This window comes from Leucobacter tardus (assembly GCF_017583045.1).
GTDB lineage: Bacteria > Actinomycetota > Actinomycetes > Actinomycetales > Microbacteriaceae > Leucobacter > Leucobacter tardus.
This window is the reverse complement of record NZ_JAGFBF010000001.1, coordinates 339,069-395,160: the sequence shown is the minus strand read 5'-3', so window position 1 is coordinate 395,160 and position 56,092 is coordinate 339,069. Positions and strand designations below refer to the sequence as shown.

The 56,092-nt window shown below is 64.8% G+C and carries 56 protein-coding genes and 3 tRNA genes (2 of these 59 only partly in view); 25 read left to right on the top strand and 34 right to left on the bottom strand.

Features of this window, described 5'->3' with window-relative positions; all coding sequences use genetic code 11:
• Positions 1–66: the 3' portion of a hypothetical protein gene (locus J4H85_RS01895; RefSeq protein WP_208236356.1), read on the top strand. Its footprint begins 351 nt before the window's first position; 66 of the gene's 417 nt are visible here — the last part of the coding sequence; its start codon lies off the left edge, out of view; it ends in the stop codon at positions 64–66.
• A 59-nt stretch (positions 67–125) separates the two neighbouring features.
• Here J4H85_RS01895 and J4H85_RS01890 read toward each other — a convergent pair whose 3' ends face one another.
• Genes J4H85_RS01890 through J4H85_RS01875 form a run of 4 tightly spaced genes read right to left on the bottom strand, consistent with a single transcriptional unit; the run spans position 126 to position 5,271 of the window.
• A complete protein-coding gene (locus tag J4H85_RS01890) occupies positions 126–941 on the bottom strand; it encodes a bifunctional allantoicase/(S)-ureidoglycine aminohydrolase (protein WP_208236354.1) in 816 nt (271 codons plus the stop codon).
• Positions 942–947: 6 nt separating this feature from the next.
• Positions 948–2,243 carry a DUF6986 family protein gene (locus J4H85_RS01885; protein WP_307863320.1) on the bottom strand — a complete coding sequence of 432 codons (1,296 nt, stop codon included), beginning with the start codon at positions 2,241–2,243 and terminating at the stop codon, positions 948–950.
• Positions 2,244–2,248: 5 nt separating this feature from the next.
• Entirely contained in the window at positions 2,249–3,853 is a 1,605-nt protein-coding gene (gene aceB / locus J4H85_RS01880; protein WP_208236352.1) for a malate synthase A, read from the bottom strand.
• The gene (locus tag J4H85_RS01875) at positions 3,850–5,271 is read right to left on the bottom strand and encodes an NAD-dependent malic enzyme (RefSeq protein ID WP_208236350.1); all 1,422 of its coding nucleotides are present in this window, start codon (positions 5,269–5,271) and stop codon (positions 3,850–3,852) included. Before J4H85_RS01875 ends, aceB begins: the two co-directional genes overlap by 4 nt.
• A 252-nt stretch (positions 5,272–5,523) precedes the next feature.
• Between J4H85_RS01875 and J4H85_RS01870 the strand changes: the two genes are divergently transcribed.
• Complete coding sequence (locus tag J4H85_RS01870) at positions 5,524–6,288, top strand: IclR family transcriptional regulator (protein ID WP_208236348.1); 765 nt, start codon at positions 5,524–5,526, stop codon at positions 6,286–6,288.
• 12 nt (positions 6,289–6,300) lie between these two features.
• Here the strand turns inward: J4H85_RS01870 and aceE are convergent, their stop codons facing one another.
• The 6 genes from aceE to uraD all read right to left on the bottom strand — a co-directional run bounded on the left by aceE (position 6,301) and on the right by uraD (position 14,105).
• Positions 6,301–9,054: a pyruvate dehydrogenase (acetyl-transferring), homodimeric type gene (aceE, locus tag J4H85_RS01865; protein ID WP_307863319.1), complete on the bottom strand. Its 2,754-nt coding sequence runs from the start codon at positions 9,052–9,054 to the stop codon at positions 6,301–6,303.
• Positions 9,023–10,561 carry a cation:dicarboxylate symporter family transporter gene (locus tag J4H85_RS01860; protein WP_208236346.1) on the bottom strand — a complete coding sequence of 513 codons (1,539 nt, stop codon included), beginning with the start codon at positions 10,559–10,561 and terminating at the stop codon, positions 9,023–9,025. Before J4H85_RS01860 ends, aceE begins: the two co-directional genes overlap by 32 nt.
• Positions 10,562–10,645: 84 nt before the next feature.
• Positions 10,646–12,235, bottom strand: coding sequence for a nucleobase:cation symporter-2 family protein (locus J4H85_RS01855; protein WP_208236343.1), 1,590 nt, complete (start codon positions 12,233–12,235; stop codon positions 10,646–10,648).
• 130 nt (positions 12,236–12,365) lie between these two features.
• Entirely contained in the window at positions 12,366–13,283 is a 918-nt protein-coding gene (gene pucL / locus J4H85_RS01850) for a factor-independent urate hydroxylase (protein WP_208236342.1), read from the bottom strand.
• A gap of 4 nt (positions 13,284–13,287) precedes the next feature.
• Complete coding sequence (gene uraH / locus J4H85_RS01845; protein ID WP_208236341.1) at positions 13,288–13,614, bottom strand: hydroxyisourate hydrolase; 327 nt, start codon at positions 13,612–13,614, stop codon at positions 13,288–13,290.
• A complete protein-coding gene (uraD, locus tag J4H85_RS01840) occupies positions 13,611–14,105 on the bottom strand; it encodes a 2-oxo-4-hydroxy-4-carboxy-5-ureidoimidazoline decarboxylase (protein WP_208236339.1) in 495 nt (164 codons plus the stop codon). The genes uraH and uraD overlap by 4 nt, the downstream gene beginning before the upstream one ends.
• A 162-nt stretch (positions 14,106–14,267) precedes the next feature.
• Here uraD and J4H85_RS01835 point away from each other — a divergent pair, with 162 nt between their 5' ends.
• Complete coding sequence (locus J4H85_RS01835) at positions 14,268–15,035, top strand: SDR family oxidoreductase (RefSeq protein ID WP_208236337.1); 768 nt, start codon at positions 14,268–14,270, stop codon at positions 15,033–15,035.
• Between the two features lie 9 nt (positions 15,036–15,044).
• Here the strand turns inward: J4H85_RS01835 and J4H85_RS01830 are convergent, their stop codons facing one another.
• The 3 genes from J4H85_RS01830 to J4H85_RS01820 form a co-directional block, all read right to left on the bottom strand.
• A complete protein-coding gene (locus J4H85_RS01830; RefSeq protein WP_208236335.1) occupies positions 15,045–15,521 on the bottom strand; it encodes a peroxiredoxin in 477 nt (158 codons plus the stop codon).
• Between the two features lie 118 nt (positions 15,522–15,639).
• Entirely contained in the window at positions 15,640–16,401 is a 762-nt protein-coding gene (locus J4H85_RS01825) for a PIG-L family deacetylase (RefSeq protein WP_208236333.1), read from the bottom strand.
• A gap of 5 nt (positions 16,402–16,406) precedes the next feature.
• Positions 16,407–17,834 carry a CCA tRNA nucleotidyltransferase gene (locus J4H85_RS01820; RefSeq protein WP_208236331.1) on the bottom strand — a complete coding sequence of 476 codons (1,428 nt, stop codon included), beginning with the start codon at positions 17,832–17,834 and terminating at the stop codon, positions 16,407–16,409.
• A gap of 42 nt (positions 17,835–17,876) precedes the next feature.
• Between J4H85_RS01820 and J4H85_RS01815 the strand changes: the two genes are divergently transcribed.
• From J4H85_RS01815 to trxA, 3 genes are read left to right on the top strand one after another with little or no spacing between them, the layout of a single operon-like run.
• Positions 17,877–20,183, top strand: a complete 2,307-nt coding sequence (locus J4H85_RS01815) for a DUF6049 family protein (protein WP_208236329.1) — start codon at positions 17,877–17,879, stop codon at positions 20,181–20,183.
• A gap of 58 nt (positions 20,184–20,241) precedes the next feature.
• Positions 20,242–21,210 carry a thioredoxin-disulfide reductase gene (gene trxB, locus J4H85_RS01810; RefSeq protein ID WP_208236327.1) on the top strand — a complete coding sequence of 323 codons (969 nt, stop codon included), beginning with the start codon at positions 20,242–20,244 and terminating at the stop codon, positions 21,208–21,210.
• A gap of 37 nt (positions 21,211–21,247) precedes the next feature.
• Entirely contained in the window at positions 21,248–21,571 is a 324-nt protein-coding gene (trxA, locus tag J4H85_RS01805; RefSeq protein ID WP_208236325.1) for a thioredoxin, read from the top strand.
• 82 nt (positions 21,572–21,653) lie between these two features.
• On the opposite strand, the gene J4H85_RS01800 is transcribed toward trxA, so the two are convergent.
• The 8 genes from J4H85_RS01800 to rpmH form a co-directional block, all read right to left on the bottom strand.
• Positions 21,654–22,703 carry a ParB/RepB/Spo0J family partition protein gene (locus tag J4H85_RS01800; RefSeq protein WP_208236323.1) on the bottom strand — a complete coding sequence of 350 codons (1,050 nt, stop codon included), beginning with the start codon at positions 22,701–22,703 and terminating at the stop codon, positions 21,654–21,656.
• A gap of 2 nt (positions 22,704–22,705) precedes the next feature.
• Positions 22,706–23,602: a ParA family protein gene (locus J4H85_RS01795; RefSeq protein ID WP_208237274.1), complete on the bottom strand. Its 897-nt coding sequence runs from the start codon at positions 23,600–23,602 to the stop codon at positions 22,706–22,708.
• A 115-nt stretch (positions 23,603–23,717) separates the two neighbouring features.
• Positions 23,718–24,377, bottom strand: coding sequence for a 16S rRNA (guanine(527)-N(7))-methyltransferase RsmG (rsmG, locus tag J4H85_RS01790; protein WP_307863317.1), 660 nt, complete (start codon positions 24,375–24,377; stop codon positions 23,718–23,720).
• Between the two features lie 10 nt (positions 24,378–24,387).
• Positions 24,388–24,888, bottom strand: a complete 501-nt coding sequence (locus J4H85_RS01785) for a Jag family protein (protein ID WP_208236319.1) — start codon at positions 24,886–24,888, stop codon at positions 24,388–24,390.
• A gap of 10 nt (positions 24,889–24,898) precedes the next feature.
• The gene (gene yidC, locus J4H85_RS01780) at positions 24,899–25,849 is read right to left on the bottom strand and encodes a membrane protein insertase YidC (protein ID WP_208236318.1); all 951 of its coding nucleotides are present in this window, start codon (positions 25,847–25,849) and stop codon (positions 24,899–24,901) included.
• A gap of 5 nt (positions 25,850–25,854) precedes the next feature.
• Complete coding sequence (gene yidD, locus J4H85_RS01775) at positions 25,855–26,163, bottom strand: membrane protein insertion efficiency factor YidD (RefSeq protein ID WP_279592009.1); 309 nt, start codon at positions 26,161–26,163, stop codon at positions 25,855–25,857.
• On the bottom strand, positions 26,163–26,537 hold the full coding sequence (gene rnpA / locus J4H85_RS01770; RefSeq protein WP_208236314.1) for a ribonuclease P protein component: 375 nt from the start codon (positions 26,535–26,537) through the stop codon (positions 26,163–26,165). Before rnpA ends, yidD begins: the two co-directional genes overlap by 1 nt.
• 22 nt (positions 26,538–26,559) lie before the next feature.
• The gene (gene rpmH / locus J4H85_RS01765) at positions 26,560–26,697 is read right to left on the bottom strand and encodes a 50S ribosomal protein L34 (RefSeq protein ID WP_208236312.1); all 138 of its coding nucleotides are present in this window, start codon (positions 26,695–26,697) and stop codon (positions 26,560–26,562) included.
• A 450-nt stretch (positions 26,698–27,147) separates the two neighbouring features.
• Between rpmH and dnaA the strand changes: the two genes are divergently transcribed.
• From dnaA to J4H85_RS01725, 8 genes are all read left to right on the top strand, one after another.
• Complete coding sequence (gene dnaA, locus J4H85_RS01760) at positions 27,148–28,572, top strand: chromosomal replication initiator protein DnaA (protein WP_243893368.1); 1,425 nt, start codon at positions 27,148–27,150, stop codon at positions 28,570–28,572.
• A 398-nt stretch (positions 28,573–28,970) separates the two neighbouring features.
• The gene (gene dnaN / locus J4H85_RS01755) at positions 28,971–30,113 is read left to right on the top strand and encodes a DNA polymerase III subunit beta (RefSeq protein WP_208236308.1); all 1,143 of its coding nucleotides are present in this window, start codon (positions 28,971–28,973) and stop codon (positions 30,111–30,113) included.
• A gap of 10 nt (positions 30,114–30,123) precedes the next feature.
• The gene (gene recF / locus J4H85_RS01750; RefSeq protein ID WP_208236306.1) at positions 30,124–31,398 is read left to right on the top strand and encodes a DNA replication/repair protein RecF; all 1,275 of its coding nucleotides are present in this window, start codon (positions 30,124–30,126) and stop codon (positions 31,396–31,398) included.
• Between the two features lie 142 nt (positions 31,399–31,540).
• Positions 31,541–31,879 (top strand): DciA family protein, encoded by a 339-nt coding sequence (locus tag J4H85_RS01745; protein ID WP_243893297.1) that lies wholly within the window; start codon positions 31,541–31,543, stop codon positions 31,877–31,879.
• 200 nt (positions 31,880–32,079) lie between these two features.
• Positions 32,080–34,074: a DNA topoisomerase (ATP-hydrolyzing) subunit B gene (gyrB, locus tag J4H85_RS01740; protein WP_208236302.1), complete on the top strand. Its 1,995-nt coding sequence runs from the start codon at positions 32,080–32,082 to the stop codon at positions 34,072–34,074.
• A complete protein-coding gene (gene gyrA, locus J4H85_RS01735; protein WP_208236300.1) occupies positions 34,064–36,619 on the top strand; it encodes a DNA gyrase subunit A in 2,556 nt (851 codons plus the stop codon). Before gyrB ends, gyrA begins: the two co-directional genes overlap by 11 nt.
• Positions 36,612–37,019 carry a DUF3566 domain-containing protein gene (locus J4H85_RS01730; RefSeq protein WP_208236298.1) on the top strand — a complete coding sequence of 136 codons (408 nt, stop codon included), beginning with the start codon at positions 36,612–36,614 and terminating at the stop codon, positions 37,017–37,019. Before gyrA ends, J4H85_RS01730 begins: the two co-directional genes overlap by 8 nt.
• Before the next feature lie 72 nt (positions 37,020–37,091).
• A tRNA-Ile gene (locus J4H85_RS01725) sits at positions 37,092–37,168 on the top strand.
• A 76-nt stretch (positions 37,169–37,244) separates the two neighbouring features.
• On the opposite strand, the gene J4H85_RS01720 is transcribed toward J4H85_RS01725, so the two are convergent.
• Positions 37,245–38,735 (bottom strand): MFS transporter, encoded by a 1,491-nt coding sequence (locus tag J4H85_RS01720; RefSeq protein WP_208236296.1) that lies wholly within the window; start codon positions 38,733–38,735, stop codon positions 37,245–37,247.
• Between the two features lie 144 nt (positions 38,736–38,879).
• Here J4H85_RS01720 and J4H85_RS01715 point away from each other — a divergent pair.
• A tRNA-Ala gene (locus J4H85_RS01715) sits at positions 38,880–38,952 on the top strand.
• A gap of 52 nt (positions 38,953–39,004) precedes the next feature.
• Here J4H85_RS01715 and J4H85_RS01710 read toward each other — a convergent pair.
• The 4 genes from J4H85_RS01710 to J4H85_RS01695 all read right to left on the bottom strand — a co-directional run bounded on the left by J4H85_RS01710 (position 39,005) and on the right by J4H85_RS01695 (position 42,054).
• On the bottom strand, positions 39,005–39,688 hold the full coding sequence (locus J4H85_RS01710; RefSeq protein WP_243893296.1) for a tyrosine-type recombinase/integrase: 684 nt from the start codon (positions 39,686–39,688) through the stop codon (positions 39,005–39,007).
• A gap of 303 nt (positions 39,689–39,991) precedes the next feature.
• Complete coding sequence (locus J4H85_RS01705; RefSeq protein ID WP_208236294.1) at positions 39,992–40,576, bottom strand: dihydrofolate reductase family protein; 585 nt, start codon at positions 40,574–40,576, stop codon at positions 39,992–39,994.
• A 39-nt stretch (positions 40,577–40,615) separates the two neighbouring features.
• Positions 40,616–40,798, bottom strand: a complete 183-nt coding sequence (locus J4H85_RS01700) for a hypothetical protein (RefSeq protein ID WP_208236292.1) — start codon at positions 40,796–40,798, stop codon at positions 40,616–40,618.
• 269 nt (positions 40,799–41,067) lie between these two features.
• Complete coding sequence (locus J4H85_RS01695) at positions 41,068–42,054, bottom strand: GlxA family transcriptional regulator (protein ID WP_208236290.1); 987 nt, start codon at positions 42,052–42,054, stop codon at positions 41,068–41,070.
• A 159-nt stretch (positions 42,055–42,213) separates the two neighbouring features.
• On the opposite strand from J4H85_RS01695, the gene J4H85_RS01690 reads away from it, so the two are divergent.
• From J4H85_RS01690 to J4H85_RS14225, 4 genes are all read left to right on the top strand, one after another.
• Positions 42,214–42,897, top strand: a complete 684-nt coding sequence (locus J4H85_RS01690; protein WP_307863314.1) for a DJ-1/PfpI family protein — start codon at positions 42,214–42,216, stop codon at positions 42,895–42,897.
• Entirely contained in the window at positions 42,894–43,211 is a 318-nt protein-coding gene (locus J4H85_RS01685) for a hypothetical protein (protein ID WP_208236288.1), read from the top strand. Before J4H85_RS01690 ends, J4H85_RS01685 begins: the two co-directional genes overlap by 4 nt.
• A complete protein-coding gene (locus J4H85_RS01680; protein WP_208236286.1) occupies positions 43,208–43,693 on the top strand; it encodes a DUF2269 family protein in 486 nt (161 codons plus the stop codon). The genes J4H85_RS01685 and J4H85_RS01680 overlap by 4 nt, the downstream gene beginning before the upstream one ends.
• A gap of 418 nt (positions 43,694–44,111) precedes the next feature.
• On the top strand, positions 44,112–44,711 hold the full coding sequence (locus J4H85_RS14225; protein WP_208236284.1) for a TetR/AcrR family transcriptional regulator: 600 nt from the start codon (positions 44,112–44,114) through the stop codon (positions 44,709–44,711).
• 2 nt (positions 44,712–44,713) lie between these two features.
• On the opposite strand, the gene J4H85_RS01670 is transcribed toward J4H85_RS14225, so the two are convergent.
• Together J4H85_RS01670 and J4H85_RS01665 are read right to left on the bottom strand one after the other, a co-directional pair.
• Entirely contained in the window at positions 44,714–45,061 is a 348-nt protein-coding gene (locus tag J4H85_RS01670) for a putative quinol monooxygenase (protein ID WP_208236281.1), read from the bottom strand.
• A 117-nt stretch (positions 45,062–45,178) separates the two neighbouring features.
• Complete coding sequence (locus tag J4H85_RS01665) at positions 45,179–45,571, bottom strand: tautomerase family protein (protein ID WP_208236280.1); 393 nt, start codon at positions 45,569–45,571, stop codon at positions 45,179–45,181.
• A 158-nt stretch (positions 45,572–45,729) separates the two neighbouring features.
• On the opposite strand from J4H85_RS01665, the gene J4H85_RS14220 reads away from it, so the two are divergent.
• Positions 45,730–46,614: a DUF6434 domain-containing protein gene (locus tag J4H85_RS14220; RefSeq protein ID WP_307863312.1), complete on the top strand. Its 885-nt coding sequence runs from the start codon at positions 45,730–45,732 to the stop codon at positions 46,612–46,614.
• 44 nt (positions 46,615–46,658) lie between these two features.
• Here the strand turns inward: J4H85_RS14220 and J4H85_RS14320 are convergent, their stop codons facing one another.
• Positions 46,659–46,988, bottom strand: coding sequence for a transcriptional regulator (locus tag J4H85_RS14320; protein ID WP_208236278.1), 330 nt, complete (start codon positions 46,986–46,988; stop codon positions 46,659–46,661).
• Positions 46,981–47,424 carry a hypothetical protein gene (locus J4H85_RS01655; protein WP_208236276.1) on the bottom strand — a complete coding sequence of 148 codons (444 nt, stop codon included), beginning with the start codon at positions 47,422–47,424 and terminating at the stop codon, positions 46,981–46,983. Before J4H85_RS01655 ends, J4H85_RS14320 begins: the two co-directional genes overlap by 8 nt.
• A gap of 259 nt (positions 47,425–47,683) precedes the next feature.
• Here J4H85_RS01655 and J4H85_RS14135 point away from each other — a divergent pair, with 259 nt between their 5' ends.
• The 3 genes from J4H85_RS14135 to J4H85_RS01640 all read left to right on the top strand — a co-directional run bounded on the left by J4H85_RS14135 (position 47,684) and on the right by J4H85_RS01640 (position 50,325).
• Complete coding sequence (locus J4H85_RS14135) at positions 47,684–48,121, top strand: cupin domain-containing protein (protein WP_208236274.1); 438 nt, start codon at positions 47,684–47,686, stop codon at positions 48,119–48,121.
• Positions 48,122–48,486: 365 nt separating this feature from the next.
• Positions 48,487–49,908, top strand: a complete 1,422-nt coding sequence (locus tag J4H85_RS01645; RefSeq protein WP_208236272.1) for a DUF2971 domain-containing protein — start codon at positions 48,487–48,489, stop codon at positions 49,906–49,908.
• A gap of 350 nt (positions 49,909–50,258) precedes the next feature.
• A tRNA-OTHER gene (locus J4H85_RS01640) sits at positions 50,259–50,325 on the top strand.
• 70 nt (positions 50,326–50,395) lie between these two features.
• On the opposite strand, the gene pdxR is transcribed toward J4H85_RS01640, so the two are convergent.
• Positions 50,396–51,844 (bottom strand): MocR-like pyridoxine biosynthesis transcription factor PdxR, encoded by a 1,449-nt coding sequence (gene pdxR, locus J4H85_RS01635; protein WP_208236270.1) that lies wholly within the window; start codon positions 51,842–51,844, stop codon positions 50,396–50,398.
• 129 nt (positions 51,845–51,973) lie between these two features.
• On the opposite strand from pdxR, the gene J4H85_RS01630 reads away from it, so the two are divergent.
• Both J4H85_RS01630 and J4H85_RS01625 read left to right on the top strand, forming a co-directional pair.
• Positions 51,974–52,444 (top strand): GNAT family N-acetyltransferase, encoded by a 471-nt coding sequence (locus tag J4H85_RS01630; protein WP_208236268.1) that lies wholly within the window; start codon positions 51,974–51,976, stop codon positions 52,442–52,444.
• A 52-nt stretch (positions 52,445–52,496) separates the two neighbouring features.
• Complete coding sequence (locus J4H85_RS01625; RefSeq protein WP_208236266.1) at positions 52,497–53,396, top strand: DMT family transporter; 900 nt, start codon at positions 52,497–52,499, stop codon at positions 53,394–53,396.
• Between the two features lie 9 nt (positions 53,397–53,405).
• On the opposite strand, the gene J4H85_RS01620 is transcribed toward J4H85_RS01625, so the two are convergent.
• The 3 genes in view from J4H85_RS01620 to J4H85_RS01610 are tightly spaced (at most 55 nt apart) and all read right to left on the bottom strand, a layout consistent with a single transcriptional unit that may run on beyond the window.
• Positions 53,406–54,449 carry a YeiH family protein gene (locus J4H85_RS01620; protein ID WP_307863311.1) on the bottom strand — a complete coding sequence of 348 codons (1,044 nt, stop codon included), beginning with the start codon at positions 54,447–54,449 and terminating at the stop codon, positions 53,406–53,408.
• A gap of 55 nt (positions 54,450–54,504) precedes the next feature.
• The gene (locus tag J4H85_RS01615) at positions 54,505–55,584 is read right to left on the bottom strand and encodes a threonine aldolase family protein (RefSeq protein ID WP_208236264.1); all 1,080 of its coding nucleotides are present in this window, start codon (positions 55,582–55,584) and stop codon (positions 54,505–54,507) included.
• Between the two features lie 23 nt (positions 55,585–55,607).
• Positions 55,608–56,092: the 3' portion of an SDR family NAD(P)-dependent oxidoreductase gene (locus tag J4H85_RS01610; protein ID WP_208236262.1), read on the bottom strand. Its footprint extends 214 nt past the window's final position; the window shows 485 of its 699 coding nt (coding positions 215–699); its start codon lies off the right edge, out of view; the stop codon is at positions 55,608–55,610.

The window sequence follows — 56,092 nt, the reverse complement described above, 5'->3', positions numbered from 1 at the left end:
GCGGTGTTCGCCACGATCCTGATGTTCCTGCCCGCCTCGAACGCCTATTTCGGCCGCCGACGCTAGGTCCGCGCAGCTGAGCCCGGGGCCGCGTTCCTGCGGCCCCGGGCTCAGCGATGCGCGCCCTACAGCGCGATCTGCCGATTCACATCCTTATACAGCAGGTATCGGAACTTGCCCGGCCCGCCCGCGTAACAGGCCTGGGGGCAGAACGCCCGCAGCGAGAAGTAGTCGCCCGGCTGCAGCTCGACCCAGTCGTCGTTCAACCGGTAGACGGCGTTGCCCTCCAGCACGTAGATCCCGTGCTCCATGACGTGCGTCTCGAGGAAGGGGATCTTGGCCCCGGGTTCGAACGTCACGACGGTCACGTGCATGTCGTACGCGAGATCTTCGGGATCGAAGAACCGGGTCGTGGACCACTTGCCGTCGGTTCCCGCCATCGCGCCGGCCGTGATCTCCTGCTCGTTCCCGACGAGCGGTCGGGCCGTCAGACCGGCGACCGGTTCGTACCGCTTGCGGAACCAGTGGAACTGACCGGGCGCCGACCCGGGGTTGCGCAGCGACCACGCCGTTCCCGCCGGGATGAAGGCGTACCCGCCCGCACCGAGGTCGTGGGCGGCACCGTCAATCGTGACGGAGAACTCCCCGCTCAGCACGAAGAGGAAGCCCTCGACCTCGGCCTGCGGCTCCGGTGCATCCGAACCGCCGCCCGGCTGCACCTCCATGATCATCTGCGCGAAGGTCGTCGCGCCTCCCGACACCGGCCGGTTCAGGATCCAGCCTCGCGTCTGCTCCCACTCGGGGAACAGGCTGGCGACGATGTCGCGCATCACCGAGTTCGGGATCACGGTGTAGGCCTCGGTGACGATCGCCGCTGAACCGAGGGAGTCGGTCTGCGGCGGGAGCGTCGGGTCAATGGTGGCGTAGGTGGGTGTCGACATCGATCCTCATTCCTTCGTTGCGTGAGTGTCGCGCCGCGGATAGGCGAGCGCGACGAGTGCTGATTCGCTGATGCCGACGCGATCCGTCAGCTCGGCCGCGCTGACGGCGCCGGACTGCACGCCGCGAGCCAGGAACCCGGCGAGCGCGCGGGCCGTCGCCGGCTCGTCCAGAAACCCGTCGGTGTTCTGCTCGACATAGTTGCGCAGTCGTGCGGCGACCTGCTCGAGACCGTCCCTGAAGAACGCGTAGCTCGCCGCGAACCGACTGGGCAGGTGGGCCGGGTGCAGGTCCCAGCCTTGATAGTAGGCGCGCTCGAGCGAGCGACGCACGAGGCGTCCGTGCAGTTGCCAGGCCGCGATCGTGCTCGCCTCGTCTCCCGCGGGGATCACGTTCGTCGACCCGTCGGAGAGGCGCACCCCGGTTCCGGCGACGGCGACCTGCATGACCTGCTTCGCGAAATCGGCGGCCGGGTGCTCCATCGACTGCTGCGCAGCCGCGATGCCGAGCGACGCCGAATAGTCGTACGTGCCGTAGTGCAGGCCCGTGATGCGGCCGGCACCGCGGTGCAGCAGCTCGGCCACCGGCATCGTGCCTCCGGCCCCGATGATGAGCTGCGGCGTCTCGACCTGCACCTCGAACCCGAGACGCCCCGGAGCGAGTTCGAGCGCGCTCTCGAGTCGCTCGAGCAGCCCGACCATGACCTCCACCTGGGCAACGGTCGTCACCTTGGGCAGGGTGAGCACGAGCCCATCCGGAAGCCCGGCCGCGCCGGTCTGCGCGACGAGCGTGGTGAGGAAGAGGTCGAGCGTGCGGATGCCGCGCTCGCGGGTATCGGCTTCGAAGCACTTGAACCGGATCCCGACGAACGGGGGGGCGGTGCCCGCCGCCGCATCGGCGGCCAGCGCCTCCGCCGCCGCGACGACCGCGGCGTCCTCAGCGGCGTCACCGCGATCACCGAATCCGTCCTCGAAGTCGATCCGCAGATCCTCGATGGGCTCCGCGTCGAGCTTGGCGAGCACGCGCTCGGCGACGATGGGGCGGTCGGCCGCGGCGATCCCGAGCTCGGCGACGAGGCGGTCGATGCCGCCGACGCCGTCGACGGCGGATCGAGCGGCGTCGCCCCACTGCTGCGCGAGTCCCGCCGCGTACCGATCGCCCGGTACGTACACGGTGTGGATCGGCTGCCGGTTCCCCGGGTCGCCGGGGTACGCGGTGGCGAGCAATCGGTCGGTCGGCGCGAGCGCCTCGGCGGCCGCCGCGAAGTCGGCCGCACCCAGCGAGGTCTGCACAGTCTCCGCCACCGCGCTCACCCCTGCTTCGTCAGCAGATCGTAGGCCGGCAGCGTCAAGAAGTCGGTGTACTCCTCGCTCAGCACGATGGTGCGCACCAGTTCGCCCGCGGGCGCGTAGTAGCGCTCGTACGCGTCCACCGCGACCTCGCCGTGCAGCCGGTCGAGCTCCTCGTCGAGCACGTGCTCGACGAGCTCGCGGGTCACCGTTTCACCCGATTCGAGCACCGTGCCGTTGTGCACCTGCTGCCAGACCTGCGAGCGCGAGATCTCAGCGGTCGCCGCGTCCTCCATGAGATTGTGGATCGCGACGGCGCCGTTGCCGCTCAACCAGACCGCCGTGTACGCCACGGCGACGTAGAGGTTGGTGCGCAGCCCCACCATCGTCGCGGTGCCCTGCAGCGACGAGATGTCGATGAGGTCGGCGGCCTGCACGTCGACGTCGGGGCGCTGACGATCGATCTGATTGGGTCGGTCTCCCAGGACGCCGTCGAAGATCTCCGCGCACACCGGGACGAGATCGGGGTGCGCGACCCACGAACCGTCGAACCCATCGTTCGCCTCGCGCGACTTGTCGTCGCGCACCTTCTGGAAGGCCTGCTCGGTCACCTCGGGTTCGCGACGGTTCGGGATCACCGCGGCCATGCCGCCCATCGCGAATGCCCCGCGCTTGTGGCACGTCTGCACCAGCAGCTCGGTGTACGCCCGCATGAAGGGGGCCGTCATCGCGACCTGCGCGCGGTCGGGAAGCTCGAATGAGGCTCCGGCGTCGCGGAAGTTCTTGATGATGCTGAAGAGGTAGTCCCAGCGTCCCGCGTTCAGGCCGGATGCGTGGGGTCGCAGCTCGTACAGCATCTCGTCCATCTCGAACGCGGCGGTGATCGTCTCGATCAGCATGGTCGCGCGCACCGTCCCTGCCGGGATTTCGAGCGCCTCCTCGGCGAAGGTGAAGATGTCGTTCCACAGGCGCGCCTCGAGGTGGCTCTCCATCTTCGGCAGGTAGTAGAACGGTCCCTCGCCCTTGTCGGAGAGCACCCGAGCGTTGTGGAAGAAGTGGAGTCCGAAGTCGACGAGCGCGCCGACGGCGGTCTCACCGTTGACGGTCACGTGGTGCTCGGGCAGGTGCCACCCGCGCGGGCGCACGACGACGAGGGCGAGCGGCGCGTCGGTCCGCAGCCGGTACTCCTTGCCCTCGCCCGAGGTGAAAGAGAGGTCGCCGCGTGCGGCGTCGCTCAGGTTCGTGATCGCATCGATGACGTTGAACCAGCTGGGGGTCGAGGCGTCCTCGAGGTCGGCGAGCCAGACCTTGGCCCCCGAGTTCAGCGCGTTGATCGCCATCTTGGTCGGGCTCGCCGGGCCGGTGATCTCGACGCGTCGATCGGCGAGCGCCGCCGGTGGCTCGGGCACGGTCCAGTCGCCCGCCCGGATCTCGGCCGTCTCGGGCAGGAAGTCGAGTCGGGGGTTGCGCGCCAGCTGCTCGCGACGTTCCGCGCGACGCTCGAGGAGCCCGGGAACGCGACCGGCGAAGCGGTCGTGCAGCTGCTCGACGAAGGCGAGCGCCTCAGGGGTGAGGATCTCGGCGGCTCGGGGAGTGGGGGCGTGGTCGGAAACCTCGATGGTCATCGCGCGGTCCTTTCTGCGGTGGTGTCTGCGGAGCCGTTGCGGTGGGCGACGGCGACGATCGCCTCGGCGACATCGCGAGCGACATCGCGGTCGAAGACGCTCGGGATGATGTAGCTCGAGTTGAGCTGGTCGTCGGAGACGTTGCCACTGATGGCATCGGCCGATGCGACCAGCATCTCATCCGTCACGTCGGAGACCCCGGCGTCGAGCAGTCCGCGGAAGACGCCGGGGAACGCGAGCACGTTGTTGATCTGGTTCGGGAAGTCGCTGCGCCCGGTCGCGACGACGGCGGCGTGCTTCGCCGCGAGCGCCGGATCGATCTCGGGGTCGGGGTTCGCGAGCGCGAACACGATCGCCTGGTCGGCCATGCTCTCGACATCGGCCTCGGTGAGCACGTTCGGTGCCGAGACGCCGATGAAGACGTCGGCGCCGCGGACGGCGTCCGAGAGCGTGCCGGTGAGGTTCTCGGGATTCGTGTGCTCCGCGATCCACTTGCGGTGCGGATCGGAGTGCTCATGGTCGCGGGCGACGATGCCGGCGCGTCCGGCGGCCACGATGTGCGAGACCCCGGATGCCTGCAGCAACTGGATGATGGCGTTGCCTGCGGCGCCGACGCCCGAGATCGCCACGCGGATGTCTTCGATCTTCTTGCCGACGACGCGGAGCGCGTTGTTCAGCGCAGCGAGCACCACGATCGCGGTACCGTGCTGGTCGTCGTGGAAGACCGGGATGTCGAGCTCTTCACGGAGTCGTGCCTCGATCTCGAAGCAGCGCGGCGCCGCGATGTCTTCGAGGTTCACGCCACCGTAGACGGGTGCGAGCGCCTTGACGATCATGACGATCTCATCGGTGTCCTGGGTGTCCAGGCAGACCGGCCAGGCGTCGACGTCTGCGAACTGCTTGAAGAGCGCCGCCTTGCCCTCCATCACGGGGAGCGCGCCCTCGGGGCCGATGTTGCCGAGCCCGAGCACGGCCGATCCGTCGCTCACGACGGCGATCGTATTGCGCTTCACCGTGAGGTTGCGCGCCAGGCTCTTGTCCGCGGCGATCGCCTTCGAGACGCGCGCGACGCCTGGGGTGTACGCGCGGGAGAGGTCGTCGCGGTTGCGCAGTTCGAGCTTCGGCACGACCTCGAGCTTGCCGCCGAGGTGGATGAGGAACGTGCGGTCGCTGACGTGCTCGACCTCGACTCCCGGCACCGAACTGACCGCCGCCGTGACCTGTTCGACGTGATCGGGGGAGGAGGTGTTCGCCGTGAGGTCGATCACCATGCTGTCCGGGTGGGACTCCACGACGTCCACTGCGGTGATCTGCGCATCGGCTTGTCCGGCTGCCGCCACGACTTCGCTCGTGACGCTGAATCCTGCGGGGGTCTTCAAACGGATGGTGACTGAGTATCCGGGGCTCGGAGCTGCCATGGTGATCCTCCTCGATCGACAAGACGTGTGCGGAGCAGGTCTGAGTGATTCGACCGACTTTTCCGCTTTATGGATATTTTCTTCTATTTTATGAAATCATTCTAAGACGGAGGCCTGCGAGGCGCAAGATCCCGCGGTCCGCTCGCCGCATCGATCGTTCGTGCGTGAGACACTACACACTGGTGCATCCGCTGAGAACGGCGAGTGGCATACGGGAGTCCAGCGACGGACGAATCACGTGAAAGGGAGCAGATGGCAGAGCAGTCGAGCGGTGGAGTCCAATCCGTCGAGCGGGTCTTCGACCTGCTCGAGGCCATGACCGAGGCCGGCGGATCCCTCACCCTCAGCGAACTCGCCGAGCAATCCCAGCTCCCCCTCCCCACCATCCACCGACTGCTGCGCACCCTCGTCGGCCGGGGATACGTGCGCCAGCTCGCCAACCGAAGGTACGCGCTCGGCCCCCGCCTCATCCGTCTCGGGGACGGCGCGAGCACCCAGCTCGGCGCCTACGCGAAACCGCAGCTCACCTCCCTCGTCGCCGAACTCGCCGAATCGGCGAACATGGCGGTCCGCGAAGGCGACCGCGTCCTCTACATCGCGCAGGTGCCCTCGTCGCACACCATGCGCATGTTCACGGAGGTCGGACGCCGCGCACCCATGCACAACACGGGCGTCGGCAAGGCGATCCTGTCCCAACTCGACGACGACACCGTCCGGGGCATCATGAGCCGAGCCGGAATGCCGCGGGCGACCGACAAGAGCATCGGCGACGTCGACGAATTGCTCGCCGACCTCGAACGCATCCGCGAACGCGGCTACGCCATCGACGACAACGAGCAAGAGATCGGCGTGCGCTGCTTCGCCGTCCCGGTGCCCAATGCGCCCACCCCGACCGCGATCTCCGTCTCGGGCCCCACATCGCGCGTCGACGAGGCGTTCGGTCTCCGCGCCGTCCCGCTGCTGCAGGAGATCGCCGCGAACGTCGGGCACGAGCTCCGCACCAGCGGCGCCCGCTGACCCGACGTTCACTCAGGCGTCGCCGCCTGCATTCCCCGTGCGGCCGGCGGTGACATCCTGCAGACGGTACTGCTCCGCCGCACGTGCGGGCACATCGGCAGACACCGCACCGTCGAGGGCGAGTGCCTCGAGCGTGCGCACGACGATCGACTCCACGTCGATCCGGAAGAAGCGGCGCGCCGCCGCACGCGTGTCCGAGAACCCGAACCCGTCGGCGCCGAGCGACAGGAACCGCTGCGGCACGAACGGCGCGATCTGATCCTGCACGGCACGCATGTAGTCGCTCACCGCGACGACCGGGCCACCGGTGCCCTCCGTGAGCTTCTGGGTCACGTACGGTTCTCGCGCCTCACGGCCGTAGAGCACCGCCTCGTCGGCGTCGATGGCGTCGCGGCGCAGCTCGCTCCACGATGTGACCGACCACACGTCGGCCGCGACATCCCACTCTTCAGCAAGCATGCGCTGCGCCTCGATCGCCCACGGCACCGCCACACCCGAGGCGAGCACTTGAGCCGGGATCGTCCCCGCCGTCGCTGGCGCCACCCGGTGCATGCCGCGGAGAATCCCCTCCGCGTCGACACCCTCGGGCTCTGCCGGCTGCGAGATCGGCTCGTTGTAGACCGTCAGGTAGTACATGACGTTCGGGTCTGGGTGCTCTCCGCCGTACATGCGCTCGAACCCTGCGCGCACGATGTGGGCGAGCTCATACCCGTAGGCGGCGTCGTAGGAGACGACCGCCGGGTTCGTCGAGGCCAGCAGGGGGGAGTGGCCATCACCGTGCTGCAGCCCCTCACCCATGAGCGTTGTGCGTCCGGCGGTCGCGCCGACGACGAACCCGCGCGTCATCTGGTCGGCGGCCGCCCAGAATGAGTCGCCCGTCCGCTGGAACCCGAACATGGAGTAGAAGACGTAGACCGGGATGAGCGGTTCGCCGTGCGTCGCGTAGGCCGTGCCCGCCGCGGTGAACGCGGCCACGGCACCGGCCTCGTTGATGCCGACGTGCAGGATCTGCCCCGTCGCCGACTCCTTGTAGGCGAGCAGCAGCTCGCGATCCACCGACATGTACGTGTGACCGCGCGGGTTGTAGATCTTGGCGGTCGGGAAGTAGGCGTCCATGCCGAAGGTGCGCGCCTCGTCCGGAATGATCGGCACGACGCGGTGCCCCATGTTCGTGTCGCGTAGAATTTCGCGCAGGATCCGCGCGAACGCCATGGTGGTGGCCGCCTGCTGGGCACCAGAGCCTTTCTTCGCCAGCTCGTAGGCCTTCGCGTCGGGCAACGAGATCTGGGTGTACTTCGATCGGCGTTCGGGAACTGCCCCGCCGAGTGCGCGCCGACGTTCGAGCATGTACTCGAGTTCGCTCGATCCTGACTCCGGTCGGTAGTAGGGAGGCCGATACACGTCTTTGCCGAGTTCGGCGTCGGAGATCGGGATCCGCAACAGGTCGCGGAACTCGGAGAGATCCTGCAGCGTCATCTTCTTCATCTGGTGCGACGCCATGCGCCCCTCGAAGCTGGGGCCGAGCTTGTACCCCTTCACCGTCTTCACCAGGATCACGGTGGGCTGCCCGCGGTGCGCCATCGCCGCCTGATAGGCGGAGAACATCTTGCGGTAGTCGTGGCCGCCGCGACGCAGGTTCCAGATCTGATCGTCGGAGTAGTCTTCGACGAGCTTCGCGGTGCGCGGGTCGCGCCCGAAGAAGTGGTCGCGCACGAAGGCACCCGATTCCGCCTTGTAGGTCTGGAAGTCGCCGTCGGGTGTGCCGTTCATGAGGTCGACGAGTGCGCGATCGTGGTCGCGGGCCAGCAGGTCGTCCCACTCGCGCCCCCAGACGACCTTGATGACGTTCCAGCCGGCACCGCGGAAGAACCCCTCGAGCTCCTGCATGATCTTCGCGTTGCCGCGCACCGGCCCGTCGAGCCGCTGCAGGTTGCAGTTGATCACGAAGGTCAGGTTGTCGAGACCGTCGTTCGCGGCGAGTTGGAGCATGCCGCGCGATTCGGGCTCGTCCATCTCGCCATCGCCGAGGAACGCCCACACGTGCTGATCCGAGGTGTCCGTGATGCCGCGCGCCTGCAGGTAGCGGTTCGACTGCGCCTGGTAGATCGCGTTCATCGGGCCGATGCCCATCGACACGGTCGGGAACTCCCAGTAGTCGGGAAGCAGCCGCGGGTGCGGGTAGCTCGGCAGCCCGTGACCCGCTCGCGACTTCTCCTGCCGGAACCCGTCGAGGTGCTCCTCACTGAGTCGCCCTTCCACGAACGACCTGGCGTACATGCCGGGCGACGCGTGCCCCTGGAAGAAGACGTGGTCGCCGCCTCCGGGGTGGTTCTTCCCACGGAAGAAGTGGTTGAATCCGGTCTCGTAGATCGTCGCGGCGCCGGCGTAGGTCGCGATGTGTCCGCCGACCCCGCCGACCGACGGGTGCTGCGCCCGGTGCACCATGACCGCCGCGTTCCATCGGATCCAGGCGCGGTAGCGGCGTTCGGCCGCCTCGTCGCCCGGGTACCGCGCATCCGCGGATGCGGGGATCGTGTTGACGTAGTCCGTCACGATCGACGAGGGGTGCGAGGGGCTCGGTTCGCCCCCCGCATCCTCGATCCTTTCCCGCATGCGCGCGAGCAGTTCCGAGGCCCGCCCGGGCCCGCCCGCCGAGAGCACGCCGTCGATCGACTCCACCCACTCCGCGGTCTCCTGGGGATCGGTGTCGGTGGTGGCGTGCGCCGTGGGCGCGCTACGCTTCCCGCTGTCCAGTGGTGCGTTCACTCTCTCTGCCTTTCACTGTGTCGTCCGTGTCGAGTTCCTCGACCGTGATCTCTCCCGTGGAGTCTCCGACCATGCGGATCCCCGGGAACTCTGCGTCGCCTGGCCCGCCGGCGAACTTCGGCAGCGGCTGCTTCCCGTACGCCGCCCGGTTGGCGTTGGTCTCCTCGTACGCCTCTTCTTCGCCGAGCATGATGGCGGAGTCCTCGTTGGTGATGCCTCCCGCGAAGGCCACCTGCATGGCCTTGCGGTCGAACTGTCCCTCCCAGCGGGCGACGACGAACGTTGCGACGCAGTTGCCGAGCAGGTTGACGGTGACGCGCATCGAGTCCATGATGCGGTCGGCACCGAGCAGCAGGGCGACGCCCGCCACGGGGAAGATACCGAGCGCAGCGGCCGTCGCTGACAGTGCCAGGAAGCTTGACCCTGGCACACCGGCCATCCCCTTCGAGGTCAGCAGCAGGATGCCCAGGGCGGCGAGCTGTTGGCCGATGGTGAGATCGTGGCCGAAGGCCTGGGCGAGGAACAGCAACGAGATCGACAGATAGATCGCCGCGCCGTCGAGATTGAATGAGTAGCCCGTCGGGATCACCAGACCCGTGGTCGCCCGTGAGCATCCGGCGTTCGTGAGCTTCGTCATGATCCGAGGCATCACCGCCTCGGTGGAGGCAGTGCCCAGGGCGATGAGCATCTCGTCCTTGATGTACCTGATGAACTTCCACAGATTCACGCCGGCGAACGCCCACGCGACGATGAACAGGAGTCCGATGAAGACGATCCCCGCCGCATAACAGGCGAGTATGAGCATGCCGAAGGTGCCGAGCGTCTCGATCCCGTACTGCCCGATGATGAAGCCCATCGCGCCGAACGCGCCGATGGGGGCGACCCGCATGATCCACGACATAATCTTGAAGATCACTTCGAGCACCATTTCGAAGAGGCTCAGGATCGGCGCGCAGCGCTTCGGCCCGATCACGATGACCGCCGCACCGAAGAAGACGGCGAAGAAGAGCACCTGGAGCAGGTTGTTGTCCGCGAACGCGCCACCCACGCTGGCGGGGATGACCCCGAGAATGAACTCCGCAGCCCCCTGAGCCTCACCGGTGGCCTCCTCGAGGGCGGCGGCGTCGAGCGATGCCGGATCGATGTCCATCCCCCGACCGGGTTGCACGAGGTTCGCCACGATCAACCCGAAGACGAGCGCGACGAGCGTCGCGCCGGTGAAGTAGGTGAGTGCTTTCACGCCGACGCGCCCCACCGACTTCACGTCGCCCACAGCGGCGATGCCCGTGACGATGACGAAGAAGATGAGCGGCGCGATGATCATCTTGATGAGCCGGATGAATCCGTCGCCGAGCGGCTTCAGGTTCGCTCCGAGGTCGGGGAAGAAGTGTCCGACGGAGATGCCGGCGACCACGGCGATCGCCAGGTGGAAGAAGAGCGACTTGTAGAAGGGTTGCTTCCGAACGGGTACAGAGAGCGTCGCGGTGTCTGGGGTGGGGGGCTTCATGTCGGATTCCTCGCTGCTTCCTGGGGAAGCTCGTCGTTGAGCTCTGGTGCTTCGGGCGATGGATCTGCGTGGACGATTCGGGGCCTACCTCCGCTTCCGACTCCAGGGGAGCCTGATGTTCCGGGTGTTGGGGCGGACCCTGTCCGCGGTGGGAATGTGCAGCGAGGTCGTCTCGGCTCCCGTCTCGTTGACACGCACGATCGGAATCTCGGCACCATCCTTCGAGTAGAGCTTGCCGCCGACGAAGGTGTCGCCGTCTTCGAGGGACTGCACTTCGTCCTCGCGCACCATGCGCGGGGGGCTCGCGACGAAGGCGTTCTTGTTGCGGCCGCCGCCGAACTTCAGCTCGTTGAAGATGATGTTCAGCAGAATCGCCATGATGGCGGCCGATGAGATGCCCGAGTGGAAGATGGTGTCGAACCAGGTCGGGAACTGCGAGTAGATGTCGGTCTTGACCACAGGCAGCAGCCCGAAGGCAAGCGAGGTCGCGACGATCACGAGGTTCATGTTGTCCTTGTAGGACACCTTCGAGAGCGTGCGGATGCCCGACGCGGCGACCGTGCCGAAGAGCACGATGCCCGCACCGCCGAGCACCGGCATCGGAATCGCGCCGGCGACCCGACCGAGCACGGGCAGCGCACCGAGCACGACCAGGATGACGCCGCCGGCGGCGACGACGAAGCGGCTCTTCACACCGGTGATGGCGACGAGGCCGACGTTCTGTGCGAAGGCGGACTGCGTGAACGAGTTGAAGATGGGGGAGACCATGCTCGACACCATGTCGGCACGCAGTCCGTTCGCGATGCGTCGCGAGTTGATCTTCGAACCGGTGATCTCGCCGACGGCGAGGATGTCGGCCGCGGTCTCGGTGAGGATCACGAGCACCACGATGAACATGGAGATGATCGAGGCGATGTGGAATTCGGGCCAGCCGAACGCGAACGGCGTGGGGATCGCGAAGACCTGTCCGCTGAACACGCCGGAGAAGTCGGCAAGCCCCATGGGGATCGCGATCAGGGTGCCGATGACGAGTCCGAAGAGGATCGCGAGTCGCGACACCATGCCGCTGCCGACCTTGCTCAGGATGATGACGATGAGCAGTGTGAGGCCCGCGAGACCGACGCCCTGCACGGACCCGTAATCGGGCGCTTCCGCGTTGCCGCCCATGATCCAGTTGCCGGCGACCGGAATCAGCGACAGACCGATCGCGGTGATGACGATGCCGGTGACGACCGGCGGGAAGAAGCGGATGATCTGGGCGAAGAACGGGGTGATCAGGAAACCCATGACGGACGCCGCGAGCACCGCACCGAACACCTCGTTGATGGTGCCGTCGCCAGCGACGATCGCGGTCATCGTCGCCACCGAGGCGAAGGAGGTGCCCTGCACGAGCGGCAGCTTGGACCCGAAGAACGGGATGCCCACACTCTGCAGGATCGTCGCCAGGCCGCCGATGAACAGGCACGAGGCGATGAGGAGCGCGATCGCGTTCGGGTCGGCGCCGATTGCATTGCCGACGATGATCGGGGGCGCGATGATGCCGCCGTACATCGTGAGCACGTGCTGCAGTCCGTAGGCGAAGGACCTGCCGACTCCCAGTTTCTCGTTCTCGGGTTCTCCCCGAACATCGATGGTGCCGGGGAATGATCCCGTTCCGGCGGTGCTCTTGCTCATCGCGACCTCCTCGTCTGCGTGGCTCAGGTGTGCTGGCGGGTGCGCTGGGCGCGACCCGGCCGGGGTGTCAGAGCACGAGGGCTCTCGCACCCCGGAGTGAAGGGCGTCGGAGGCGTGTGCGACCCCGCGCTCACACGAAGGCCGGAACGCCCTTCCAGATGGCGTCGGTGTCGCCGAGATCCTCGCGGCGCAGCGTGCCCTCGATCAGGCCGTACGGGCTGTGCGCCGCCCAGAACACCTCGTTCGGGTTCTCGAGTCCGTACGGGGAGAGATCGGCCACGAAGTGGTGGAGGTTCGGCATCGAGAACTTGATCTCGTCGATCTCGGGGTGCGCCTCGATGACCGCTTTGCCCATCAGGTACTGCGTCTCCTGCAGGGCGCGCGAGTAGTGGTTCGTGAACGTCTCGAGCAGCACGCGCTTGACCGACGCGAACGTGGCGTTGAAGTCGACGTCGGTGGTGTTGTAGAGCCACCGCGCGGTCACGCTGGTCGCAAGGATCCGATCGGTGGTCTCGGGGAGGGTCGTGTACTGATCCGTCGGGTACCCGACGAATCCCGACTCCGTGGTCTTCAGGACCGAGAGATCCTGCAGTCCGGCGATGACGTGGTGATGCTCGCCGTCGATCTTGACGACGGCGGTGCGGGTCTCGCCGCCGGATCCGCCGCGGAAGAACGAGTGGTCGTGCCCCTCGCCGTCGACGGCGATGCGCTCCCAGGTCACCTGACGCGCACCCCAGCGGCCCCCGGAGACCCAGTCGAAGTCGTCGACGAAGTGCTGACCGAGGCGCAGCAGGAACTCTTCGGGCGAGCCGATCCCGTCTTTGGCGAACGCGAAGACGGTGTTCTTCTGCGTGTCGGTGGCGACGACGTGCTCGTTGTTGCCGTCGTAGTAGGCCGAGGCGAAGTCGCCGTGCAGCTGCGATACGACCGTCAGATCTTCGATCGAGTGGCGGTCGCCGTCCTTCGTCACCCGCACGACGTGGTTCTCAGCCTTGCCGTACTGGTTGTCACCGAGAACGACGGTGGTCTCGGACTGAACGTTGGTCATGGGTTTAGCTCCCTCGGTAGGTTGAGTAGGCGAACGGACTGATGAGGAGGGGAACGTGATAGTGCTGCTCGGCATCGGCGACGTGGAAGTCGATCGTCACCACGGGGTAGAACGTCGGCGTGCCACTGGCGGCGAAGTACTCCGCGACCTCGAAGCGCAACCGGTAGTGCCCGAGCTCGAGCCGTTCCGGGCCGAGATCGCCGACGCGGCCGTCCCGGTTCGTGCGCCCCTCGGCGACGGTCTCGCCCGTGCCGGTCTCGAGCACGACACGAACGTCCGCCGCCGGTCGGCCGAGCGAGGCGTCGAGGATGTGGGTCGTGATGTGACTCATGCGGTCAACGTTCCTTCCAGTCGGAGCAGGGCGATCTCGCGGAGCTGCTCGGCAACCTCGGTCGACTCGGTCTCCGCATCATTCGTCAGTCGGCGCTGCAGCTCGGCGAGGATCTCGTCTGCGGATCGCCCGGCGGCGCGGATGAGGAACACCCGCCCGAACCGTTCCTCATAGGTGCGGTTGCCCTCCAGCAGGGCGCGCTGCGCATCCGCATCGGCGCCCACGTTCGCCTGCTCGGTGCGCGAGAGCGCGGCCTCGGCCGAATCTCCGCCGGCGCGTTCCCCGATCCGGGGATGGTGAGCGAGGGCCGCGTCCACATCTGACGCGTCCCAGGTGCGCGCTTCGCGGTCCGCGAGCGTCAGGGCGTCGTCGACAGTATCGTACGGGCGTCCCGCGACGACGGCGTCGACCCAGCGGTCGATATCGGCGCAGGGGCGAATCGCCGCGGCGGCGGCGTCGTGCGATTGCGCATTGAAGGACTCGAGCGTCATTGCTGACCTTTCGGTTTTCACATTCCGGAAACAAAATTCCAGCCTGTGGGTACTGAGTGAATCACGTCCGGATGATTATTTCAACCCTCGGACGCTCCTGCCTCCGCTACGCTGCGAAGACGCCGAGCAGAGCACGGCGCTCGATCCGAAGGGGGCACCACCGTGACCACACCGCAGCATCCTGACTTCCGCGTCGCCGTGATCACGGGCGCAGGGTCCGGGATCGGACGCGCCACCGCCCATGAATTCGCGCGACGCGGGTGGGCGCTCGCCCTCCTCGGCCGCCGTGAGGAGCCTGTGCGGCGCACCGCGGACGGTGCCGGAGCGCAGACCCTCGTCCTCCCGGTGGACGTCACGGATCCCGACGCCGTCGCAGCCGCATTCGCGCGCATCGCAGCCGTGTACGGTCGCATCGACGTGCTCTTCAACAACGCCGGAACCTTCGGTCCGTCTGGCTCGGTGGAAGACGTCGACCTGACGCAGTGGGCCGACACACTGGACGTCAACGTCACCGGGACCCTGCTCTGCGCGTCGTCGGCCTTCGCCGTCATGCGCGAGCAGCGGCCTCAGGGCGGGCGCATCATCAACAACGGCTCGGTCTCGGCGCGTCGGCCCAGACCGCGCTCGGTCGCGTACACCGCGAGCAAGCACGCCGTCACCGGCATCTCGCGTTCCATCGCTCTCGACGGTCGCCCCTTCGGCATCACGGCGACGCAGATCGATATCGGCAACGCCGAGACCGAGCTGCTGGCGGGGATCGGTGCGGGTAAGGGTGCGGCTCAACCGGACGGCACGCTCCGCGCCGAACCGGTTTTCCCGCCGGAGCACGCCGCGCGCATGGTCGTCGACGTCGCCGAACTTCCCCCGACCACCGCAGTGCACGAGCTGGTGATCACCGCGACCGGCATGCCCTACGACGGACGAGGGTGATCGACCGCCTCAGACCCCGAGCTGCTCGCGCAACCGCCGCACGTGTCCCTCGGCATCCACCCGGTACTCGGCCGACCGGACGCGACCGTCGTCATCGAGCACGAACGTCGCACGCAGCGGACCGACGCGCGTCTCACCGCCGACGATCTTCTCGCCCCAAGCGCCCCAGGCCTGCGCGACGGCGTGATCCGGGTCGCTCAGCAGCGTGAAGTCGAGGGCGTCCTCGGCGGCGAACCGGCAGAGTGTCTGCTGATCATCACCGGAGATCCCGATCACCTCATAGCCGCCGCTCGCGAGCGACCCGAGATGATCCCGGAAGTCGCAGGCCTCGGTCGTGCACCCTGGCGTGAACGCCGCAGGGTAGAAGTAGACGATGGTGCGGCGACCGACGAAGTCGGCAGAGGAGACCGACCGTCCCGCGGCGTCGACGAGTGCGAACGCCGGGGGAGTGTCTCCCGCTTGCAGTTCTGGAGCGACCTGACTCATCTTCGAGACCTTTCCGGGGTCACTACGCGGTGACGCCCTTTTCAACAAGTGGAAGAACATTTCTGTGTTCTGGAATCCACCGTAAGCGTCGCGCGCTCAGGACGCAATCACGTCGAGGTCAGGCGATCACCCGGCGGAAGCGCTCGACCGCGTCGATGGCCTGACGCTGGCCGCCGACGTGCACGAGCTCGTCGCCGTCCACCGTGACCTGCGACGCGTGCGCCCGCAGCGCCGCGACCTTGCGGTCGAGCCACGGCGAGATGTCGTAGGCCTCGACAGCGCTCTCGGCCCGCGCGTCCGCGCTCGACACGGCCTCCCAGAAGGGGAGCTCGAGGGCGTGCGCCACCGCACGCGCGGCGCGATGCGCGAGCACGTGATCCGGATGTCCGTACCCACCACCGTTGTCGTAACTCACGATCGCGCCGGCACCGGCATCGTGAGCCGCCGCGACGAGATCGTTGAGCACCTCCATCACGGGAGCCGCAGTCAACGCCTCATCGTCCGCCTCGGCAGCCGCTGTCGCGCGACCGTCCGCACCCCACATCATCCCCGAGTCCTCGTAGATGCGCGGCGGCAAGCCCTCCGCCCGTGCCGGACCCGCACCCAGGAAGACGTGCCGATCGATGCCCAGCGCGGCCAGTGCACCGGCGAGCTCGGTCATGCGGTGCGCGGCCAGGCCCTGCGGGTCGACATCCGCGACCGTCCCGGGAACGGCCTCGCCCTGCTCGCCGCGCGAGAGCGTCACCAGCAGCGGCTCTTGCCCCGACTCGGCGAGCGCCGCGAGCGTGCCCCCCGTGATGATCGTCTCGTCGTCGGGGTGGGCGTGCACGAAGAGCACGCGCGGGACGCCCTCGAACCAGTGCTTCGGATCCTCGATCATCGCTCTCACTTCTCCTTCGCGAACCAGTCCAGCAGTCGTCGGGTCGCCTCCGGCTCGCCCAGGGGCCCCTCATCGAGTCGCACCTCGAGGAGGTACTTGTACGCTCGACCCACCAGCGGGCCGGGCGGAATCTCCAGAATCTCCATGATCCGTTCGCCGTCGAGATCGGGGCGCACCGATGCGAGCTCCTCTGCCTCAGCGAGCTCGGCGATGCGCCGCTCGATATCGTCGTACGCGTGCTCGAGCCGCTCGGCCTTGCGACGATTCCGAGTCGTCACGTCGGCACGGGTGAGGATGTGGAGCTGCTCGAGCACCGCTCCCGCATCGCGTACGTACCGGCGCACCGCGGCATCGGTCCACTGCTGATCGCTGTAACCGAAGAACCGCAGATGCAGTTCGATGAGGCGCGACACCGACTTGATCGTGGCATTGTCGAAACGCAGGTCGCGCAAACGCTTGCGCGCGAGTTTGGCGCCCACCACATCGTGATGGTGGAACGTGACGCCCCCGCGCTCGAACCGCCGCGTCGCCGGCTTGCCGATGTCGTGGAGCAGCGCCGCCAGGCGCAGCACGATATCGGGGCCCGCATCGGCGCCGTGCCGATGCCGTTCGAGCTCGATCGCCTGGCTGAGCACCGTCAGGCTGTGCTCGTAGACGTCCTTGTGCCGACCGAGTTCGTCCTGAGCCGACACCAGCTCGGTGAGCTCGGGCAGGAAGCGGCGGGCGACCCCCGCGTCGACGAGCAGCCGGATGCCGGCGATCGGATCATCGGCTCCGAGGAGTTTCACCAGCTCGTCCCTGATCCGCTCCGCGGAGACGATGTCGATCCGCTCGGCGAGGTCGCGCATCGCATCGCGCGTCTCCTCGGCCACCGTGAAACCGAGCTGGCTCGCGAACCGTGCCGCCCGCAGAATGCGCAGCGGATCGTCCGAGAACGAGGTCTCCGGCGCCCCGGGCGTGCGAATCGTGCCGGCGAGCAGATCCTCGACCCCGCCCGACACGTCGACGAGCTTCATCTCGGGCAACAGCAGAGCCATGGCGTTGATGGAGAAGTCACGGCGCACGAGGTCGTCCTCGATCGTGTCGCCGAACGTCACCTCCGGTTTCCGTGAGTCGTCTCGGTAGGTCTCGGCGCGGTAGGTCGTCACCTCGACGGTCTGTCCGGCCACGCGCGCGGCGATGGTGCCGAACGCTTGCCCGACGTGCCAGATCTTCGCGCTCACCGCAGCGAGGACCTGCTCCGTCTCCTCGGGACGCGCCGAGGTGGTGAAGTCGAGATCGGTGACGCGGCGTCCGATCAGCGCATCGCGCACCGGGCCGCCGACCAGGGCGAACTCGTGACCCGCGGCATCGAAGGCGTTCGCCAACGTGCGCACGGGTTCGGAGGCCGCGATATCGCTGAGGGCGCGCATCGATTCGGCGAGAGGTCGCATCCTTCCAGCCTACTGGCCGCACCGCCTCCTACACTGAATCGTATGCCCCGCTCCCTGCTCCTCCGTGGAACCACGGTGCGCGATCGGGTGCGAGCGTCGGCGGCAGGAGCCCTCGCGGTCTTGCTCGTCGCTTCGGGGTGGAGTGCGTTCCCCGCGGCAGCCGAGACCGTCGACGACGCGGAACAGCCGATCGAGTCGGAGCAGTCGGATCCCGACCTGGCTCCGGAACCCGAACTGGTCGTGGCGCCTGCAGAGCCGGTCTTCGCCGCTGCGGCCGCCGACTTCGAGTTCACGGTGCTGATCCGCAACCCCGGTGACGAGCCGCTGCCTGCCGGGCAACTCGACCTCGCGCTCGACGACGAGCGGGCCACGGTACCCGAGGACCTCGACGGCGCGTTCCCTGAACTCGCGCAGAGCGTCGCCTCCACCGAGATCGGGGCGACCGACGCGGAGGGGGAGCAGAGCGTGACCGTCACGGTTCCCCGCGACGACTTCCCGCTCGACATCGACTCAGACGCCGGCGTGTACCGGGTGCAGGCCTCGATCACACCTGCGGCGGACGATGCCGATGACAGCGCGGATATCGTCGAACCGCCCGAGCCCGCGCTGTCGTCGGTCGTCTGGCGGGGCCCGGGCAGTAGCGCGCAGGCGACCGTCAGTTTCATCGTGCCGCTGGTGCTCACGAGCGAGACCGGCGCGATGCCCACCCGAGCGCAGTTGTCGAACGCGGCCGCGCGCCTCTCCGGACTGCTCGACGTGGCCGAAGCGCACCACGGCACCCTCGCGATCGACCCCCGACTGGTCGCCGGCATCCGCGCCTACGGAGACGGGGCGCCCGCCGTGGCCTCCGAGTTGTTGCAGCGACTGGAGACGACGTCGCTCGACTCCTTCTCACTCCAGTTCGGCGACGCGGATCCGGCGGCGCAGGCGGCTCTCGGACTCGACGAACTGTTGCAGCCGGGCGACCTCTCCTACGTGACACGCCACGGGACCTTCGCCGAGGACGCCGCGGACGTGGAAGCCGACGCGGCTGCGGACGCCGCGACGACCGATGCCGAGGACCCGGAAGACACGAGCGCCGACGCCGCGGGAGCGGACGTCGACGACGGCGCGCAGACCGACGAGAACTCCGACACCGCCGACGCCGCGGGAGCGTCCGGTGCGGACTCCGCGGGAGACGCCGACGGCTCGGATGCCGCAGCAGACGTGCCGCCGAACGCCCCGTCGCAGGAGGAACTGCTGGCATGGGACGACACCGTCGCCACCGCCTGGCCCGCTCCAGGCGAGGTCGATCGGCGCACGCTCGATCTCGTCTCCTCCTCGGGTCTCGAGCGGGTGATCGTGAACTCGGCGAACGTCGAGCAGACCGACGGGCCGCGCAGTCGGCTCTCGGGAATGGATGCCGTCATCACCGATGCGCGCGCCGATGAGGCGCTCGCGCGCAGCATTCGAGACGAGTCGCCGGCGGACCGGGCGGCCGGACTCGCGACGGCCGCGTCCGTGCTCGCCTTCAGCACCAGCGACGACGCTCCGAGCATCGTGATCGGGCTCGATCGCGGCGCGATCGGCGACGCCGAAGACGCGACCTCGGCGATCGAGACGCTCACGGGGATCAGCTGGGTCAACTCCGCTGCAGTCGAGGATCAGCCGTCGGGCTCCAGCGAACTGCGCGATGGCACGACACTGGAACCTCGAGCCGAGTTGCTGCAGGCAGCACTCGGGCGCGAACCCGAGATCACCCGCTTGTCCGACCTCCTCGTCCACCCCGAATATCTTCCGGGCTACCAGCGCGCCCGGCTGCTCCCGCTCTTCGCCACGCGATACGCGACGGTGAACAGCGACTTCGATGCGGTTGCCGAACGCTTCCAAGCGCGCGATCGGGAGCTGCTCAGGGGAGTCCATGTCATCAGTTCCGAGCACACCCAGCTGCTCGGCGCCTCCTCGCGCGTGCCGCTGCAGATCCACAACTCGCTTCCGTTCGATGCCGAGGTCACGGGTGCCGTGACACCCGCATCGGCCGCGGTCTCCGCGCCCGAACGAGAGATCGAAGCGACGCTCGTGCCCGCTGAGGGCAACCAGACCGTGCTCGTCCCGGTTCGCGCCCGCGTCTCGTCCGGTGAATCGGCACTCATGATCGAGCTCTCGGATCGCGCCGGGTCAGAGGTCTTCTACTCGGGAGGGCAGCCGCTCAGCATCCGCGCGGCGGTCGAGCGGATAGCCCTCATCACCGTCGGCTCACTCGCCGCGCTGCTCCTCGGATTCGGAATCTGGAGAAGCGTCCGTCGTCACGGTCGCGGCCGTACCGGCACGGAGGATGCCGCTCAGGGCGAGGGAATATCGCGCACCTAAGATGGGTTACACCTCATCGGGCGGAGCCGCTCGACACGCCTACCCCTCAGGGAGTCTCATGCAGCAGATCATCATCATCGGTTCTGGGCCAGCCGGATTCACGGCAGCCATCTACGCCGCGCGCGCCGAGCTCTCGCCCGTGCTGTTCGCGAGCCAGGTCGAGCCCGGTGGCGAGCTCATGAATACGACCGAGGTCGAGAACTTCCCCGGGTTCCCCGAGGGGATCCAGGGGCCAGAGCTCATGATGCAGATGCAGCAGCAGGCCGAGCGGTTCGGCACGCAGGTCGTCTACGACGATGTGGCGTCCGTCGAGCTCCAGGGCGACATCAAGCGCGTGACCGCGAGCGACGGCACGGTGCACGAGGCGAGCACCGTGATCTTCGCCACGGGCTCGGCGTACCGCAAGCTCGGACTCCCCGAGGAGGACCGGTTCTCCGGTCACGGCCTCTCCTGGTGCGCGACGTGCGACGGGTTCTTCTTCAAGGAGAAGACGATCGCCGTGGTCGGCGGAGGCGATTCCGCGATGGAAGAAGCGACGTTCCTCACCCGCTTCGCCTCGAAGGTCTACGTGATCCACCGTCGCGACTCGCTGCGGGCATCGAAGATCATGCAGCAGCGCGCCTTCGACAACGAGAAGATCGAGTTCATCTGGGACTCCGAGGTCGCCGCGATTCACGGCGAATCCGAGGTCACCGGGATCACGCTGCGCAGCACCGCGGACGGCACCGAGCGCGACCTCGCGCTCGAGGGGCTGTTCGTGGCCATCGGCAACGATCCGCGCGTCCACCTCGTGCACGGCCAGCTCGAGCTCACGAGCGAGGGCACGATCGCCGTCGAGGGCCGCAGTTCGCGCACGTCACTGCCCGGTGTGTTCGCCGCCGGTGACGTGGTCGACCCGACTTACCGCCAGGCGATCACGGCCGCCGCGTCGGGCACGACCGCGGCTCTCGACGCCGAGCACTACCTCGCGGCTCGTCCGACCACCGTGTCGGCCGACACCGAGGTCACCGCACCGGCCGCCGTCTGACCCACCGACCCCACCCGTTCAACCGTAAGGAGGCAGCATGTCCGCAGCCACTACCGTCACCGAATCCACCTTCACCTCGGAGGTCCTGCAGAGCGACGTGCCCGTGCTCGTCGACTTCTGGGCCGAGTGGTGCGGCCCGTGCCGCGCCGTCGCGCCCGTGCTGGACCAGATCGCGTCCGAGCACGAAGGCAGCATTCGCATCGTCAAGGTCAACGTCGATGAGCAGCCGAACCTCGCAGCCCAGTACCGCATCACCTCCATTCCCGCGATGAAGGTCTTCAAGAACGGCGAAGAGGTCACGGAGATCATCGGTGCGATGCCGAAGCCCGCGATCGAGGAGCGTCTCAGCGGCATCATTTGAGTCGCGAGCCGTTGTCCGGCATGAGTGAGGCCCCGAGCGCAATCGCGTTCGGGGCCTCACTCATGCCGGGGGGGCGTACGGCTCAGTTGAATCCGGGGTCCCCGAGCTCGCCGAGAATGCGCTTCAGATCGCCGATGGTGGCGAAGTCGATGATGACCTGGCCCTTCTTCGCACCGAGCTTCACGGCAACGCGCGTGTCGAACCGGTCGCCGAGCCGCTCGGCGATGTCGGCGAGCTGCGCCTGAACGCCGCCGGCGCGCGCCTTCGGGGCCTTGCGCTTCGGCGTCTCGCCGGCCGCGGCTTCGGCCGCACGGACCGAGAGTCCCTGGTTGACGATCTTGTCCGCGAGATGCTGCATGCCGTCGGCATCGCCGTCGAGCGACAGGATCGCACGCGCGTGTCCGGCGGTGAGCACCCCGGCGGCGACGCGCGCCTGTACGGCTTCGGGCAGGCGCAGCAGTCGGATCGTGTTCGAGATCTGCGGCCGGGAGCGACCGATGCGCTCGGCGAGCTGCTCCTGCGTGATCCCGAAGTCGGCGAGCAGCTGCTGGTAGGCCGATGCCTCTTCGAGCGGGTTCAGTTCCGCGCGGTGCAGGTTCTCGAGCAGCGCGTCGCGCAGCATGTTCTCGTCCGCGGTGCTGCGGATGATCGCCGGAATCGTCTCGAGCTCTGCACGCTTCGACGCGCGCAGACGACGCTCGCCCATGATGAGTTCGTACCGCGCGCTGCCGTCCGTCGGCACCGGCTCGATCGGGCGCACGACGATCGGCTGGAAGACGCCGAACTCGCGAACGCTGTGGGTGAGCTCCTCGAGGGCCTGCTCATCGAATTCGGTGCGCGGCTGAACGCGGTTGGGAACGATGTCATCGACCCGCAGTCGGCTGAGCGTCGCGCCCGGAACCTCCTGCAGGTCCTCCGACCCCCCGTCGGCCGGGTCGGCAGCAGGGCCGGTGACGACGTCGCCCACCACCTGCGCGGCGGCGCCCGTCGTCGCGACGGGGGCCTCGTCGGCGGCACCCCCCTGCTCGCGCTGCGGGAAGAACACGTCGACGGGCCGATCCTCGGTCTGCGAACCCTGGGGGATGAGTGCCCCGATACCGCGCCCGAGGCCACCGCGCTTCTTAGTCGCCACCGTTATGCTCCTTCGTGGATGAGGGGTTTCGAACGTTCGGCGAGTTCTGCCGCCGCTTCGAGGTACGCCAGTGCGCCGATCGATGCGCGGTCGTACGCGTGGACGGTCTGTCCGTAGCTCGGCGCTTCCGAGATGCGCACAGAACGGGGAATGACGGCTTCCATGACCTCGGAGGGGAAGTGGGATCGCACCTCTTCCGCGACTTCGTTCGCCAGATTGGTCCGCGAGTCGTACATCGTGAGCAGAATGGTCGAGACGACGAGCTCGGGGTTCAGATGCTTCTGAATGAGTCGAATGTTGCCGAGCAACTGGCTGAGACCCTCCAGCGCGTAGTACTCGCACTGGATCGGGATCAGCACCTCCCGCGCCGCGACGAACGCGTTCACGGTCAGCAGTCCGAGCGACGGCGGGCAGTCGATGAAGACGTAGTGGAAGTGATGCTCCGCCTCGCGCAGGTACTGCTCCAGCGCCGTGCGGAGACGCTGCTCGCGCGCGACGAGCGAGACGAGCTCGATCTCGGCGCCGGCCAGGTTGATCGTCGATGGCACGCAGAAGAGACGCTCGTGATCGGTGGTCGGCTGAATCGCATCTTCGATCCCGCTGTCACCCAGGAGCACTTCGTACACGCTCGTCACTTCGGGTCGATGCATCACGCCCAGCGCGGTCGAGGCGTTGCCCTGCGGATCCAGATCGATGACGAGCACGTTCGCGCCGCGCCGCGCCAGGGCAGAGGCCAGGTTGACCGTCGTCGTCGTCTTGCCGACGCCGCCCTTCTGGTTCGAGACCGTGATCACGCGGGTCTGCTCGGGCAGGCTCGATGTGATCTCCTCGAGGCGACGGCGACGACGCACCTTGTCGGCGAGGTGATCGCCGACCAGCGATTTGCCGGCTCCGCTCATGCGCTTCTGCACTCCTGTCGCGAGATCGAGGGTCATGTGCCGCATCTCTGAAGATGCAGCCGGTACTACTGTACGGCCTGCCCCCGACAGGAACCTATCCGACCCGACCCGCGGGTCACGCAGGTCGCTGCACGACAGCGCGGAACGCTCGGGTGGTCTCGTCCAATTGACCGGCGCCGAGCTCGCGCACCTCGACCTCGGTGACGCGGTGCGCGCGCAGCGCCTTCGCCGCCGCATCGATCTCGGACTGCACCGAGACCCCTTTCAAGAACAGCATCTCCCCGCCGTTGCGCAGCAGGGGAGCGGTGAGCGGCACCAGTTTGCGCAGAGCCGTTACCGCTCGGGCGGTGACGATGTCCACCTCCCACGCGCCGTGGTATTCCTCGGCTCGACCGCGGAGCACCTCGGCATTTTCCAGGCCCAGGGTCTCGATCTGCTCGCTGAGCCACGCGCACCGTCGCTCCATGGGCTCGATCAGGCGGAAGTGCGCATCGGATCGCAGGATCGCCAGCACCAGGCCGGGGAGTCCGCCACCGGTCCCGATATCAGCAACACGCGCTCCCGGAGCGATGAGCGGGGCGAGCACCGCGCAGTTCAGCACGTGACGCGACCAGAGTCGCTCCGCTTCCTGCGGACCGATCAACCCGAGAAGCTCGCCACGCGTGCCGAGATCATCGGCGAAGCGCCTCAGCACGCTGATGCGATCGCCGGCCAACTCGCTGGCGACGGCCGGCTCAGCCTCGATCACGGGCGCACCGGTGCCCTCCTGTTTCACGTGAAACCCCTCAGGCGGCAGTGATGACGAGGCGCCGGTCACGGCCCTCGCCGCGCGACTCCGAACGGTATCCGCGATCCGCCACCTCATCGTGCACGAGCTTGCGCTCGTACGACGACATGGGCTCGAGCGCGACCTCGGCGCGTCCCGCTGCGATCTGCGCCACTGCGGCATCGACCAGGCCCTTGAGTTCACCGGCGCGCGCCTCGCGCGAACCGGCGATATCGAGGATCAGGCGTGAGAAGCGTTCCGTCTTGGCCTGGGCAGCGAGACGCGTGAGATCCTGCATGGCCTGCACCGTGTCCGGGTTCGCGAGTCGATCGAGATCCTGGCCTCCGCCGTTGACCGCGAGGTACACACGACCCGAAGCGACATTGATGTCGATGTCCCCGTCGAGGTCGGCAATGTCGAGAAGTCCCTCGATGTAGTCCGCGGCGCGGTCACCCTCGGTCTCGAGCTCCTCGATGGTCGGCTCGTCGCGGTGCTGCTGATTCACTGCGTTGTCGGTCATCGACGCCGCCTCACTTCTTCTTCTTCTTGGAGCGCTTCGCACTCACCGGCTGCTGCCTCTGGCCCTCTGCGGTCTTCTTGCCGTTGATACGGTCCATCTCCGCTTCCTGCTCCTCGTCGAGCTTGCCCTTCGCGCGCAGGCGCTCCTGGCGCGCGCGCCATGCGTCGCTGCCCGGGGTGGGCATGTTGCGGATGACGATGAACTGCTGCGCCATCGTCCACAGGTTCGAGGTGAACCAGTAGATGTTCAGCGCGAGCGGGAACATGTACCCGGAGAAGAGGAACGCGAACGGGATGATGTACAGCAGAATCTTCTGCTGACGGTACATCGGCGAGTTCTTGGTCTCGTCCGACACATTCTTCGACATGATCTGCAGCTGCGTGAAGAACTGCGATGCGATCATGAGCACGACGATGACGCCGAGCAGGATCACCACGGTCCACTCGCCCTGCTCCAGCGCCCCGCTGAAGTTCAACGCGAGGGGGGCTCCGAAGATCGAGGCATTGTTGAAGCTCTCGGTCAGCATCGCATCCATGAAACCGATGCCGGCGCGGCCCTCGGACGCGCCTCGAAGCACGTAGAACAGCGAGAAGAAGATCGGCATCTGGATCAGGATCGGCAGACACGAGGCGAACGGGTTCGTGCCGTGCTTCTTGTACATGGCCATGGTCTCGCGACTCATGGCCTCGCGGGAGAACTGGTCGCTCTTGCCCTTGTACTTCGCCTGGATCTTCTTCATCTCCGGCGCGATTTCCATCATGCGCCGTTGCGACTTGATCTGTCGCACCGTCACCGGGATCAGCGCGGAGCGCACGACCACGACGAGACCGATGATGGCGAGCACCCAGGTCACGCCGCTATCGGTATCCATGCCCACCGAGGTGAACAGCCAGTGCCATACCCACAGTACGAGCTCGACGAGCCAGCGGAGCGGCCAGAGGAGTGTTTCGATGAAGTCCACCGGGATCAGGCCTTTCGGTCGATTGCGCGGACGAATCCGCGGGAGTTCGTGGTCGTACGGCGCCGCTGCGGCGCCGGTACGTCGTCAATGCCGCCCCGACTCCACGGATTGCACCGCAGCAGCCGCCACAGTGTCAACGCCGAAGCCCGGACGAATCCGTGCTGCTGGTACGCCTCTAGAGCGTACCGAGAACATGATGGATGATACCTGCACACCTGCCCGTACAGCGGGGAGATCGCGAAGCGATACGCGCGCATGACGGCGATGGAGACGTTCCGGGGCGACAACCAGATGACGGACAGCAGCTGGCGCATCATCTGCGCTCCCGCTCGCCGTCCGCGGCCTCGCACCGCCAGCGCTCCACGCGGTCGAGCGCGCGGTTCATGTCGGCTTCGAGTCGACTGAATGACGCCTCTGCTGCCGCGGGGTGCGCGCGGAACACGACATCGCCGCCGCGGAATCCCTCATGCAGCCGACGCTCGACGACGGTCTTCATGCGCCGCCTCACCAGGTTTCGCGTGACCGCATTGCCGACGGCTCGCGAGATGATGAATCCGAAGCGCGCTGAATCTTCACCGACATGCAAAACCGCGTGGGTGGTGCAGGTCGCACCACCCACGCGGCGGCCGGCGCGTGAGACACGCCGATAGTCGTCCCCCCGAGTGATGCGATGCTGCCGTGCGGGCATGATTCACCAGGAGGAATCGGAATTACGCGGTGAGCTTGGCGCGGCCCTTGCCTCGCCGAGCCGAGACGATGGCGCGACCCGCACGGGTGCGCATGCGCGCGCGGAAGCCGTGGACCTTCGCGCGGCGGCGGTTGTTGGGCTGGAACGTACGCTTGCTCATAGTGAACTCCGTGACTTGTGGAATGGATCCCCGGCGCTCGTGGCACAGAGGAAGTCGGATGCGGGCAGGCCGGAACACGGCTCGCCTCTACAAGATATCTACTGTAAGCGCAAATAGCCTGTCCGTCAAAAGATTCGCCCCAGGGGAGAGCTGCCCGGACACGCATCGGATGGTCGTCGCCACGCCATGGACGCCCCAGCCAGTGCTCAGACGGTATCGCCCGACATCGACGCGGAGTTCGGGTTTGTCTGTGGAGAGAAGTCTGAGTAGCGTGGGCATGAGTTGGTGTCCGCAACCGGGCATCCCAACGCTCGCGGGAGTTCTGAGCACGATATCCTGTGGATAGCAGTTGGGGATAACCTTCCCGCGAGACGGGATCAATTCGGACCGGATGGGCACGTGACAGAGGACGACGTTCAGAGAATTTGGGCGACCGTGACGCACGCGGTCATGGCCGATCCCGAGGTCGGGCCGGCGGTCGGCGCGCAGCTCGCGCTCGCAGTGCCGCGCGGAGTGGGCGGCGGCACGCTCTACTTGGCAGTGCAGCACGACTTCACGCTGAAGCTCCTCGAGAACCGACTCCGGCAGTCGATCATGCACGCCATGTCCGGCGTCCCTGAAGCGCAGGAGATCGAGAATTTCATCGTGCTCGTGGATCCTGACGCGCAACCGGCGATCGATCCGGATCCCGGCGACGTCAGGCCTGAACGGCAGGCACCCGCGCACGCCGCTCCGTCTCATGCCGCCGCGGTGCAGGCGGACGCCACCCACCGGGACACCGTCATCGACTCGGTGCGCTCCATGCACGAGTCGTTTGCACGGCCCAGCTCCCACGATCAGGTCGATAGCCGCCTCAACGAGAAGTACCGCTTCGACAGTTTCGTGATCGGCCAGTCCAACCGGTTCGCGCATGCCGCTGCCGTCGCCGTCGCCGAAGCCCCGGCCCGCGCTTACAACCCGCTGTTCATCTACGGCGATTCAGGGCTGGGCAAGACCCACCTCCTCCACGCGATCGGTCACTACGCTCGAGAGCTCTTCCCCGAAGTCCGCGTGCGGTACGTGAGCTCGGAGGACTTCACGAACGACTTCATCAACTCGATCGCGAACAACCAGGGTGCCGCGTTCCACAGCCGCTATCGCAGCGTGGACCTGCTGCTCGTCGATGACATCCAGTTCCTTGAGGGGAAGGCGGAGACGCAGGAGGCGTTCTTCCACACCTTCAACACCCTGCACGACCACAACAAGCAGGTCGTGATCACCAGCGATGTGCAGCCGAAACAGCTCAAAGGCTTCGAAGAGCGCATGCTCTCCCGCTTCGAATGGGGCCTCCTCACCGATATCCAGGTTCCCGATCTGGAAACCCGTATCGCCATCCTCCGCAAGAAGGCGCAGCGCGAGAACCTCGAGATCGACGACAGCATTCTCGAATTCATCGCTGCGAAGTTCACATCGAACATCCGTGAACTGGAAGGAACGCTGATTCGGGTGACGGCCTTCGCGAGCCTGAATCAGCAGCGCATCGATATGCCGCTGGTGCAGACGGTGTTGAAGGATCTCATCTCCCTCGATGAGGACAACGAGGTGCAGCCCTCCGACATCATCGGCAAGACCGCGGAGTACTTCGATCTCTCCGTCGACGACCTCTACGGTCCGTCGCGTGCGCAGCAGATGGCGACGGCTCGGCAGATTGCGATGTACCTCTGTCGCGAACTCACCCCGCTGTCGCTTCCGAAGATCGGTCAGTTGTTCGGCGGCCGGGACCACACGACGGTCATGTACGCGCACAAGAAGATCAGCCAGCTCATCGCCGAGCGCCGTTCCATCTACAACCAGGTCACTGAGCTCACGACGCGCATCAAGCAGGGAAGCCGTTAACCCGACTTATCCACAGTTTCTCCAGAACTTGTGGAGTGCTGGGGGAAACGCCGCCGCGAATGTGGATGAAAATGATCTCGCTGTGAGTCGCGCTTCGAATGACAACTTTGGCGTTTTTCTGCGGATCGAATCTCTCCACCCCACTCCCACAACTGACAGTCCTGTAGTTCCCAGTCCACGCATCGCGTGTCGTAGGTTATCCACAGAATCCACAGCTGTTAACACCGTTAACACCTCCCATTCATTTTTCAGGCATTCGATCACGCTCTCCGGAGGAGCGACCCCGAGTGTCGGAATCACAAGTGTGCGAAGATGGTGAACCTCAGTGCTGTAGTCTCGTGACTCACGCAAGTCCGCGGCGCGATCGAGTGTGCCTGTCGAAGGATCGAGGAGTCTCCATGCGTTTCACCGTCAACCGTGACGTGTTCAGTGATGCCGTCTCCTTTGCCGTGAAGCTGCTGCCCCAACGACCTACTCAGCCTCTGTTGAGCGGCGCCCTCCTCGAAGCTGAGGATGGCGCTTTGACGATCAGCTCATTCGATTACGAGGTGTCGTCGCGCACGTCCATCACCGCCGAGGTCTCCGACGCCGGACGAGCGCTGGTATCGGGTCGCCTCTTGGGCGAGATCGCTCAGCGGCTGCCCCACTCGGACGTCGAAATCACCCTCGCGGAGAGTCGAGTGCAGGTACGTTGCGGCTCGGCGAACTTCTCGCTGCCGGCGATGCCGGTGGAGGAGTATCCTCAGGTGCCGCAGGTGGACAGCGTCACCGGTGCAGTACCGGCCGATGCCTTCAGTGAAGCCGTGGGTCAGGTCGCTACAGCAGCATCGAAGGACGATGTCACCCCCGTGATCACCGGGGTGCAGTTCGAGGTGAGCGATAATTCGCTGACCTTGACCGCGACGGATCGGTACCGCGTGGCCACACGAGGCATCGACTGGGAGAACACTGCCGGAGTGGAATCGGCCACGGCTCTGGTGCCGGCGAAAATCGTCACCGAAGTCGGAAAGACCTTCTCGGGCGCGGGTCAGGTCCAGGTCGCCATCGTGAAGGATGATGACCGGGAGCTCGTCGCATTCACCGGTGGCGATAAGACGGTCACGTCTCTCCTGATCAAGGGCAATTACCCGCCTGTGGGCCGGTTGTTCCCGACCGAGGTCGACAATTACGCTGTCGTGAGTTCAGCCGAGCTCGCCGAGGCCGTCGGACGTGTGGGTCTGGTGCTGGAGCGCGAAGCCGCGTTGCGATTCACCTTCTCCGAGGGCAGTGTCACGCTCGAGGCTGCGGGTTCCGAAGCAGCTCAGGCCGTCGAAACGGTTGACGCTCACCTGGTCGGTGACGACATGGTGGTCTCGCTGAAGCCCCAGTTCCTCCTCGACGGCCTGCGTTCCACTCATTCCGAGTTCGCGCGCATCGCCTTCACACGTACCGACAACCCCGGGAAGCCCGGGCCGGTATTGATCACCAGTCAGCGCAGCAAGGACGACACGGACGAGTCCGAGTTCCGGTACCTGCTGCAGCCGAACCTGCTGCTTCGCTGAAGGTCGTCTGATGCGAGTGGCTCATCTCTCGCTCGTGGACTTCCGCAATTATCACCACGTCGAACTTCCGTTGAGTGCGGGCGCCAACCTCATCGCCGGGCAGAACGGCCAAGGGAAGACCAACCTGGTCGAAGCGATCGGGTACTTCTCTGGACTGCGCTCGCACCGTGTTTCGGCGGACGCACCTTTGATCCGATCAGGCGCGGATGCCGCGGTATCTCGGATGCGGGTGGCGGTGGGCGAGCGCGAGGTGCTGCTCGAGCTGCAACTGAATCGGGATCGTCCGAATCGGGGTCAGGTCAACCGGGGGAATGTCCCTCCCCGCGAGGTGACACGTTGGTTCTCATCCGTACTGTTCGCCCCGGAAGATCTCTGGATCGTCCGCGGAGACCCGTCGACGCGACGCCGGTTCCTTGATGAGGCCGTTACTGCGTACCGTCCGGCGATGTCCGGTGTGATCGCCGACTATGAGCGAGTGCTGCGACAGCGAACGACGCTGTTGAAGTCAGCGCGCGGCGGGGGGAGTCGCCGCGCGGCCGCTGAAGCGACGCTCAGCGTCTGGGATGAACAGTTGGTAGCGTTCGGCTCCCAGATCATCGTGGCGCGTCGTGCGCTCCTGAGTCGACTGATCCAACCCGGGCGCCGTGCCTACCGGACACTCGTGGAAGCGGACCATGGTTTCGACTTGTCGATGAAGGAGTCGTTCTCCTGGAGTGATGTTTCACGTGAAACGAGTCCAGAGAGCGCGAGTGAAGCGACTGTTTCACGTGAAACAGTCGCTGATGCGTTCGCTCATGCATTGGCTCGCTCACGCGAGCAGGAGTTCGAGCGAGGCGTCAGTCTTGTGGGTCCGCATCGGGATGACCTCCATCTCTCCTTGAACGATCTGCCCGTCAAGGGGTACGCGAGTCACGGCGAGACGTGGTCTTTCGTTCTCTCGCTCCGACTTGCGATAGCGGAGGTCTTGCGAGCGGAGGACCCAGCCGGCGATCCGGTGATCATCCTTGACGACGTCTTTGCCGAGCTCGACGCGACTCGGAGAAATCGTCTGATGCGGGCGGTGCATGACTTCGAACAGGTGATCGTCACTGCCGCCGTGCGGGAGGACGTCCCGACCGACGCGGAGTGGCGCATTTCGGAGATTTCACGGGGGAACATAGTCAAGCCGGATCTCCAGCAGACTCCGGAGAATGCGTTTGAGCGAACGATTTCCACAGATTTCGCTGCTTCGGCGGGTCCGTCCGGCGGTGTTGATGAGTCTTCAGAACGTTTGACCGATGAGTGACGACACGCTTCCATTCACGACCGAGTCGTACATGCACGCGAAATCGGTGTGGAAAGGCGTGCCGATTCGTCGGAAGGCGAGAGCCGTGTCCGCTTCCGAAGGCGATAGCGTACCGTTCGGGAAGGGGCGGGAGCCTCGTCCCTTGGAGAGTATTCTGCAGTTCACCGCGCGACAGATGGGGTGGACCGAGGAACTGGCGCAAGCGCAGATCATCATCGACTGGGCCCGGTTCGTCGGAGATCGTCTCGCCGGGCACACCGAGATCATCGGTATACAGAACGGCATTCTGCAGGTGCAGTGCGATTCGACGAGCTGGGCCACCGAGCTTCGTCGGCTGCGCGGCGAGATTCTCACACGTATGATGGAGGAGTACCCGGACGCCTCGATCGGAGACATCCGGTTTCTGGCGCCCGGTGCGCCGACCTGGCGTCACGGTCCCCGTTCGGTACGTGGGAGGGGTCCGCGAGACACGTACGGGTGAGTACGGTGCGCCGCGGTCCGGTGCGTCGAGCGGTCGTCCACAGCTCTCCCACTGTTCTCTGGGGGACGACCCTGAGACGGAATCTCGTCTGAACGCTCATATCGGCCCGTTTCGCGGGCGAACATTGGTAGACTGAGGTCCGGAGAACCAGGCGTGAAGTTTCCGCGCTCTGAGACGGCAACAGAGAGATTAATGAGGGCATGAGTTCAGATACTTCCGCAAGTACAGATGAGTACGGTGCAGGAGCGATTCAGGTCCTCGAGGGACTCGAAGCCGTGCGCAAACGACCCGGTATGTATATCGGCTCAACCGGTCCCCGCGGGTTGCACCACCTCGTATCGGAGATCGTGGACAACTCGGTCGACGAGGCGTTGGCCGGGTACTGCGACACCATCGACGTGACGATCCTCGAAGACGGGGGAGTCCGCGTGATCGACAACGGTCGTGGCATTCCCGTCGACCCGCACCCGACCGAGGGTCGATCCACCGTCGAGGTCGTGCTGACCGTGCTGCACGCGGGTGGCAAGTTCGGCGGAGGCGGTTACGCTGTGTCGGGCGGCCTCCACGGCGTCGGGTCATCCGTGGTGAACGCCCTCTCGACGCGCTTCGAAGTCTCGGTGCAGCGGCAAGGTTTCACGTGGAACATGTCATTTACGAACAGCGTCCCGGATGCGCCATTGGCGCAAGGTGAACCGTCGGAGCAGACCGGGACGACGATCACGTTCTGGCCGAGCGCGGAGATTTTCGAAACGACCGATTTCGATTATGCGACGCTCAAGACCCGCTTCCAGCAAATGGCGTTCCTGAATAAGGGACTCCGGATCAAGATCACTGACGAGCGCCCACAGACTCCCGTTGAGGATGAGGAAGGCGAGGACGTCACACCGACGTCACTGCATGACGAGTTCTACTACGAGCGGGGCATCCAGGACTATGTCGAGCACCTGAACTCGACGAAGCGCGCCGAACTCGTGCACGAGGACATCATTGCGATCGAGGCCGAAGACACCTCGCGTAAGATCGCGGTCGAAATGGCTCTGCAGTGGACGACTGCCTTCTCGGAGAGCGTGCACACGTACGCCAACACGATCAACACGCATGAGGGCGGGACGCACGAAGAAGGGTTCCGTGCGGCCCTGACGACCCTGGTGAACCGGTACGCGCGCGACAAGAACCTCTTGCGCGAGAAGGACGACAATCTGTCGGGCGATGACGTCCGCGAGGGTCTGACCGCGGTCATCTCGGTCAAGCTCGGCGAGCCGCAGTTCGAGGGTCAGACGAAGACGAAGCTCGGGAACACCGAGGCGAAGGCGTTCGTGCAGAAGGTTGTCGGAGAGCAGCTGGGTGACTGGTTCGAGCGCAACCCCAACTCGGCGAAGGACGTGATCCGCAAGGCCATTCAGGCCGCGACCGCGCGCCTGGCCGCACGCAAGGCGCGCGAAACGGCGCGACGCAAGGGACTGCTCGAGTCCGGCGGTATGCCGGGCAAACTGTCCGACTGCACGAGCAAAGACCCCACGATTTCCGAGATCTTCATCGTCGAGGGTGACTCCGCGGGTGGCTCGGCGAAGACCGGTCGAGATCCCTTCACGCAAGCCATTCTGCCGCTGCGCGGCAAGATCCTGAACGTCGAGAAGGCACGCCTGGACCGAGCACTGAACAATGCCGAGGTGCAGGCGATGATCACGGCGTTCGGAGCGGGGATCGGCGAAGACTTCGATCCCGAGAAGGCTCGGTACCACAAGATCGTGCTCATGGCCGATGCCGATGTGGACGGACAGCACATCACCACCCTGTTGCTGACGCTGCTCTTCCGCTACATGCGCCCGCTGATCGATCTCGGCTACGTCTACCTCGCTCAGCCGCCGCTGTACCGCATCAAGTGGGCGAATGCCGAGCACGAGTACGTCTTCAGCGATGCCGAACGCGATATCCGGCTCGAGGCAGGAACGAGCAATGGCCGTCGCCTCATGAAGGAGAGCGGGGTGCAGCGGTACAAGGGACTCGGTGAGATGAACCACGAAGAACTGTGGGAGACCACCATGAATCCGGAGACGCGCACGCTGCTCCAGGTCACGATGGAGGACGCCGCCATCGCCGACGAGATCTTCGCGACCCTCATGGGCGAAGACGTCGAAGCCCGCCGTAATTTCATCCAGCAGAACGCGAAGGACGTGCGTTTCCTTGACATCTGAAAACGATCTCCCCGAAGAGCAGACCGTGGAGGCCGAGCAGGTCGTCGGTCACGGACGGATCGACCAGGTCGATCTGCAGCTCGAGATGCAGCGGTCGTACCTCGACTACGCGATGAGCGTGATCGTCGGGCGTGCGCTGCCCGACGTTCGTGACGGTTTGAAGCCCGTGCACCGTCGTGTGATCTACACGATGTACGACGGTGGGTACCGGCCGGACAAGGCGTTCTCGAAGTGCACGCGCGTCATCGGCGACGTCATGGGACAGTTCCACCCCCACGGCGACAGCGCGGTCTACGACTCACTCGTCCGACTCGTGCAGCCGTGGTCGATGCGATACCCGCTGGCACTCGGGCAGGGGAACTTCGGCTCACCCGGAAACGATGGCGCCGCTGCACACCGGTACACGGAGACCAAGATGTCCCCGCTCGCCATGGAGATGGTGCGCGACATCGATGAGGACACCGTCGACTTCCACGACAACTACGACGGCCGGACGCAGGAGCCGACGGTTCTGACGAGCCGATTCCCGAACCTGCTCGTCAACGGTTCGGTCGGTATCGCGGTTGGCATGGCGACAAACATCCCGCCGCACAACCTGCGCGAGGTCGCCGAGGGTGCGCGCTGGCACCTGGACCACCCCGATGCCACGCGAGAGGAGCTGCAGGACGCGCTCATCGAGCGGATCAAGGGGCCCGACTTCCCGACCGGGGCACAGATCCTCGGTACGCGCGGGATCCGCGATGCGTACCGCACCGGACGCGGATCGATCACGATGCGCGCCGTGGTCGACATCGAAGAGATCCACGGTCGCAACTGCCTGGTGATCACGGAGCTGCCGTACCAGGTGAACCCCGACAACCTCGCCGTGAAGATCGCCGACCTGGTCAAGGAGAACAAGGTCCAGGGCATCGCCGACATCCGCGACGAGTCGAGCGGTCGTACCGGCCAGCGCCTCGTGATCGTGCTGAAGCGCGATGCGATCCCGAAGGTCGTGCTCAACAACCTGTACAAGCACACGCAGTTGCAGGAGAACTTCGGCGCGAACATGCTGGCGATCGTCGACGGCGTGCCGCGCACGCTCTCGATCGACGGGTTCATCCTCGCCTGGGTGAAGTTCCAGGTCGAGATCATTGTGCGTCGTACCGAGTACCGCTTGAAGAAGGCCGAGGCGGAAGCGCATATTCAGCGCGGATACCTCAAGGCGCTCGACGCCCTCGATGAGGTCATCGCTCTGATCCGCAGGTCTCCGACCGTGGATGAAGCACGTGAGGGCCTCATGGGGCTCCTCGATGTGGATCAGATCCAGGCGGACGCGATCCTCGGTCTGCAGCTGCGCCGGCTCGCCGCGCTCGAGCGGCAGAAGATCCTCGATCTGGCCGCCAAGCTCGAGGCGCAGATCGCCGAGTATCAGCAGATTCTTGCCTCGCCCGTGCAGCAGCGGGAGATCGTTGCCGACGAGCTCGACGAGATCGTGCAGAAGTTCGGCGATGAGCGTCGCACCGAGATCATGCACGGATTCGACGGCGACATGTCGATGGAAGACTTGATCCCCGAAGAGGAGATGGTCGTCACCGTCACGCGCGGCGGATACGTCAAGCGGACGCGCATCGACAACTACCGTACCCAGCACCGCGGGGGGAAGGGCGTGCGGGGCGCGCAGTTGCGCGCGGACGACATCGTCGAGCACTTCTTCGTCACCACGACGCACCACTGGCTGCTGTTCTTCACGAACACGGGCCGTGTGTACCGTGCGAAGACATACGATGTGCCGGAGGGCGGTCGCGACTCCAAGGGACAGCATCTCGCGAACCTGCTGGCACTCGCGCCGGACGAGACGGTGACTCAAATCCTCGACCTGCGCGAGTTCCACAGCGGATTCCTCGTGCTCGCGACGCGCGAAGGACTCGTCAAAAAGACCGTGCTCGAGGAGTACGACACCAACCGTACGGGCGGCATCATCGCGATCCGGTTGCGAGAAGGAGACGAGTTGGTGTCGGCCTTCATCGCCGACGCCGATAACGACGTGCTGCTCATCTCGCGGCAGGGCATGTCGGTGCGGTTCACCGCCTCCGACCAGGCACTGCGGCCGATGGGGCGGTCGACGAGCGGTGTGCGGGGCATGAAGTTCCGCGAAGGCGATGCGCTGCTCACCGCACGTCGCATCGACGACGACGGATACGTCTTCGTGGTGACCGAGGGCGGCTACGCGAAGCGGACCGCGGTCGACGAGTACCGCGTGCAGGGACGAGGCGGATACGGCATCAAGGTCGCGAAGCTCGATGAGAACCGCGGCAACCTCGTGGGCGGACTCATCGTCGGCGAGACCGATGAGGTGCTCGTTGTTCTCGCCACCGGCAAGGTTGTACGGTCGAACGTGGCCGAAGTTCCCGCGAAGGGCAGGAACACCATGGGGGTCGTGTTTGCGCGTTTCCCAGAGGGTGATCGTATTATTGGCATCGCGCGGAATTCCGAGCGCGGGCTCGAGAGCGACGACACCGAGCCGGAGAACGAGATCGCCGAGAGCAAGGAAGACGTGAATGAGTAACACTGTCGCCGACAAACTGGCGCGGAAGACCCGCAAGAAGGCGCCGTCGAAGCAGGTGCGCCTGAAGCTGGTCTACATCGACTTCTGGTCTGCGGTGAAGTTCTCGTGCCTCTTGTCGGTGTGCATCGCCGTGGTGAGTGTCGTATCGACCGTGCTGATCTACGTCGTCCTCGTGCAGACCGGCGTCATGGATCAGGCCGACTCGCTGTTCATGGACATCGTCGGTGAAGAGAACAGTCTCATGAACATCCTGGGCTTCCCGCAGGTCGCCGGATTCGCCGTCGTCGTGGGGATCCTGAACGTGATCGTCGGCACCGCTCTCGGAGCCATCTCGGCGCTCGTCTACAACCTGCTCGTGCGCGTGCTCGGCGGGTTCCAGCTCGGCTTCACGAGCAACTGAGGTGTGGCTCGCCGATGCGCGGCTCGGATTTCAGTTTCGGCCGCGCATCGGGTAGAGTCATTTCTTGGTCACGGGGCTATAGCTCAGGCGGTTAGAGCGCTTCACTGATAATGAAGAGGTCCCAGGTTCAAGTCCTGGTAGCCCCACCAACATCCCCGGTTCTCCCGCAGCAGATGCGGACGGAACCGGGGTTTTTTTGGGCGCTCCGGGGAGCCGTCTGAGAACTCAGTCCGTGCCGCGCTGCTCGCGCTTGGTCGTCGCGAGATCGACTCCGCCGACGACCGCTGCCAGGGCGACGACCACGAGGATCGCTGCGAAGCCGACCGCGAGTGCGATGTCCCAGCCGGAACTGACTGCGATGCCGAACGCGAGGCTCGTGATGACGGCGATGCCGATCGATGTGCCGATGCGCTGTCCGGTCTGCAGGACGCCGCCGGCACTGCCGGCATAGCGGAGCGGCACCTCCGACAGGGTGAGGGTCTGGTTGGGGGAGACGACGAGTCCCTGGCCGATGCCGGTGAGCATGAGGGTGCCGAGCAGCCACCACTCATTGACGCCGACTTCGCCGTGGAGCAGTGCGACGCCCGCGCTCAGCACCAGACCGAGGGCGCCGATCCCGAGACCCCACAGGACGATGACGCGGCCGACGCGCACCACGTAGCGTCCCGCAATGGGGGCGGTGATCGCCCCGGCGAGCGCAGCAGGCAAGCCGATGAGACCTGCGGTGAGCGCGTCGTGGCCGAGTCCGATCTGCATGTACTGCGCGACGAGCAACCAGATGCTGGTGAATCCGACGAAGTACAACCCAATCAGCAGCGCGCCGTTCGCGAAGGATCGGGTGCGGAAGAGTTCCATGTCGACCATCGGAGTTCCCCCGCGTGCGCGGTAGGCGAGCTCCCAGCGCACCCAGCCGACGACGAGTCCGACCCCGATCACGAGACCGCCCCACACCCACCAGCCGAGTTTCGCCTCCATGAAGGCCACCATGGTGAAGAGGGTTCCGCCGGCGAGCAGCAGCATGCCGACCGGATCGAAGTCGATCTTGCCGCGCCGCCGTTGCGATCCGTCGACGACGGGGATGCCTGAGGTGGTGGAGCTCGGGTCGTCCTGCGGCACCGGGTGCCACGCCGAGGCGGGGAGGAAGGTGCGGGCGGCGACGATGGCCGCGAACGCGATGGGTACGTTCACGAGGAAGGAGGCGCGCCACCCCCATTCCTCGCCGAGCAGCGCGATCAGGCCGCCGCCGAGGATCGGACCGATCGCGACCGAGACACCGACGATGCCGCCGAACGCCCCGAATGCGCGGCCGCGGAGCTCGCCCTGGAAGAACTGTTGAATGATGCCGGTCACCTGAGGATTCAGCAGGCCAGAGCCGATCCCCATGACCACTCGCGCAAGATTGAGCACCAGGATGCTCGGTGCGAGCCCTGAGAGCAGGGATCCGAGCCCGAAGCAGGCGAGTCCGATGAGGAAGAGACGTCCGCGCCCCCACACATCACCCGCACGGCCCGCAGCGACGAGCAGGACGCCGAAGACGAGGGCGTAGCCCGAGACGATCCACTGCAAACCCGATGTGCCCGCGTCGAGCGAGTCGTCGATGGCCGGGAGGGTGACGTTGACGATGGAAACGCTGAGCAATGACATGAACGCCGGGACGAGGATCGTCGGCAGCACACGCCGCTGCTCTGCACTGAATCCGTTCGTCCCTCGCGCCATGCCGGCCTCCTGTCGTGTGCGGTTGTGGTGCGTCTGCAGCACTGACAGGCTACGCCTGTGGACTTGTGGGTGCGCAGGACACGCCTGCCGCAGTGCCCCGTTTTGCGCTGTCGTCTGCGGCCGGGTAACATGATTCCGGTACACGGGTCCTTAGCTCAGTTGGTAGAGCGCCTGCTTTGCAAGCAGGATGTCGGGAGTTCGAATCTCCCAGGATCCACAGAATAGAAGGCCCCAACTCCTTAGCAGTAGCAATGGAGTTGGGGCCTTTCTCATTGCTCGGACTCCTCCGGTGGCAACGAACTAGCAACAACTGCCGAAGCGCGAGCTTGATCTAAAGCGGTGGCAACGTCGTCTAGGTCGTCATCGAAGAGGTCGGCGTAGGTATCGAGGGTCATTGCCGCAGAGGCGTGGCCGAGCATGCGCTGCACGGCCTTCACATTCGCTCCCGCGCTGATCGCGAGAGAGGCAGCAGTGTGCCGGAGGTCGTGGGGTGTCACGCGTGACATGATCGGCTCCGGAGTTTCCCCGCGTTCAAGCGACGCTTCGGCGCGCGTGGTATCGGCAGCTATGCAGCGGTCCACAGCTCTGCTGAACCACCCCGAGCCCGTGCGCGGCAGAGGCATATACGCCTGTCCGTCGCCGAAGAGGACGCTGCGCGCGGCCTTCCCCTCCGTCCGCGCGCGAATCTCGCCGTCGAGGAACGCAGGGTAGGGGACCGTCCTTGCTTCGTGCGTCTTCGGCGTACCGACCTCGATATGGCTACCCACGGTCACGGCATTCTGCACGACGCTCACCCTTCGCCGCTCCGTATCGACGTGCTCGACATGAAGCCCCGACATTTCACCCCACCGAAGACCTGTGTACGCGAGGAACCGAACGATAGTCGGCTTGGAGGACGCAGTAGCGAGTTGTTCCACTTGTGCATGAGTCAGGTAGGGCTTGCCCTTGCACATTTAGAGCAAGGACTGCTCACTGCTCTGCGTGACTTCCGCACTGTCGCGTTATCGCGCGTCTTCAGATCGTCGCTCGCCCTCAATGTACGTGGGGAGGTGCATCATGCATGACACTGGAACCGTCGTCGTTGCCTCACACGACCGCTGGCTGCGCAAGCGGTGGAAAGGCCAGCGTTTGATGCTGTCCGACGTGATACGACAACTGAAATGGCAACAGATCGAGGTGCAACTACACTCGCGGCCACACGGGATGCACGGGCCACAACGCATTGGGCGAGTTGTGTGAAGTGATTGCCTAGTCGCTCACTTCACACCTTCACCGCATGTTCGTCCCTTCGGGCGATAGACCCGCCCGAAACTTCGCGGACTGTCCTCGTAGACCTCTACCAATTCCCACTCGATGTGGTGCCCACCGGGAACGTCAAAGATGCGGGTGCCATCGCCGAGGAACACGGGGACGACGAACACCTGCAATTCGTCGATAAGGTGATGTTCAAGCGCCTGTCGCGCGATATCGGCGCTGATGATCTGCACATCGCGCTCACCTGCAATATCCTGAGCGCGACGAACCGCTTCCACGATGTTGCAGTTCAATGGAGTGATGCTCGGGTCTTCGGCAAGTTCGTCCGGGCGGTGGGTCAAGACGAACTCAGTGCCAGACCAAGCGCCCCCGTATGCCTCGGAGGTGGTTTCATCTCGCTCACCCGCTTGAGCTTTCGCCGCGTCGTAGCCAGCGCGACCAGAGATGATCACCGCAACATCTGCTGCCATGCGTTCTATGGTTCCTTTGGCCAACGGTTCTGCACTGGTCATCCAGTTCATGTCGTGATGTGGTCCCGCGATGAAGCCATCTATCGAGGACGTGAATCCCCACGCTACCTTGCCCATTTCTCTCCTCCCGGGGTGACTACATCGTCCTCCGCGGCTCTACGTATCCTCTGAGTCTCCGGCGGCTCCTTGATCTTCATTCTTCAGGCGCTCATTCGCGTTCTCCTGTAGCACTCGCCCCTCTGCGATGAGGAAATCGTCGTCGTGCTTGTGTCCGCGCTTCTCGTCGACCTCACCCTGAATCTTGTTGGCTTTCGCTTTAACCTTGTTGACCAGTCCCATAGTTGCTCCCTTCGCCACGATAGAAGTTCCAGTTTCAGCAGCCCATCAACGGGATCTCAAGCGTCTTGCGCACTCATCGATGCCAAATCAGGAGAACTTTCAGATTGGGACTTGGTCTACCGCTGAGCGTGTGCGATCTTCTCCGCTTGCTCCTCGGTGAATAGGTTGTGTTCGCGCTGAGGGTAGGTCGCCTCCGGGGCCTGAGTCGTAAGTGCGTGGAGGGTCTTCAGCGCGTCGCTCTTGATCCATCCTTCACGGTGGGGGTCCTTTCAGTTCATCGCGTCCGAGGTTGTCCGTGCGAGTACGACGCTTGCGAGCGGGGTGGAGAACGTTGCGCGGTATTCGCTTGGCGTCACGCCGACGGTTCGGCGGAATTGGGCGCGGAAATTGCTTGGGCTAGTGAACCCCGTTTGGCGGGCGATGCGATCGACGCCGTGGTCGGTGGTTTCTAGGAGCTCCTGCGCCTGGCGGATGCGGACGCCTGCGACCCATTCCATCGGGGCTTGCCCGGTTTCTTGTTTGAAGTGCCGTGTGAGGGTGCGCACGCTCGTGTGAGCGGCGGCGGCGATGTCGGTGAGTGCGAGTGGGTGGTGGGCATTCTCCTCGATCCAAATGAGGACGTCTTCGAGAGAGGCGGTTCGGAGGGTGGGTGGGTTGCGGACGATAAATTGTGCCTGACCTCCCGTGCGGTGAAGGGGTGCGACGGCGAGCCGAGAAGCGTGAGCGGCGACTGCGGTGCCGTAGTCGCGGCGGATCATGTGCAGACACAAGTCGAGTCCCGCAGCGGCGCCAGCGGAGGTGAGGATGTGCCCGTTGTCGGTGTAAAGGACATCTGGTTCCACAACAACCTGGGGATGCTGCTGAGCGAGCAAGCCGGTCGCGAGCCAGTGTGTCGTGGCGTGTAAACCGTCAAGCAACCCGGCCCTCGCAAGAACGAACGCGCCGACGCAGATCGACGCGATGCGGGTCCCGTCACGTGTCGCCGCCTTGAGTACCTCTGCCAACCCGTCGGGTAGTGACGCGGCGGCAACGTTACGGCCAGGCACGATGATCGTGTCGGCCCGTGCCAGCGCGGCAAGGTCATCCCTTGTTGTGATCTGAAGCGGTCCGGCTTCGACAGTGGGTTCCGTGCCCGCGACAACCACCCGGTAAGCGGGGCGTCCGTCTGGCAGTGTGACGCGTGAGAAGATCTCGACCGCTGTGGCCAGATCAAACGCAATCACATCAGGAAGAGCGAGAACAACGACAGTGTGCATGGACCGATCTTAAGTTGATTTGCGTCACGAATGATGTTGCGATGAACGATGGCCAGATTCAGTTGTCTTGTGTCTGAAATGCCGGTCGTGCAATAGATGATCGTTTAGAAGACTTGTCCGGGGAGTCGCAGTGGCCCTTGACCAGCAGAAGGAGTCTTCGTGTCGTTGTCTGTGCAGATTGTGTTATTCGACGGGTTTGATCCGCTCGACGTGATCGCTCCGTTCGAGGTGCTTGTCGCGGGCAGTGAGTACTTCCTGGGCGGCGACCTTGACATCGCGATGGTGAGTGCTGAAGGCCCGCGAGAGGTCGTCTCGGGATCGCAGGGACTCACGCTCACTGCGACCGCCGTCCTCGACCCGCATCGACCGGGGATCATTCTCGTGCCCGGTGCATGTGGTCCGGTAGACGGAGACCCGGACGCGGGAATCGAGACTATCCCGGTGCTGCTGGCGCGGTTCGCGGCAACGGAGATGACGCCCCTCATCGCTGAAGCAATGGATAATCCCGACGTTCTTGTGACGACGGTGTGTGGGGGGTCGCTCGCGCTGGCGATGGGCGGACTCCTTGAAGGCCGCAATGTGGTCACTCACACCCTCGGGATGGAGGTTCTGGAGGCAACCGGCGCCACAGCGGTACGGGCGCGCGTTGTCGACGACGGTGATCTCGTCACCGCTGGTGGAGTCACCTCCGGTCTCGACTTGGGTCTCTACTTGTTGGAGAGGGAATTCGGGTCGCGCATCGCTCGCTCTGTAGAGGAGTTGTTCGAGTACGAGCGACGGGGCACCGTTTGGCGTGCCGACGGCAGAGTTCCGGTGCAGGCAGGGGCGGAGGCTTCCGCGTGAACATCGTCGGAACATGGGACGTCGCGATGAAAACCCCGATCGGCACAATCAGTGCTTTGTACACGTTCACCCGTGACGCGAACGGCATCCAAGGTGAGGCTCAAAGCAAGGCCGAGACTGTCCCGTTGGAGGAGGTCACCGTCGAACAGACTGACGACAGTGGTGAGCGAGCGCGTTGGCGCCAACGCGTCACCAAGCCGATGCGCCTCAACCTCGACTTCGATGTCATAATCATTGGCGACACGATGACAGGCGCCTCCCGTGCGGGCCGGTTGCCGCAGACTCAGGTGACGGGGAATCGGGTTGTGTCATGACAGGATTTCTTCTCGCTGTCCATGTGCTCGCGGCGATCCTGACGATTGGACCCGTTGCGATTGCTGCGAGCATGTTTCCGCCTGCTGTACGAGCTTCTCTAGAAGACCCTGGTAATCATGGCAAGGTCGCCGTTGTGCGAGTGCTTCACCGAATTACCCGCGTGTACGCGGTGATTGGCATCATTGTCCCGATCTTCGGTATCGCGACCGGTGCTTCTCTCGGCGTTCTTGGCGATGCCTGGCTTCTCGTTTCTATGACACTGACCGCGATCGCCGCGATCCTGCTGATCGCGACTATCCTTCCCAGGCAACGGCACCTCGTGACCACCGTCGGCGCGGGGCAATCGGATGATACGGTCGCAGCCACATCGCGCGCCACCCGGAAACTCGCGATGAGCACCGGCATATTCAATCTGCTTTGGGCAATCGTTGTCGTGCTGATGATCTACCGGCCAGGCTCCACCACCGGGGCCGGCGCATGACCGGCCGTGCCCTTCTGCGTATCGCCGCTGGCGTTGAACTCGGTACGCTCGCATTGCTCCTGTTGAATATGTTCACCCTGGACTGGCCCGAGGTATCCCGCATCCTCGGCCCCGTCCATGGGCTCGCTTATATCGGCACAATTGTTTGTGCTGCACTCACCGCTGAAGGGCGATACCGGCCCTGGCTTCTCGCACTCATCCCGGGCATTGGCGGAGTCCTTGCCGCACGCACGGTGCATACCAGCAGGGTGGACCAAAGCCTGTCATGACGGATTCAGGCAGTTTCATGCCTTCTATGTTGAAGAGGGCGCAAGTGCCGTATAGCAGCGGTTCATAAGCTATAAACGATTGCTTCAGGCAGCTCGGCTTCACGCGCAGATATGGACCTAATGGTCAATAAAACGAGTATTGTAAGGGTATGGTCCGCCCTCGAAAGTTTGATGAAGCCGACGTCTCTCGCGCAATTCGGGATGAATTTTGGGACCGGGGTTATGCAGGTACATCGATGAGCGACCTTCTGCGAGCGAGCGGTCTCGGGAAGGGCTCGCTCTATGGGGCCTTCGGGGACAAGCACGCGCTCTTTCTACGGGTACTGCGCGAGTACGGCGAGGACAAGATGAGTGCGTTGCGCGAGAGACTAGAAACTGCTCGTTCTGGAGCGCAGGTCTTGCGAGATTTTATGCTCGAGCCCGCGGCCGATCCCACCGGCGCGGCTAGTCGCAGGGGTTGCTTGCTTGCGAACAGCAGCGCCGAGCTTGCATCCGTCGACCCCGACGTTGCAGCCCAGGCACGACAGATCTACTCATCGATGACCGCTGTACTTACCTCTGCGGCGGAGCGCGCCCAACGTGTGGGCGAGATTACTCCGGACGTCGATCCTGAAAGCGTCGCGCAAGCAACGTTGGCTGCACAGTTGGGGGTTGTGGCTCTCGGTCGAGCTGGCATGAGCCCGGTTCATCTGTCCGCGACTGCCCATTCGGCAATTGACCGAATACTCTCGCCCCCGCCTGCTCGGTAGCCCTACTCGATGTCTTTGACAACAATCACGGTTGGTGGCGCGGCGAACAGCGCGGCTGCGCGCTCAATACCTGTTTGGAAGTGAGCGCTCTGCTCATGCGCGATCATTGCCGCGGTGTCACGCCACCGATCGTGGAAGACAAATCGGGTCGGCCTGACCACATCACGACTCACCGAGAAGCTGAGGTTGCCGGGTTCACGACGCGAGTGCGCGGCGAGGGAGCGAGCAACCTCTTCGAAGGCGTCGCCGGCACTTGCGTCAGCCACTTCAACGATTGTAATGACGCCGAAGGGTTGCGCCGCACTGCCAAGTTGCAACTGGATGTTGCGCGCAAATGGGGAGTCGGCCATCGGATGCTCATCTCTCTTGTCATGCCTCTTCGATCGCAGAACCCGGGGCGCTGTCCTTGCCGTGCTGGGCGGACAACGCCCCGATTCGAGGCGGGGGTCTTGGCGTAGGGAGGGTCGTTACTGGAGTACTTTTAGAACCGGTTCGCCATACCCAAGCGAGGCGTCCTCGGCCGCGAGGCGTGCATCGAAGGTGACCACAACGTCCTGTGCCGCCAGGCCGACCGATTCGACGAGCTTCTCTTTCAGCGCCCGCATGGTCGCGAGCTTGACGGGGGCTTGACGCGGGTCGGAGAGGATATCGATGATCATGAAGTCATCTGTACGCGGCTGCGGCACGCCGAAGTTCCGGTCGAACTTGAAGGTGTTCGCATCGAGCTCCTGGAAGATGTGGAACTTGTCGTTCTCATCGAGGTTGTAAGACTCCCTCATGGCGGAGTAGATGCTCTGCGAGACCTTCTCGAGGTACTCGGGCGACTTGCCCTTGTTGAGAGTGATGCGAGCAATAGGCATTTTGTGTCCTGTCTGGTCGAAGTCGACCGTGGTGATGGTGGGTGGATACGGAAGCGCTGCGTATCGCGACGCTGTCTTTCGTTGACTCTAGCAGCGTTCTGTACCGGAAGGTCCAAAACTCTTCCAGTTATCCATGTAGAGGCAGTTATGCTGCACAGATGATCACCCAGCTTCTGGGCTTTGCGGGCGTCGAGCGACGCCTGGTGGCAACGCCGGGACCTGACTTCGCCGTCGTCGTGTCCAAAGCAATCAGCTCGCGGCGGGCCGGTCTGGCGACCTCTCTCGGTGTGGGCGTGGGTCAGTCGTACTCATCGGTCTCGGAATCCGACTTGCATCCGAGTCCCGGCCGGAGGGGTTCAGAGTTGCGGAGCACGTCTGCTGCCGGTGCCCCAGGATGCATGTGTGGCCGGGCCGATAACGATCGATTGTGGCGATGTGCGAGACGATGGTCGAGAGTCACTCTCGGTAGGGTAGGTGCAATGATTTCTTCCAATCAGGAGCGCCCTCAGCTGTCTCGCGAGCTGACCGGCAAAGAGTTACTGCGCTGGTACTGGCTAAAGGATGAACTCGCCGATTTCGCGCGCTCGCTCGGTCTTCGAACAGGCGGAGGGAAGCAAGTGTTGGCTCTCCGGCTCGCTGCCGCTCTCGATGGAGTGCCTTTCGCGGAGCCAGTGTCCAAACGCTCGGGGAGCGCGAGGCAGCTCTCAGGTCCGCTGGCAGCGTCTACGGTGATTCCTAGGGGGCAGAGGTGCAGCCAGGTTGTACGGGCATGGTTCGTAGAGCAAGTTGGCCAGCCGTTTGGGTTTGACGGTGAAATGCGTGCGTTCTTCGCGAAGACTGACGGCACCCAGACCCTTCAAGACGCGCTCGATTGCTACTACGCGACTCGTGGCCAGGGTCAGAAAGCTATAGACCCTCAATTTGAGTACAACCGGTTCACGCGAGCTTGGCATGAGGAGCACCCTGATAGCTCACGCGAAGAACTTCTCGACGCGTGGCGCGACTACCGCTGTTGCCCAGTGGACGAGCGCGGCCGAATATAGCGGCTGCGGCAGCCAAAAACGATCGTTTTCGGTGCGACAGCAATTCAGTTCCGAGCGCTGCGGAGGAGGGTTTCGAGGTTTCGGAGATACTCCTCAAAAGAGGTGCGTCCGTAAGGTGTGAAAGCGACACGACGTCCACGTCTATCAGAGGGACCGGGCGTGACTTCGACGATTCCTGCCCCAGTCAGCGTCGATAGGTGCTTCGATAGTGATGACTTGCTCGCTCCTGTCAGTTGCAACAGCGTCGCGAAATCGACGTAGTCTGCAGGGGTAAGGGCTGCGAGCAGAGACAGCCGTGCCGGTTCATGCAGCAGTGGGTTCAGGGTGGTTTGTTGGAGGTTGCCGCGGGGTGGATTCTCGGTTGATTCAGGCACTACCGAGACCCTGTGGCTCGCCGGTACGGGGTGTGTGTAGAGCGAGTCGCATCAGAACGGGGAGTCCGGCTGTGAGGATCAGGAATGCTGCGCTGAACGCTGAAATGGTGTTGGGAGCAGGCCACTCAAGGGAGCGCGCGACCTGTTGTACGAGCACGTAGACGCCGAAAGTCGTGACGATCGTTAAGGCGAGCAGGCAGATGCCGAACCGGTCGCTCCAGTTCAGCCGTAGTCGGAGAGGACGAGCTGCGGCCGCACCAACGAAACCGAGTACGACGATCCCGAGCAACCAAATCATCTCTAGATCGACCACTACGGCTATGGCGAGAACGAGTGAGGCCATGGCTACGGTGGCCAACAGTGCGCCGTGACGTGCCGACTTGTGCTGTGCTCGACGGATAAGGTTCAACTGATTCTGAGCTTCGGGCTCATCCATTCTCGCCTACCTCCAATAGTTGCCTAAGAAGAAACTATCTCAATCGTTTCCCGAAGTGCAACTATTCCTTGAGCCTCCTTCGCGAAGGCACGATCCCCGATCTTTTCCCGCAGGCGACGCAGACGGCCACATTGACCGAAAAGACACCGGGAATCTGCGTCGCTTAGAGACCTACCGAGCACCTGCACCCCAGGATCCGCCGGAAACGACCGTTATTGGCGACCATTCCGATCCTCGTGGGCCCCGTATGGTGAGCAGCGTGAAGAATGACGTACAGAACATCCAGGCTGCCCTCTCGACAATCACGGAGCACTGGCAACCTCACCGCCTCACTAGCATCAACGATTACGACGTGAAAGTCGTCAAGCTGCAAGGCGAGTTTGTGTGGCACACCCATCCCGATACCGACGAACTCTTCATGGTTGTGCAGGGCGAACTCACGATTCAGCTTCGCGACCGTGATGTGGTCCTAGGGCCGAATGATGTCTTCGTGGTTCCTCAGGGTGTCGAGCACTGCCCGAAGGCGTCAGGCGAGGTGCACGCGATCTTGTTCGAGCCCGCGGGCACGGTCAATACTGGTGATGCCGGCGGCGACATGACAGCGCAGAGACCCCCTCACCGGGCACTTTTTCGGGCGGGGCATACGGGAATTCAGACTTTATGCTTGTACTCGTCGTGTAGAGGTCTTTGGCGATAGGCAAGAGTGTCCCGGTAGGGGATCGTCATGCGTACGTCGAGTGCATGTATTCATCGCTCTGGAGGGTAGGCAACTTTACAAGGGCCGAGAGGAAGGCAGGAACCGTGAACAGCATCGACTTCACCGCCGCACCCGCCACCCCTCGCCGCCAGCGACGACAGCAGGCAGGGGGAGGCACCCCCCACCCCCGCCCTCAGCGCCCCCCTGTGGCATAGCGAATCTCTCCCCGAGTCTTTTTTCCACACGGAGGTCTACGGCAGTTCGACGGACAAGTGACAAAGCAGAGTTCATCCCTCTCAACATCGGAAGTGGTGGAGGCGCACAAACGTCCCAGTTCTGTCGATCTAACTGGTTGAATGAAGCGTATGGACACCGACCCGACCCTCGCTTCCGATCGGGACTACGACTCCGCTCCGCTCGAAATTACCGATAGCTTGTTTCATTACACAGGTGCGGAGACAGCGATCTTCGGGTTGCTTAGTTCGGGGAAGCTTCGCTTATCTCCGTTTGAATCGACCAATGACCTCTGGGAATCTCGACCCACGTACCATGCGCTTCAGTCACACAAAGACGATGAAGACGTGTTGAACGATGAGACCATCGACCTAATGGATCTTTGGAAGGACATCGATCGTCAAATCCGTCGCACGACGAAAGTTGCCTGTCTGACTCAGGATTTCGATATGGTCGGTGTCGTTCACAGGCCGGATATGATGCGTGGCTGGAATCACCTCTCGATGTGGGCCCATTATGGGGCAGGACACCGAGGGATTTGTCTTCAGTTTGATAAGAGTCGACTGATTAGTGAGCTCGAAGGTTCGGCATCTGAAGAGGTCCAAATCGTGCATGGCCCGGTGGTCTATCGTTCGGGATCGTCGATTCCGATGGGAGAGGGTATCGATCTTGGCCAAGTCCGCGAGTTTGGAGTGGACGCTGTGGCGCGTCTCACACTCATGAGGCTTAAGGAAGCTCTATTCCTGCAAAAGCATCGAGACTGGCAGAGCGAATACGAGTACCGCTTAGTTCTCTCAGACCATTCAGCGCTCCCCGCGTTCTTGCCGATAAAGGAAGCTATAACTGGTGTATACCTCGGCGAAAGCTTCCCGAAGCAATTGCTTCCGGCACTGAAGGAGGTCCTCTTTCAGTACCCGCACGTCGAAGTGTTTGAACTCAATTTCATGAATAGGGAGTTGCGCTCCTCATCTTTCCAGTTTGCGGATGCCATGCCTTCACTCTCGCACCCGTGGGTTGTACCAAGACGTTCAGGGTCTTTTCCTGCGCGTGTCACTGAGCTTCTTGAGGCCGAGAAACGGCGGGAACAGCTCCATGCTCAGGGAGAAACCGATGCGAGAATACTGAGGGAGCAGATTGAGTTCGATCTGTTGAATCTCACTGGAATAGTCTCTCGAGGAAAAGATCTGAGGGTCGAGCCTCTCCGCAAAACCTCAGCAATTCCATCAGAAATGCGTCGCCGTAGCGCAGGCGTCCCGGGGGAAGTCGTACATTTCGAATCCGGCGTCCTCATCTCAGCACAGTCAACTCGGGACCCGGCACACTACCTCCTCTTTTCAGCTGCGCTCCAGGTACTCGAAGGAAATAAGATCCGTCTGCATACCGTTGCCATGCTTGAGAACTTGACCGAAAGCCCCCAACATCAGCGAGAGCTTTGGCGGGATTCTGATGAGGTTGAACTCGTCGAATCACTTCCGAAGTGGGAACGAATGTACGCAGTCCTGAGCGAGCGGTTTCCCACTTTCTGGGGTTCCTTTGAAGAGATGCGACGCTGAGTTTGATGGGACTGCCTTCGTGCGCTTCTCGCATGAATCATCAGGATCAGACGCATCCAGCTAGCCCATAACGCTCGATCTCGACCTGGACCACGACCACAGGTTTGCCGAAGCGTGCGCCGAGACCACCGCGGTTTTGTCTCGTCGGGCGATCCTCGCAGATTGAGACCTCCTCACGTTTGAGCGAAGAGTGAAGCTGGTTGGCCCGTGGCCTGCTAGCGAGAGTGGGCTTGAGATTCCACTTGTTGAGTCTCTTTGTCTGCTCTCGTGGCAACATGCTGGCAACATCTGATGGTGCTTGGTGTGATTCGATACAGCTCTCTAGTGACCAGAGAGCCCTCAAGTTTCGGGGATTCTTAGGTTCGGGTCATTGAACGGACGGATGCCGGGGGAGTTCGAATCTCCCAGGATCCACCATCGAGAAGGTCCTGATTCCTGTTCGAGAGCAACGGAATCAGGACCTCTCTCCTTCCCCGGGCGGCGAGCGTCAGTGCGCACGGAGCACCTCCGCGATGGCGTCGATGCCCCGTTGCAACTGGGTATCCGACGGCGCCCCGTAGCCGAAGACGATGCCTTCCTGCTCGCGCGCATCAGGGTGATGGGAGTAGCGATGGAGCGGGGCGGCGTAAATCGCCCGGTGCGCGAGCTCTGCGACGATCGTCTCGGCTGAAGGCCCCGATCGCCAGGTGATCGTCGCGTGCAGTCCGCCTTCGAGGGCGCTGAGCCGATATTTCGCCTGGAACTGGTGTGCGGCGTTCAGTACGAGGGCTCTGCGATGGGCGTAGACGCGTCCGACCCTCATCAGGTGTCGACGCAATCCTCCTGAGGCGTGGAAGTGCGCGAGTGCGGTCTGCACCGCGCCGGACACGGACGGGCCGAGTGCTGCTCGCACGGTGATGATCCGTTCGAGCAGCGCTGCGTTGTTCACGAAGAGGTAGCCGCATCGCAGCCACGGGGTCAGCGTTTTCGAGTAGCTGCCGAGGAGGGCGACGCGGTGGTGTTCGTCGAGCGAGGCGATCGATGGCAGCGGTGGCGCGCCGTACCGGAACTCGCTGTCGTAGTCGTCCTCGAGGATGAATGCCTGACGTTCCCTGGCCCAGGCGAGGAGCTCGAGTCGGGCAGCTACCGGGAGCCGGCCGCCTAACGGGTATTGGTGGCTCGGGGTGACGAGGGCGGCTGCAATGGGATCATCACAGGCTCTCAGGTGTGCGACATCGATGCCTCCGTCGCTCACCGGAATCGGCGTCGGATCTGCGCCGAGTACGGCGATGACGCTGCGCGCTGAGGGATACCCCGGGTCTTCCGTCGCGATGGAGTACTTCCCGGAGCGCGGGCGGAGCGCGTGCACGAGCAGTGCGATGCCATCGTTGGTCCCTGAGGTCACGACGATGTTCTCTGCGGTGCAGCGCACACCTCGAGTCGCCCGGAGATGCTGTGCGATCTCTTCGCGCAGTTCGGGGGTGCCGGCCGCAGGCGGCGGCACTGCCGGCAGCGTACCTGCGGTCGCCGACTTCCACGCGCGTGCCCAGTCAGGGTTTCGATCGAAATGCGCTGACGGGCTGCCGGGCATCATGTCGATGCCGCTCGGTACGGGTGGGACCCGAGCGGATGCGGGGTGCGGAGGGTCCGGGGCGTTCGCTGCACGCTCGAAACGAGGCGCGGTCGTCCCCGACAGCGCCTCGGCGACGTACGTACCCGATCCCGGCACCATGTCCACGTATCCTTCGCCCGCGAGCTCTTCGTACGCGGCGACCACGGTGGTGCGCGATACCCCGACGGCGCGCGCCAGCACCCGGGTGGAGGGCAACGGATCGCGGGCCGTCAGCTGTCCGCTCAGCAGGATCTCTCGGAGCCGCGCGGCCAGCGCTACGCGGGTCAGTCGTGCGTCGTCGCTCTGCGGGGCGATGACGAGGTTCATCGGGAAAGCCTGACGCATATTCGCAGTGTACTGGTCTGCCCGGCCCGGACCATTCTGGCCTATATGCGAGGCCGGAATCCCTCGTACCGTGGACCTGACGCAGGCATTCGGGAACGATGCCACAAACGAGAAAGGCGGACCACGCCCATGCATGCATCGAACGCTTTCACCGTCCGACCGGTGAACCGTGATGACGAGCCTCGGTGGCGCGAGTTGTTCCATGCCTACCGCGATTTCTACCGACTCACTGCGGACGAGCGGGTGGAAACACGCGTCTGGGAATGGCTCAACGACGCCGGGCATGAAACCCAGGGACTCGTCGCGCTGCGCGGGGACGAGATCGTCGGCATCGCGCACTACCGCCGCTTCGCGCGTCCGTCCACCGGCACCGTCGGGATGTGGCTGGATGATCTGTTCACCGATCCCGAGGCTCGCGGCCAAGGTGTTGGACATGCGTTGATCGAACAGCTGCAGAAGATCGCCGGCGATGCCGATTGCTCGGTGGTGCGATGGATCACCGCATCGGAGAATCGTCGTGCCCAAGGCCTCTACGATCAGATCGCGACGCGAACGCACTGGGTGACGTACGACGCCGTCCCCACGGCATCCCCCGCGTGAGCACCGAAGCTCCTCGCCTGCGGGAGCTGTGGTCGGACCCGCGGTTCATCGCATGAGGGGGCACGACCGCGTTGCGCTGCTGCTGGTGGCACTGCTGTGGGGCGGCAATTTCGTCGCTTCCAAAGCAGCGCTGTCGTCGTTCACGGTCTGGGAACTGCGCAGCCTCGCATTCGGGAGTGCGGCCGTCGTGCTGGCCGCATCGGCGTACGCGACGCGAGCATCGATCGTGCGTTTGGATGTCAAGAACGTTGCTCACCTCGTGGTGGCGGGCGCGTTCGGCATCGGGGGATTCGGGGTCTTCTCCGCCCTGGCGATGACGCACACGTCGGCCGGTCGCACGTCCATCGTCGTCTACACCATGCCCGTGTGGGTGGTCTTGCTCAGTTGGCTGGTGTTCCGCGAGCGACCGACGAGGTCACGGGTGCTGGCCGTCGCTCTCGCGGCCCTCGGTCTGCTGATTCTCGGATGGCCGGTGTTCAGCGACGGAGGGGGGCTCGGCCCGGCGTTCGCACTGCTGTCGGCCCTGAGCTGGGCTGCGGGCACGATGTACGTGAAGCGCCTCGGTCTCGACGTCGCACCGGTCGTCTCGACCGCGATCCAATTGATCTCCGCGACGCTCCTGTCGCTCCTCGGGCTCGCGCTCGACCCGCGCGATACGCCGATTTCGATCTCCACAGGGGCACTGCTCGGCATCGCGTACAACACGGTTCTCGGCACGATCGTCGCCTATCTCCTCTGGTTCAGCGTGCTGCGCAGGATCCCTGCGGCGACCGCATCGCTCGGGACCCTGCTCGTGCCGGTGTTCGGCATCGTCATCGCCGGGGTGGTGCTCGCTGAAGTCCCCTCTGCGACCGACCTCATCGGGTTGTGCCTCATCGGGGGAGCTGCGGCGGCGACGCTCGTCACTGCTCCCGGCCGTGGGTCGACGCGCGGACACCCCCGTTCCACGTGAAACGTGCGCTCACAGGCCGACCCAGCCGGTCGCGATCATGACCGCCAGTGAAGTGGCCGTGACGAGCACCCAGAGCACCGCTCCGAGCAGCAGTGGACGCCACCCGGCGTCGCGCATCGCCCCGATGTCGGTGGAGAGTCCGATCGCCGCCAGTGCGGTGGCGATGAGGAACACGCTCGCGGCGACGAGGGGGTCGTGCACACTCTGCGGAAAGGCACCGATGGAGTTGAGGAGCGCGACCACGATGAACCCCGCCAGGAACCAGGGGACGAATGACACGACCCGTCTCACTGTCAGCCGCCCGGCACCGGCCGAACGTTTCGCCTCGAGCACGGACAGGCCGATGCTGATCGGAATGATCATGAGCGTACGGACGAGTTTCACCACCACGGCGAACCCGAGCGCTGCGGTGCTGAACACGCTCGCCGCGGCGACGACCGAGCTCGTGTCGTTGACGGCGGTGCCGGCGAGGAGACCGAACGCGTGCGGATCCAGCGCGAGCGCGTGCCCGATCAGCGGAAAGAGTGCGACCGCAAGAACGTTGAAGAGGAAGATGACCGAGATGGCGTAGGCGACTTCGCCGGCCAGCGCCCCGATGATCGGTGAGACCGCGGCGATCGCGGAAGCCCCGCAGACGCCGGTGCCGACACCGATGAGTGTCCGGAGTCGACGGTGAACGCCCAGCACGCGCCCGATCCACCATGCTCCGAGCAGGCAGACGATGAGCGATGCGAGCATGACGGGGAGCGACTCCGCTCCGACGACCAGGATGCTTCCCAGCGAGAGCTGCGCCCCGAGCAGCACGACCGCGAACTGCAGGAGGAACTTCGACGAGTACGCGACGCCGGGTCGTAGACGTGCGCCTGGCCGTCGGACGAGCCCGATGATCACGCCGATCACGATCGCCGGCAGCGCCGACCCGGCGACGGGAATCGCATGACCCACGAACGTCGCGAGGACGGCGATGCCGAGCGATAGGATGACGCCCGGCCATACCTCCGCACCGCGATCGCGCAGCCGACGGGGGAGGGTGCTTACGGGCGTGAACTGCACGACCCCAGCATCCTCCTGCGCGGCGGGAGAGGCAAGTCGGGGGAGTGGCGCCCGTCTACTGGACCGAAGTGGGTGCCAACTCCTCGCGCAGAGCGGCCAGGAACGCGTCGACGTCGGCCTCGGCGGTGTCGAAGCTGCAGACCCACCGCACCTCGCCCTGCGCGGCGTCCCAATCGTAGAACCGGAACTTCTCGCGCAGGCGGTCGGCGACTCCGGCCGGCAGGGTCGCGAAGATGGCATTGGCCTGCGTCTGCTGCGTGAACGCGACGCCGGTAAGTGCGCCCGACGCGATGTCGCGGTCGATCCCGGATCGCAGTCGCTGCGCCATCGCGTTGGCGTGACGAGCGTTGCGCATGAACAGGTCGCCATCGAGCAGTGCGAGCAGCTGAGCCGACACGAAGCGCATCTTCGAGGCCAACTGCATCTGGTGCTTGCGCAGGTAGACGAGCCCGGAGGCTGCCGCCTCGTTCAGGACGACGACGGCCTCGGCCCCCATCGCGCCGTTCTTCGTGCCGCCGAGCGCGAGCGCGTCGACCCCGGCATCGGTCGTGAACGCACGCAGCGGGAGGTTGAGGGCGGCCGCAGCGTTGGCGAGACGGGCTCCGTCCATGAACACGTGCATGCCGCGCTCGTGCGCGTAGTCGGTGATCGCGCGAACCTCATCCGGGGTGTACACGGTGCCGAGCTCGGTGGACTGGGTGATGTAGATGACGAGCGGCTGCGCGCGGTGCTCGTCGCCCCACCCCCAGGCCTCTTGCGCGATGAGCTCAGGGGTGAGCTTGCCGTCGGGTGTTGCGACCGGAAGCAGCTTGATGCCCGCCGACTTCTCGGGGGCTCCGCCCTCATCGGCGTGAATGTGCGCGGTATCCGCGCAGATGACGGCCCCCCAACGCGGCAGCATGGCGAGCATGCCGAGCACATTGGCACCGGTGCCGTTGAAGACGGGCCACACCGATGCGTTCTCACCGAAGTGCTCGGTGATCACGGACTGCAACCGTTCCGTGTACGCATCCGCACCGTACGCGGGCTGGTGGCCCCCATTCGCTTCACCGATCGCCGTGAGCACCTCGGGGTGGATTCCCGAGTAGTTGTCAGAGGCGAACCCCCGGGTCTCGGGGTTGTGGATCGTGGGCATGGGGCTCCTTGTCAGTCGGACGGTCAGACGGATGTCGGGTGGGGCGCGATCTCGAGCATCGTATCGTTCACGGCTGAGGCGTCGGCATCCCACAGCGCCACGAATGCGTCGGCGACCTGCAATTCCAGACCGGCGAGCGCGCGCACCCGGAAGATCGTGGCGGCAGCGTGCAGCGCGGTGTCGCCGTCGCGCGCGGCCTTCGCGAAGCCGTGCGCGACGGCCCGGGTCCACGCCTCGCTCGCCGCCTTGACCGCCGCGTAGTTCGCCCCGCCGGCGAGCGGTCGCGTGACCGCAGTGGAGGAGATGATCGCGACCCGGCTCTCGGGGGAGGCGCGCAGTGCGGCATCGAATGCACGCGTCACGTTGCGCAGCGCGGTCAGTGACGTCTCGAGAGCCCGGTAGTCGGCCTCAGTCTGCCCGGCGAGCCCCCCGCCCCCGCGCCAACCGCCCACGAGGTGCAGCACGCCGTCGACCGGACCGTCGTGCCGCACGCGTTCCGCCAGGGCGT

Bases quoted from the DNA above. Each gene is read 5' to 3' on its own strand.
- rnpA (WP_208236314.1), bottom strand. From the start codon at position 26,537: ATGCCCGCACGGCAGCATCGCATCACTCGGGGGGACGACTATCGGCGT.
- J4H85_RS01890 (WP_208236354.1), bottom strand. From the start codon at position 941: ATGTCGACACCCACCTACGCCACCATTGACCCGACGCTCCCGCCGCAG.
- J4H85_RS01785 (WP_208236319.1), bottom strand. From the start codon at position 24,888: ATGACCGACAACGCAGTGAATCAGCAGCACCGCGACGAGCCGACCATC.
- uraH (WP_208236341.1), bottom strand. From the start codon at position 13,614: ATGAGTCACATCACGACCCACATCCTCGACGCCTCGCTCGGCCGACCG.
- J4H85_RS01855 (WP_208236343.1), bottom strand. From the start codon at position 12,235: ATGAGCAAGAGCACCGCCGGAACGGGATCATTCCCCGGCACCATCGAT.
- dnaN (WP_208236308.1), top strand. From the start codon at position 28,971: ATGCGTTTCACCGTCAACCGTGACGTGTTCAGTGATGCCGTCTCCTTT.
- rpmH (WP_208236312.1), bottom strand. From the start codon at position 26,697: ATGAGCAAGCGTACGTTCCAGCCCAACAACCGCCGCCGCGCGAAGGTC.
- trxB (WP_208236327.1), top strand. From the start codon at position 20,242: ATGCAGCAGATCATCATCATCGGTTCTGGGCCAGCCGGATTCACGGCA.
- J4H85_RS01670 (WP_208236281.1), bottom strand. From the start codon at position 45,061: ATGGCCGACTCCCCATTTGCGCGCAACATCCAGTTGCAACTTGGCAGT.
- J4H85_RS14220 (WP_307863312.1), top strand. From the start codon at position 45,730: ATGATCACCCAGCTTCTGGGCTTTGCGGGCGTCGAGCGACGCCTGGTG.
- J4H85_RS01700 (WP_208236292.1), bottom strand. From the start codon at position 40,798: ATGGGACTGGTCAACAAGGTTAAAGCGAAAGCCAACAAGATTCAGGGT.
- uraD (WP_208236339.1), bottom strand. From the start codon at position 14,105: ATGACGCTCGAGTCCTTCAATGCGCAATCGCACGACGCCGCCGCCGCG.
- J4H85_RS14225 (WP_208236284.1), top strand. From the start codon at position 44,112: ATGGTCCGCCCTCGAAAGTTTGATGAAGCCGACGTCTCTCGCGCAATT.
- J4H85_RS01645 (WP_208236272.1), top strand. From the start codon at position 48,487: ATGGACACCGACCCGACCCTCGCTTCCGATCGGGACTACGACTCCGCT.
- J4H85_RS01615 (WP_208236264.1), bottom strand. From the start codon at position 55,584: ATGCCCACGATCCACAACCCCGAGACCCGGGGGTTCGCCTCTGACAAC.
- J4H85_RS01710 (WP_243893296.1), bottom strand. From the start codon at position 39,688: ATGTGCAAGGGCAAGCCCTACCTGACTCATGCACAAGTGGAACAACTC.
- J4H85_RS01680 (WP_208236286.1), top strand. From the start codon at position 43,208: ATGACAGGATTTCTTCTCGCTGTCCATGTGCTCGCGGCGATCCTGACG.
- pdxR (WP_208236270.1), bottom strand. From the start codon at position 51,844: ATGCGTCAGGCTTTCCCGATGAACCTCGTCATCGCCCCGCAGAGCGAC.
- J4H85_RS01705 (WP_208236294.1), bottom strand. From the start codon at position 40,576: ATGGGCAAGGTAGCGTGGGGATTCACGTCCTCGATAGATGGCTTCATC.
- J4H85_RS01625 (WP_208236266.1), top strand. From the start codon at position 52,497: ATGAGGGGGCACGACCGCGTTGCGCTGCTGCTGGTGGCACTGCTGTGG.
- yidD (WP_279592009.1), bottom strand. From the start codon at position 26,163: ATGCGCCAGCTGCTGTCCGTCATCTGGTTGTCGCCCCGGAACGTCTCC.
- pucL (WP_208236342.1), bottom strand. From the start codon at position 13,283: ATGACCAACGTTCAGTCCGAGACCACCGTCGTTCTCGGTGACAACCAG.
- J4H85_RS01815 (WP_208236329.1), top strand. From the start codon at position 17,877: ATGCCCCGCTCCCTGCTCCTCCGTGGAACCACGGTGCGCGATCGGGTG.
- J4H85_RS01820 (WP_208236331.1), bottom strand. From the start codon at position 17,834: ATGCGACCTCTCGCCGAATCGATGCGCGCCCTCAGCGATATCGCGGCC.
- J4H85_RS01720 (WP_208236296.1), bottom strand. From the start codon at position 38,735: ATGGCGCGAGGGACGAACGGATTCAGTGCAGAGCAGCGGCGTGTGCTG.
- J4H85_RS01875 (WP_208236350.1), bottom strand. From the start codon at position 5,271: ATGGCAGCTCCGAGCCCCGGATACTCAGTCACCATCCGTTTGAAGACC.
- dnaA (WP_243893368.1), top strand. From the start codon at position 27,148: ATGGCCGATCCCGAGGTCGGGCCGGCGGTCGGCGCGCAGCTCGCGCTC.
- J4H85_RS01825 (WP_208236333.1), bottom strand. From the start codon at position 16,401: ATGATCGAGGATCCGAAGCACTGGTTCGAGGGCGTCCCGCGCGTGCTC.
- J4H85_RS01795 (WP_208237274.1), bottom strand. From the start codon at position 23,602: ATGAGCGGAGCCGGCAAATCGCTGGTCGGCGATCACCTCGCCGACAAG.
- J4H85_RS01630 (WP_208236268.1), top strand. From the start codon at position 51,974: ATGCATGCATCGAACGCTTTCACCGTCCGACCGGTGAACCGTGATGAC.
- J4H85_RS01730 (WP_208236298.1), top strand. From the start codon at position 36,612: ATGAGTAACACTGTCGCCGACAAACTGGCGCGGAAGACCCGCAAGAAG.
- J4H85_RS01860 (WP_208236346.1), bottom strand. From the start codon at position 10,561: ATGAAGCCCCCCACCCCAGACACCGCGACGCTCTCTGTACCCGTTCGG.
- J4H85_RS01655 (WP_208236276.1), bottom strand. From the start codon at position 47,424: ATGGATGAGCCCGAAGCTCAGAATCAGTTGAACCTTATCCGTCGAGCA.
- J4H85_RS01870 (WP_208236348.1), top strand. From the start codon at position 5,524: ATGGCAGAGCAGTCGAGCGGTGGAGTCCAATCCGTCGAGCGGGTCTTC.
- J4H85_RS01830 (WP_208236335.1), bottom strand. From the start codon at position 15,521: ATGAGTCAGGTCGCTCCAGAACTGCAAGCGGGAGACACTCCCCCGGCG.
- trxA (WP_208236325.1), top strand. From the start codon at position 21,248: ATGTCCGCAGCCACTACCGTCACCGAATCCACCTTCACCTCGGAGGTC.
- J4H85_RS01695 (WP_208236290.1), bottom strand. From the start codon at position 42,054: ATGCACACTGTCGTTGTTCTCGCTCTTCCTGATGTGATTGCGTTTGAT.
- aceB (WP_208236352.1), bottom strand. From the start codon at position 3,853: ATGACCATCGAGGTTTCCGACCACGCCCCCACTCCCCGAGCCGCCGAG.
- gyrB (WP_208236302.1), top strand. From the start codon at position 32,080: ATGAGTTCAGATACTTCCGCAAGTACAGATGAGTACGGTGCAGGAGCG.
- J4H85_RS01665 (WP_208236280.1), bottom strand. From the start codon at position 45,571: ATGCCTATTGCTCGCATCACTCTCAACAAGGGCAAGTCGCCCGAGTAC.
- recF (WP_208236306.1), top strand. From the start codon at position 30,124: ATGCGAGTGGCTCATCTCTCGCTCGTGGACTTCCGCAATTATCACCAC.